The sequence below is a fragment of the Aeromonas sp. s9 genome, from assembly GCF_040907765.1.
In the GTDB taxonomy this organism is placed as follows: domain Bacteria; phylum Pseudomonadota; class Gammaproteobacteria; order Enterobacterales; family Aeromonadaceae; genus Aeromonas; species Aeromonas caviae.
Genome location: NZ_JBFOCK010000038.1, coordinates 56,155 through 98,479 on the forward strand (window position 1 = coordinate 56,155; position 42,325 = coordinate 98,479).

Consider the following 42,325-nt stretch of genomic DNA (forward strand, 5'->3'; position numbering starts at 1 on the left):
AAGCCAACGGTGGTTACCTGATACTTCAGCTCGATGAGCTGCTGGATCAGCCTCATCTCTGGTTCAAGCTCAAAAACGCCATGCAAAAAGGCGAGCTGGACTGGAATGCCTATCAGGAAGGCAAGACGCTGACGCCGTTCTTCACCCCGGAAGCGACCCCCATCCGGTTCAAGTTGATCCTGGTCGGTGACAGGCTGGACGTGGCGGAATTCCAGATGCTGGACAGGGACATGGCGGAGCGCATCTTCCTGCGTGCCGATCTGGTCTCCGAAGTGAACATCGAGGAAGATCTCCCCGCCTTCCTGCAATATCTCGCCTGGCTGCGAGCGCGCTGGGCGCTGCTGGATTTCACGCCAAGTGCCCTCCTCGCCCTCTGTCGCCATGCCAGCCGCCTGTGTGACCACCAGGAGTGGCTATCCCTCTCCGAGGTACAGCTCGGCGCCATCATGCGCATGGCCGACAGCCTGGCCCGCGAGCTGGAAGCGACCAGCGTCACTGACGAACATATCCTGCTCGCCCTGGAAGAGCAGGATTACCGCCTCAACTATCTGGTGGAGCAATCGGATCAGGGTGTTATCGACGGCCAGATCCTGCTGCAGACCGACGGTGAAGAGGTTGGCCAGATCAACGGCCTTTCCGTCATCCAGGTGGCCGGCCATCCCTATGACTTCGGGGAGCCGGTACGCCTCACCGCGACCGTCCACCTCGGGGATGGCGATGTGGCTGACATCGAGCGCAAGGCGGAGCTCGCCGGGCACATTCACGCCAAAGCCATGATGATCATCCACGGTTACCTCTCCAACAAGTTCGGCGCAGAGAACCCCTCGCCGCTCTCGGCCAACCTGGTGTTCGAGCAGTCATACCACGAGATCGATGGTGACAGCGCCTCCCTGACCGGCCTGTGTGCCCTGCTCTCTGCCCTCGCCCGCCAGCCCATCTACCAGCACTTCGCTGTGACCGGTGCGGTCGACCAGTTCGGCAATGTGCAGGCCGTTGGCGGCGTGAACGAGAAGATTGAGGGCTTCTTCCGGGTGTGCAAGATCCACGGCCTCACCGGCAAGCAAGGCATTCTGCTGCCCGGCACCAACGCCCAGCAGCTCAACCTCTCTGATGAAGTGATCGCGGCAGTAGAGGCCGGCCAGTTCCACATCCACCCGGTGGATCACGTGGAAGAGGCTATCGAGCTGCTCACCGGCTGCGTTGCTGGCGAACCAGACATGCCGGATACCCTGTTTGGCCGCATCCAGGAGAGACTGGACGAACTCAATGGCACGGCAACCAAGAGTGGCGGCCTGCTGCGCAGCCTGCTGGATCGGCTGCTTGGCCGTTAAATGAAGTGATCGGAGTTGTTTAGCGAACATCTGTAAGCTAAATTGGCCCGGCTTTGACCCATATGAAGGATAAACAGCGTGACCCTAGATAACGACACCACTGATCCCCGCCTCTCCCTGTGCGAACAAGGCAAAGAGTCCTTTACCCGTGAAGAGCTGCTTGCCTGCAGCCGTGGCGAATTATTTGGTGAAGGTAACAGCCAGCTGCCCGCCCCCAACATGCTGATGATGGATCGCATCGTCAAGATCAACGACCATGGCGGCGAGCACGGCAAGGGTGAAATCCTGGCTGAACTCGATATCACGCCGGATCTCTGGTTCTTCGACTGCCACTTCCCCGGCGATCCCGTCATGCCCGGCTGCCTGGGCCTGGATGCTATGTGGCAACTGGTCGGCTTCTTCCTGGGCTGGAAAGGGGGTCCTGGCAAAGGACGTGCGCTGGGTGTCGGTGAAGTCAAGTTCACCGGCCAGATCCTGCCGACGGCCAAGAAGGTCACCTACAAGATCACCTTCAAGCGCGTCATCAACCGCAAACTGGTCATGGGCATTGCCGATGGCGTCGTGGAAGTGGATGGTCGCCCCATCTACAGCGCCACCGATCTGAAAGTGGGCCTGTTCAAAGACACCACCGCATTCTGATCCTGCTCCTGGGTGAGCAGAGACAACGTAAAGGGGCCACGATGGCCCCTTTCCTATTGTAATGAGTGATGAAGTATCGGTTACTTCATGAAGAGGCCTGAGCCTCGCCCTTCCATGGCATCGCGCCAACCACCAAGCCAATGGCCCCTGGCATCCAGGCACTGGTACGGACACGCTTCTTTCTGTTTGCCGACTACGCCAGCCTGATAACCACGAGCGCGAGCTCTCTCCAGACGGTCCCGTTTCTGTCTCTTCATCATCTACGACCCTCTTCGTGGAACAAAAAAAGCGACCAGTTTTTCACCGGTCGCCTTCATCTTTACCCCAGGGGGGAGGCAGGGTCAAACAAAAAATTCCATGCTATTCAGGGGTTGTGACACAAGATACTGAACTGCATTAATTTTTGATGACACTTACTTATCGCTGATAGCGACGCAGCCAGGCAAAGGGCAGCGCCAGCAGAGTCAACCAGAACAGGCTGCCACCACCGCCCTCGCCACCATCCTGACCGGTCTGGTTGTTGACCGGCGCATTGCTGACCACATAGCTGGCCGGGGCATTGCCCTGATAATCCGCCACGGCCGGCGTCAGTTTGACGGCGACCACGGTGGCGTTGGCGCGTTTGTTGAGGTCGCTCTCGCTGTCATAGCGATACGCCGTCGCGGCAATGGTGCCGTCGCTGCTGATGCCGCTGGCATAAGCGATGTGATAGTACTTGCCGTTCTGGGCACACTGCTTGTTGCCGGCGTCATCCTTGCCACAGATGAGATCGTTCAGATACCAGCTGTTGGCCGGGGCGGCCGCGTTCAGCAGGAAGGCTTCCTGCATGCGGTTGGTGCCATTGACCACCGGTTGGGTCTGATGGCGGGAGTCGCGCCAGCCAACCACCATGTTGTGCTCGTTGATGGCGGCCGCTTCCGAGCCTGCCCCCGAGACCGGCTTGTCTTGAAGAGGAAGGCTGGCCGCCGTACCCGGTTTGCTCAGGTTGAACAGGAACATCTCCACCGGGCGGTTCTGACCCTTGTTGATGCGATAGCGCTGGTTGCCGATCACGTAGCCGTTGTCGTTGACGGCCACGGCCCAGCTGTGTTGCAGCTTGGCATCGTCCTTGCCAGGCTCGCCATCCGGCAGCGGGATGATCTTGGTGGTGCCCACGGTGCCGGCAGCCGTATCCAGGGTCCAGTAGCTGGCGAGGTTGCGGCCATCCAGATCACCGGTGCCCACCTCGCCGGTAGAGCTGTAGCCCACGCCGTAGAGGGTGCCGTTGTACTTGGCCACGCCCAGTGCAGAAGCGGTTTGCAGCACCTCGTCACGCTGATGGCCATAGGTGCCGGCCTGCATCAGCTTGTTGAACCCGCCCGAGCTGTTGAGCAGCCAGAAACTCGCCTGGGTATCGACCCCGGGGCAGTAGCGGAAGTCACCGTACTGGCTGTCATTGCCCGTCTCGAAACACCACTTGTAGAAATCACCGCCCACCTTGTGGCGATACTTGTCGCTGGCCGCGGTACCGGTCACCAGATACTGACCGTTGTCCAGCTTCTTGATGGAGGTGGGTACGCTCAGGCCGTGGGTGCTGGCCGCATCCTTGAGCTCGACCGGGTTGCCGTCATTGACCACGGCAAAGGCGGTGCGCAGCTTGCCATTCATCTTGTAACCGACCCGATCCTCCGGAACATCCCCGAGGGCCGTCACCAGGCCATCGACCTCGGAGCTGGTCACGTAGCCCAGGTTGCTGCGTTGATCCACCTTGTCCAGGAAGTCGCGACGCCACTGGTAGGCAAAGCCCGAGTTGTCGCTCCAGAAGGAGTTGCAGACCGAGTTGGAGAGCATGCAACCCTGCTCGAAACGGAAACGATCCACCAGGAAGTCGGCAAACCGCACGGTGGAGAAGTATTCCGCCATGTTGTTCTTGGTGTTGAGCCCGATGAGGCCGTTGGCATCGCCGCTGATCCCGCTGGCATAGCCTTTGACTTCGTCATCGACGATGGTGAAAAAGGAGCTTTGTGCCGCCTGCGCGTTGAGGCTGGCGCCGACCAGGATGGCCAGCATGGATAATTGCTTTTTCATCTACTTCCTTAGTCTTGATGTTTCAACGCTTCCAACTCCTCCCAACGGGAGAAGGCGTGTTCCAATGCGGCCTCTGCCGCATTCAATGCATCCAGTTTGGGCTGGGTCTGCTCTGCTGGCAGGGAGAAGAAACCGGGGTGGTTAATCTCGGCCTGCAGGGCATCGAGTTCCATTTCCAACTGTTCCAGCCGGGCTGGCAGATTATCCAGCTCCAGTTGCAACTTGTAAGAGAGTTTTCGTGTTTTTTTCGCAGGCTCCGCTGCCGATGCGACAGGCTCTGCCACCTTGACCGGGGCCGGCTTGGCCGTCTGTTGGGCGGCCTGCAGGGCTCGTGTGGCCATCATGTCGGCGTAGCCCCCGACATAATCGCTGATCCGTCCATCCCCTTCAAACAGCCAGCAGCCGGTCACGGTATTGTCGATGAAACGGCGATCGTGGCTGACCAGCAGCAGGGTGCCCGGATAATCGGTGAGCAGCTCTTCCAGCAATTCCAGCGTTTCGACATCCAGGTCGTTGGTTGGTTCATCCAGAATCAACAAGTTACTGGGTTTGAGGAAGAGTTTGGCCAACAGTAGACGGTTTTTCTCGCCCCCTGACAAGGCCTTGACCGGGGTGCGCGCCCGCTTGGGCTCGAACAGGAAGTCCTGCAGGTAGCCAAGGATGTGGCGGGAGCGGCCGCGAACCATCACCTCCTGCTTGCCCTCCCCCACGTTGTCCACCACCGTCTTCTCGGGATCGAGCTGCTCACGGTATTGATCGAAGTAGGCCACTTCCAGGTTGGTCCCCTGGCGCACCGAGCCACGGCTCGCCTCGAGCTGGCCCATCAGCAGCTTGATCAGGGTCGACTTGCCGCAGCCGTTGGGGCCAACCAGAGCAATCTTGTCCCCGCGCAGCACCTGCAGATCCAGTCCCTGGAACAGGGTGCGATCACCAAAGTCCAGCCCCAGCCCCTCGGTCTCGAACACCAGCTTGCCGGAGCGGCCCGCCTCGTCCAGTTGCAGCTTGGCCTTGCCCTGCAGTTCCCGGCGCTGGGTGCGCTCCATGCGCATCGCCTTGAGGGCCCGCACCCGTCCCTCGTTGCGGGTACGACGCGCCTTGATCCCCTGGCGGACCCACACCTCTTCCTGGGCCAGCTTGCGGTCGAACTCGGCGTTTTTCAGCTCCTCGACCCGCAACCACTCCTCCTTGCCTTGCAGATATTCGTCATAGTTACCGGGCCAGGAGGTGATCACGCCGCGATCGAGATCGATGATCCGGGTCGCCAGCTTGTGGATGAACTCCCGGTCGTGGGAGATGAAGACGATGGCGCCACGAAAGTCCTTGAGGAACTCTTCCAGCCAGTTGATGGCATCGATGTCCAGATGGTTGGTCGGCTCGTCCAGCAGCAACAGGTCCGGGTCACACGCCAGGGCGCGGGCCAGAGCCACCTTGCGCAGCCAGCCGCCAGACAGACTGTCGAGCGTCACATCAGGGTCGAGATCGAGCAGGGTCAGCACCTGATTGATGCGGGTTTCGTACTGCCAGCCGTTCTGATAGTCGAGCTGCTCCTGCAACTGGCTCATGGTGCGAATGTTGGCATCGGAAGGGTCGTGCGCCAGGGCGTGGGAGACATGGTGGTACTGCTTGAGCAGCTCCCCTACCCCGGCCAGCCCTTCTGCGGCGTAATCGAACACGGTGATCTCGCTCGAGGCGGGCGGATCCTGCTCGAGGCGGGTCACTTTCAAATCTTGTTGCAACACCAGACGGCCGTCGTCCAGCGGCAGTTCGCTGGCAATCACCTTCATCAGGGTGGACTTGCCCGCCCCGTTGCGACCCACCAGACAGAGGCGCTCGCCCCGCTCTATGGTGAGCTCGGCATGGTCGAGCAGCGGAAAATCACTGAACGACAGGGACGCGCCGTGCAATGTCAAAAGAGCCATGTTTGTTCCTTGTTGCTTATGAAAAAACGGGCGGCAGCGTGAATCTGCCCCCGTTTTGTCGTCAAATCCTGCTCACCCCTGTGCCAGCCAGCCTTGCAGCTCCCCCAGGGTGAAGGGCCAGCCCAGCTCCCGGCCGGCACTGTCTTGCAGCACCGGGATGCGCACCCGGTAAGCCTCGAGCCAGGCCTCCTCCTCCAGGATGTCGCAGCGGCGGGTCTGCGCGGCCATCCCGGCCTGTTCCACCAGCGTCCACGCCTGTTCGCACAGGTGGCAGCCGTCGGTGTGAAACAGGGTCAGCATCAGCCTTGTGCCTCGGCGTGGGTGATGATCCAGCAGTTGTGGATATGCTGGTTGCGCTCGAAGTCCTTGGGCCGGGTCTTGTTCGTGATGTTCTGCGCCTTGAGACCGATGGCGTCAAGGCCGGCCAAGTCCATCTTGAAGTGGCGTTTGTTGTTGGAGAAGACCAGGGTGCCGTCCGCCGCGAGCAGGCGCTTGAGGTGCTGCATCAACAGCAGGTGATCCCGCTGCACGTCGAAGCTCTCGTCCATCCGCTTGGAGTTGGAGAAGGTGGGCGGATCGATGAAGATGAGGTCGTACTGCTCGTCGGCTTCCGACAACCACTTCAGGCAGTCCGCCTGCACGAACTTGTGCTCGCGGCCCACCAGCGAGTTGAGGCGCATGTTGTCCTGGGCCCAGTTGAGGTAGGTGCGCGACATGTCCACCGTGGTGGTTTCGCGGGCGCCGCCGAGCCCCGCGTGCACGGTGGCACTGCCGGTGTAGGCGAAGAGGTTCAGGAAGCGCTTGCCCTTTGCCATCTGGCCCAGCATGCGGCGGGTCTGGCGGTGGTCGAGGAAGAGGCCGGTGTCCAGATAGTCGTAGAGGTTGACCCAGAGGCGTGCACCGTACTCCTGCACCTCCATCCGGTGCTGCTCTTCGGAGAGCTTCTGGTACTGCTGTTTGCCTTCCTGGCGCTCGCGCACCTTCAGGATCACCTTCTCGCCGTCCATGCCGGTCACCTTGATGGCGGCCTGCACCATGTCCAGCAGACGCTGGCGGGTTTTCTGGGCGGGAATGTCCTTGGGCGCCGCGTACTCCTGTACCACCAGATAATCCTGATAGCGGTCGATGGCGGCGTTGTATTCCGGCAAGTCCGCGTCATAGAGGCGGTAGCAATCGAGGTTCTCCTTGCTCGCCCATTTCTCGAGGGTCTTCAGATTCTTGCGCAGACGGTTGGCAAAGTCCTGGGCCACCTCTTTCTGGGAAGCGACGGCATCGAGGGCGATCTGATAGTTGCGCAGCTGGCACTCGAGGGCGCCGTTGAACAGGCGATACTGCTTGTCGGCACGCAAGCGCAGGCAGCTCAGGAGTTCGGGAGAGGCGGAGAGAATGGTGACCTTCCACCCCTGGAAGCCGCGGCGCAGGGCATCGCCAAGGGCCTGATGCACTTCCAGCAACGCCGGGAATTCACCGAGACGCTCGCCATAGGGCGGGTTGGAGATGAGCATGCCGACCTGACGGCTCTCTCCTTCCACAGCCGGCATCGGCAGCGGATTTTCCAGCTTGGTGACATCGGCCTGCTTGAAGGTAATGAGATGGGCCACGCCGGCGGCCTTGGCGTTGTCACGGGCCTTCATCAGGACCCGGGTATCCGCATCGCAACCGAACAGTTTCACCTCGCAGCGCTGCATGCCGCGCTTGGCACGCACCTGGGCTTCCATCATCAGACTCTGCCACAGTTCACCATCGTGTTGCAGCCAGCGATCGAAACCGAAGCGCTCACGGCGCAGCGCAGGCGCCATGTCGGCAGCGATGAAGGCCGCTTCAATCAGCAGGGTACCGGAGCCGCACATGGGGTCCATCATGGGCTCGCCAGCCCAGCCGCTGCGGGCAATCATGGCCGCAGCCAGGTTCTCTTTGAGGGGCGCCTCGCCGGTGCCCTGGCGATAGAAGCGCTGGTGCAGCGCCGGTCCTGACAAGTCCAGCGTGATATTGGCCTTGCCTTTGCCAAGGTGCGCCATGATGCGAATGTCCGGAGACTTCTTGTCCACATCCGGGCGCACGTGGCCGCGCTTGGTGAAGCGATCGACGATGGCGTCCTTGATCTTCAGGGCGCCGTACTGGGTATTGCGAATGGAGGCGTTGGTACCGGTAAAGTCCACCGCGATGGTGGCGGTACCGGAGAAGTGCTCCTCCCAGGGAATGGTATGAGCCCCGAGGTAGAGGTCCAGATCGTCGTTCATCTGGAACTCGGAGAGCACCAGCACGATACGGGAGGCAAAGCGGCTCCACAGACAGGCCTTGTAGCCGATGGCCAGTTCGCCCTTGAAGTGGACGCCGGCCACGGTCTCACGGACCTGCTCCGCACCCAGATTGGTCAGCTCGACGGCCAGCAGGTTTTCCAGCCCCTTGGGGCAGGTTGCAAAAAATTCTTTCATCACGCTCACGGGGATGCCATAAAAATAGTGCCGCATTATACCTTATCGGCCCGCGCTCGGCACTCGAACCTTGGACAAAGGCGCCATATAAACGGCAAGAGGCGCGGCAGACTCTCCCCTCCCCCCTTGCGGGCGACAGGATCCCGCTCTTGGCTGGCAGCTGTCTACCATCACATTCGTAAAGAATTCGAAAATCTTGCCCGGACCAGGCAGAAAATGGTCGTGACGACCAGACGAAGGAAAAAGACAAATAATGGAACAAGAGAGAGACTGTGCGCTTAAATATCAGACCAATATAGCAGGCCTATAACAGACTTATTCGTCGCCATATAACGGCCCCATCGTCAGCCCACTTCCCGATATTGTGTCTGTGCCCGGACTCTGGCTTGCATCCGGTTATTCATCACCTTGATCACGGCAAAGCGCGGCAGCGTCTTGCTGTTGGTCAGCACCAGTTCGTCGGTCAGGTTCAGGCAAACGCTCGCCTGATCGCCGGCTTCGATGACCATGAATTCCCCCCGACCGTGGGGAGTATCCATCCACACCAGGGATCCCATCTCTGGAATAACATGAGCCTGCTGTTCATGAAAGAACCAGCTTTGCGGCATCAGGGGTTTATAAAAACGGCTGACGGCGATGGCATTGAGGACCAGCTGGACCTGGTGGGGCGTACTCCAGTCGAGTTCAGCAGCCTTGTCCATCAACTGGTAATAGAGGGCGGCATCATCCACACAAAAAGGCTGGGTGGTGAAAGAACAGGGAACAAGTTGTCGACCTTTATATTCGGTGGCAAATATCATGCGATCGGACAAATCCAGCATCAGGCGATCATCCTGAGCGTCATAATGCCACTGCCAATTGTCATTGGGTTGAATACACATGGTGGTGCCCTTATCTAAGCCGTCCCTCGACTTTATTCCATGTCGAGAATTTGAGCAACGTTAAATAAGGGCAACCGGTTATTTTTTAAATATGGGTAACGATCTCTTTGACCAGACTCGGCCCTTTATAAATAAAGCCGCTGTAAATCTGGACAAGACTGGCACCCGCTGCCAGTTTTTCCCGAGCCGCCATGGCGCTGTCGATACCACCCACACCGATAATGGGCAGGGCGCCGTCGAGGGCCTTGGCCAGGTGGCGAATCACCTCGGTGCTCTTGTGCTGGAGCGGACGACCGCTGAGCCCGCCAGCCTCTGCGGCATGGGGCATGTCATATATCATCTCCCGCTCCAGAGTGGTATTGGTGGCGATGACACCGTCAATACGGTTCTTGATCAAAGAGGCGGCTACCTGATCTATTTCATCGAGTGACAGATCCGGGGCAATTTTCACGGCCAGCGGCACATACTTTTTATATTTCTCGGCCAGCTCCTGTTGACGCTGTTTCAATGCGGCCAGCAGTTCATCCAGTGCATCGCCATATTGCAATTGACGCAGACCCGGGGTGTTTGGCGAGGAAATATTGACCGCAATATAACCGGCGTGGTCATACACCTTGTCCATGCAGAGAAGGTAATCATCCTTGCCCTGCTCGATGGGGGTGTCCTTGTTCTTGCCGATATTGATGCCGATCACTCCCTGATATTTGGCCTCTTTCACCTTAGCCACTAGGTGATCGACTCCCTTGTTGTTGAATCCCATGCGATTGATGATCCCCTCGGCCGGGATCACCCGGAAGAGACGAGGCTTGTCATTGCCGCTCTGGGGTCTGGGGGTCACGGTACCGACCTCGATGAAACCGAACCCCATGGCGCCGAAGGCATCGATGCACTCCCCGTCTTTATCCAGACCGGCGGCCAACCCCACCGGATTGGCAAAATTAAGCCCCATGACGGTGACGGGGCGTTTGGGCAGAGAATGGCGGAAGAAACAATCAAGCGGGGTACCGAGAAGGCGGGGCAAATATTTGATGGAGAGATCGTGAGCCTGCTCCGGATTGAGTTTGAACAGGAAATGCCTGGCGAGTGGGTACAGCATGCTTGCTCCTTAAAAAAAGCCCCGGCAACTGGCCGGGGCTTTTGGGGTTATGCCGAGGTTCGGCAATTCAACTGGAGCAGGTTCAACTCTCGCAAGGCCACCGAGAACTTGGCGAACTCGTGCGTGCTCGTGGTCTTGAAGTCGGCCAACATGTGGGTCCAACGGGACAAGAGTTGCTCATGCTCCGAAATCCAGTCGGCCAGTATGGTAGCGCATTCCCCCTGCTCTTTGCACCCTTCCAGTACCACGGAGGTGAGGCTGCGTTGCTGCCAGTCCAGATCTTCGCGGAAGGAGGCCCGCGCCATCGCCTGCCAGTGGTTGCCCACCGGCTGATGGTTGATCTGTTCGAGGAACCAGTGCAGATCCAGCTTTGCACCCAGGCGGTAGTAGACGTTGGCAACCCGCAGGATGTCGGTCTTGTGCTCCGCGGCAATCTGCGCCAGATCCAGGCAGGAGAAGAGGCTGCTCATGTGGGCCACGCGACGGGCGATGGCCTCCGGCACCTGTTTCTCCATCAGGGCGGCGACCGCCTGGCTGTGTTCGGCCACTTCGCTCTCGTCCATTACCTCATAAAGGTGCTGACTCAGGGTCTCGAAGGCCGGGCGGAAGAAGGCGATGTTCTCGCCGATGCTCCAGCTGCGGTTGCGGGCGCGCAGGAACCAGCGGGTGGCGCGGCGTACGATGCGGCGGCTGTAGAACATCAGCTCGAGCTGGGTCTGGGCATCCACCCCGTTGTCACACCCTTCGATGTCACGCCACAGGGCGCCGAGGCCGAACACTTCCCGGGCCATGGCGAAGCAGCAGACCACTTCCGCCACCGAGGCACCGGTCTCGTCCTTCATCCGGCTGGCGAAGTTGAGCCCCATGTCGTTGACCAGCATGTTGGCCACCCGGGTCGCGATGATCTCGCCTCGCAGCGGGTGCTGGGCCAGGGCAGCGCCAAATTGCTGCTGCAACTGGGTCGGGAAACTGGTGACCAGCATGTTGGCGAGGAAGGGCTCTTCGGTTACTTCCGGGCAGTTGAGCTGCTCTTTGAGAACCATCTTGCCGTAAGCCACCAGCACCGCCAGCTCGGGTCGGGTCAGCCCCTGCCCTGCCGCCATCCGCTCGGAGAGCTCCTCGTCGGAGGGGAGGAACTCGAGCGCCCGGTCCAGCTTGCCTTCCCGCTCCAGCCCCTGGATGAAGCGCTGCTGCTCTTTCAGCTGCTCAGCACCACGGAAGGCGGTCACCGAGATGGATTGTGACTGGCGATAGGCGTTGGTGATGACCACCTGGGCCACCGCATCCGTCATATCGTAGAGCATCTGGTTGCGCTGCTTGAGAGTCAGATCCCCGGCGGCCACCAGTTGGTTGAGCAGGATCTTGATGTTGACCTCGTTGTCGGAGCAATCCACCCCGCCCACGTTGTCGGTGAAGTCGGTGTTGATGCGACCACCCTGGCTCGCGTACTCCACCCGGCCAAGCTGGGTGAAGCCAAGATTGCCACCCTCGCCCACGATGCGGGCACGCAGGTCACGACCATTGACCCGCAGCACGTCGTTGCTGCGATCCCCGACGTCGGCGTCGCTCTCGCGGGCGCTCTTCACATAGGTGCCGATGCCGCCGTTCCAGAGCAGGTCGACGTTCAGGCAGAGCAGCGCCTTGATCAGCTCGTTCGGGGCCATGCCGCTCTTGTCGGTGCCGAGCAGGGTCTGCATTTCCGGGCTCAGCTTGATGGACTTGGCAGAGCGCAGGAAGATGCCGCCCCCCTTGGAGATGAGCTCACGGTTGTAGTCATCCCAGCTGGAGCCGGGCAGCTCGAACAGGCGCTTGCGCTCGACGAAGCTCCCGGCCGCATCCGGGGTCGGGTCGACGAAGATGTGCATGTGGTTGAAGGCGCCCACCAGCTGGATGTGCTCGGAGAGCAGCATGCCGTTGCCGAACACGTCGCCGGCCATGTCACCTATCCCCACGCAGGTGAAGTCGGTGGTCTGGCAGTTGATGCCAATCTCACGGAAGTGGCGCTTGACCGATTCCCAGGCGCCGCGGGCGGTGATGCCCATCTTCTTGTGGTCATAGCCGACCGAGCCGCCGGAGGCGAACGCATCGCCGAGCCAGTGGCCGTATTCGAGGCTGATTTCGTTGGCGATGTCGGAGAAGGTGGCGGTGCCCTTGTCGGCGGCCACTACCAGGTAGTAGTCATCCTCGTCGTGACGCACCACGGATTTTGGCGGGATCACCTCGCCGCCGATGATGTTGTCGGTCACGTCGAGCAGGCCGCGGATGAACAGACGGTAGCAGGCCTTGCCCTCCTCCTGAATGACGGCACGGGGGGCGCCTGCCGGCATCTGCTTGCAATAGAAGCCGCCCTTGGCGCCCACCGGCACGATAACGGTGTTCTTCACCTGTTGGGCTTTCACCAGGCCCAGCACTTCGGTGCGGAAGTCCTCCTTGCGATCGGACCAGCGCAGGCCGCCACGGGCCACCTTGCCCCAGCGCAGGTGTACCCCTTCCACTCGCGGGGAGTAGACGAAGATCTCGAACTTCGGCAGCGGCAGCGGCATGTCGGTGATGCTGGAGGGGGCCAGCTTGAAGGAGATGTAAGGCTTGATGTTGCCCGCCTTGTCCAGCTGGTAGTAGTTGGTGCGCAGGGTGGCGTCGATCATCTCCACATAACGGCGAATGATGCGATCGTCATCCAGGTTGGCGACCTGATCCAGCTTGGCCGCAAGCTCCTCGTGCAGCTTGGCCTGTACCTTGGCATCCTGCTTGATGGCCGGATCCAGGCGCTGTTCGAACAGAGTGAACAGCAGTTGGGCGATGTCCGGATAACGGGTCAGGGTCTCCTCGATGTAGGACTGGCTGAAGGAGACACCGGTCTGGCGCATGTATTTGGCATAGGCCCGCAGCACGGATACCTGACGACCGGTGAGGCCGGCCCCCAGCACCAGACGGTTGAAGCCGTCATCTTCCAGGGTCTTGTTCCAGATGGCGGCGAAGGCCTGCTGGAAGCGCTGCTGGCTCTGCTCCAGATCGAACGGCTGCTCACCGCGCAGCAGCATGGAGAAATCGAGGATCCAGAACACCTCGCCGGTGGGGGTCCGTACCTGATACGGGGTCTCGCCGATGACGCGCAGCCCCATGTTTTCCAGCATGGGCAGGACGTCGGAGAGGTGGATGGGTTCGCTTCGGTGGAACAGCTTGAGGCGTACCCGGCGATCGTTCTCCTCCTCCTGGGCGCGGTAGAACAGCATGCCAAGCGGCTCGGCCTCGCTCAATCCATCCAGGGCCATGATGTCCGCGACGGCAGAGCCCGGCAGCACATCTTCCTTGTAGGCACGGGGGAAGGCGGTGCTGAAACGGCGGCGCAGCTCGTTACCGCGGGCCTCGCCATAGTGGGAAAGCAGCACGGAATCCAGGCGGTCATCCCAGCTGCGGGCCGCTTCAATCAGGTTGTTCTGTACTTCGTTCACATCCACATCCACGTTGTTGTTGTTGACCCGCACTATGTAGTGGGTCCGTGCCAGCACGCCCTCGGTGAAGTAGACGTTGAACTCCACATCGATGCTGCTGCCAAAATATTTCTGCAAAATCTGCTGGGTCTTGACCCGCAGCGCCGTGTTGTAGCGCTCCTTGGTGACATAGACCATGCAGGAGAAGAAGCGGCCGTAGACGTCGCGGCGCACGAACAGGCGCAGCATGTCCCGCTCCTGCATCTCCAGCACCCCGAGACCGGTGGCCAGCAGCTCCTCTTCACGGGCCTGGATCAGCTCGTCGCGCGGGTAGGTTTCCAGCACGTTCAGCAACGCCTTGTAGGCATGGGAGCCCGACTCAAAGCCGGAGGCGGCCATGATGCGCTCGAGGCGGTGGCTGATGAGGGGGATCTGGGTCGCACTGGTGTTGTAGATGGAGGAGGCATAAAGGCCGATGAAGCGATCCTCTCCCACCACCTTGCCGTGCTCGTCGAAACGCTTGATGCCGATGTAGTCCACATAGGCCGGACGATGTACCCGGGACTTGCTGTTGGACTTGGTGAGGATCAGCAAGTTGGAACTGAGGGCCGCGTGACGGGCGCTGGCGGGCATGATGCCGAGGCGCTGGCCTTCGTCCTTGATGGAGTTCTTCATCAGCCCCAGGCTGGACTCGGGCTGCGGCAGGATCTCGTGATCCCCCTCCACCGCCTTGACGTCGTAGCGACGATAACCCATCAGGGTGAAGTTGTGGGCGGCCACCCATTTGAGGAAGGCGACGCAGGAGTCCACCTCGGCCTGGCTGACCGGGTTCTTGCGTTTGGGCAGCTCCTCGATGATCTCGTTCAGGCGCGCCAGCATGGGCTGCCAGTCTCCCACCGCCAGGGCCACTTCCCGCGCGACCGAGTTGAGCTCGGCAGTCAGGGCGTCCATCTCCTCTTCACCGGTCAGGTGATCGATTTCGATGAGAAAGGCGGTTTCCACCGAGGTCTGCTCTGCGGTATTGTCCAGATCCAGGATGGCGCCAATCTTGCCGCCTTCGCCGCGGATCAGGTGCAGCGGCTGGTGAAGCATCATGTGGGCGGTGATATTGAGACGCTTGAGCGCCATGCGGATGGAGTCCACCAGGAAGGGGGAATCCTGCAGGATGATCTCGACGATGGTATGAGGAGACTGCCATCCGTGGCGGGTCAGCTCGGGGTTGTAGACCCGGATATAGGGCTCGATGCCGGTACGGTGGTTGAGGGCATTCCACAGACTGAGGGCGGCGCCATAGAGATCGCTGTCATTGCGGTCATGCAGATCAGTGCTGGCCATGTTGCCGTAGAACTTGGCAACGAAACATTCGACCAGGGAGGCACTGTTTTTCGGCAATTTCTGGTGGATCAGACTGAGAACGTTTTCGAGCAGAACGGATGTAGGGGCGTCTTTCAATGCCATTGCTAGTTTCCTTATCGGACGACATCACAGACACGGCGACATCCACCCAGGATGCGCGCCGGTACAGAGTTGCAGCGAAGTGTAATGGCTTGGATCAAGGAAGGCGAGCAAAGGTGATAACGGGATGTTAAAAACAAGGGACAGATCACGGCTTGGGTTGTGATAAATTTTGCCAAGTTGGCAAAATTCAGAAAATCGCACTGGATGCCGCGCCATTTACCGGATAGATAGTGACTTAAAGCAGATATTTACCCGGATTGATGTTCAAGTTTTGTTAATTTATGCGTTCCAGGGAAATGAAGCGATGATCGTCCTGGGTTTTCAGTCGAAAGTAGCCGTGAACGCCGCTCTCCGACACAAAACGCCGGATTTTCTCCAACCCCAGCTCCAGGGTCAGACCCTGCTCGGTACGTACCACCAGGCGGTTCACCTGCCCCTGGTACATCAACATGATCTCGTCGCGGCCAAGGGAGAGCCGAAAAGTGTATTGCCTCATGTCACCTCCTGGTCATCCATGAAAAACGGGCAGGAGAGCCAGACTCCCCTGCCCGCCGTCGTGACGCTTATTGTGCCAGCGCCTTGCTCACCTTCTCGAACAGATCCCGCGCCAGCCCGTCCAGGTTGGCCAGGCGGGTCAGCTCGGCGCGAACCAGCGCCTTGCGCCCCTCATCGAGCCGCTTGAACTGGATAAGCGGGGTGATGAGGCGGGACGCCACCTGGGGATTGACCTCGTTGAGCTCGATCAAGAGATCGGTCAGGAAGCGATAGCCGCTGCCATCGGCGGCGTGGAACTGCACCTGGTTGTTCATGGCGAAGCTGCCGATGAGCGCCCGCAGCCGGTTCGGGTTGCGGATGCTGAAGGTCGGGTGCGCCATCGCCTGCTTCACGTCATCGAGCACATCCTTGGCCGGCTTGGCGCCCACCAGCCGCAGCCAGTTGTCCAGTACCAGGCCATCATGGGCCCACTTGCCTTCGAAGTCGGCCAAAAGCGCGGCGCGGCACGGCAGCAGATGGCTGTTGGCCACCTGGAGTGCAGCCAGGGTGTCGGTCATGTTGTCGGCGGCCCCGTACTGCTCGCGCACCAGGGTATCGGCCTTCGCGGCATCCAGCGCCGCCAGATAACCCAGCACCACGCCCTTGAGGGCCCGTTTGGCCATGTCGGCATGGACCACCTGATAAGCCGGCAGACGCAGGCTCTCGTAGCACGCCAGCAGGCGGTCGCCGAAGGCGTGGGCCAATGCGGTCTGGATCCCGTTGCGCACCTGGTGGATGGCGTCGATATCGGCCACCTCGAACAGCTCGGCCAGGGTCGCCTCTCCCGGCAGGGCCAGGATCTCTGCCTTGAGGGCGGGATCCAGTGCAGCCTCGTCCAGAATGGCGACAAAGGCCGCCAGCAGGGTGTGGGAGAGTTCAACCCCCTGCCCGTGCTGGACCCGGGCCACCCCGTCGATCACCGCCTTGTTGATCAGCATCTGGGCGGCGTCCCAGCGGGCAAACTCGTTGCGGGCATGACGCATCAGGAAGGCCAGGGCCTCGTCGCTGTAGTCATAGTGCAGCTTGACCGGGGCGGAGAAGTCTCGCAGCAGGGAGGGTATCGGTCTGACCGGCACTCGATCGAATTCGAACGTCTGCTGTGCTTCCAGCACGTCCAGCACATTGCCGATGGCCTTGCCCTGGTATTGCAGCGGGATGACGGCACCCTGTGCATCGTAGAGCTCGATGTCGAGGGGGATATGCAGCGGCAGCTTTTGTGGCTGATCCTGGGTCGGCGGCGTGTGCTGGCTCACGTGCAGACGATAGACACCGCTTTCGGCATCGTATTCGTCGGTCACGGTGAGCTCGGGGGTGCCGGACTGGCTGTACCAGCGGCGGAAGCGAGCGAGATCCACCCCGGAGGCATCCTCCATCGCCTGCACGAAGTCGTCGCAGGTGGCAGCAGAGCCGTCGTGACGCTCGAAGTAGAGTCGCATGCCCGCCTGGAAGGCGTCCTCCCCCAGCAGGGTGTGCATCATGCGGATCACTTCAGAGCCCTTCTCGTAGACGGTCAGGGTGTAGAAGTTGTTCATCTCGATCACCACATCCGGGCGGATGGGGTGGGCCATGGGGCCGGCATCTTCGGCAAACTGCGGACCGCGCACGGTGCGCACGTTGTTGATGCGGTTGACGCCGCGCGACCCCAGATCGGAGGAGAACTCCTGATCCCGGAACACCGTCAGTCCCTCTTTGAGGCTTAACTGGAACCAGTCGCGGCAGGTGACGCGGTTGCCGGTCCAGTTGTGGAAATATTCGTGGCCGATCACCCGCTCGATGCCGTGGTAGTCCGCATCGGTGGCAGTGGCCGGGTTGGCCAGCACGAACTTGGAGTTGAAGATGTTGAGCCCCTTGTTCTCCATGGCCCCCATGTTGAAGAAGTCCACCGCCACGATCATGTAGATGTCGAGGTCATACTCGAGGCCGAAACGCTGCTCGTCCCAGCGCATGGAGTTGATGAGGCTCTCCATGGCGAAACCGGCGCGGTCCAGGTTGCCCTTGTCCACGAAGATCTCGAGCGCCACCTGGCGGCCGCTTTTGGTAATGAAGTGGTTGCGTTCCACATCGAAGTCCCCCGCCACCAAGGCGAAGAGGTAGCTCGGTTTGGGGAAGGGATCCTGCCACTGCACGAAGTGGCGACCGTCGTCCAGATCGCCGCTCGCGACCTTGTTGCCGTTGGAGAGCAGATAGGGGTACTTGGCCTTGTCGGCGGTGATGCGGGTACTGTAACGGGCCAGGATGTCCGGCCTGTCCATGTAATAGGTGATACGACGAAAGCCCTCGGCCTCGCACTGGGTGCAATAGGCATCGCCGGATTTGTAGAGCCCCTCCAGCGCCGTGTTGGCGGCGGGATCGATGTCGGTGACCACGGTCAGCACGCACTCGGCCGGCAGGTTGAACAGGGTCAGGCTGCTCTCTCCCTGCTCGTATTGCTGATAGGGCACGCCATCCACAATGACGCTGACAAGGTCAAGCCCCTCGCCGTCCAGCACCAGGGGTTCGTTGTGATCGCCGCTGCGACGCAAACGGGAAATGGCGGTGACCCGGGTCAGGGGCTCTTGCAGCTGAAAATCGAGATCCAGGCTGTCACACCAATAGAGGGGAGCCTGGTAATCCTGGCGATATTTGGCCGTCATGGCCTGAGGTTGTTCAGTCATTATTGTGTGCTTCCACGCTTTGTTATTGACGTGTCAGAGGCTGTCACAAGGCTCGGACAGGGTCAAATAGTTTGCATTCAGGCAAAAGAAAGGGCGACCCGAGTCGCCCTTGTCATTTCGTTGCCAGCATCAGCTCTTCTTGCTGAGGGTGGCCAGATCCGCCGTGATGTTGGCCGCTTCCACCTGGTATTCGTCAGGTGCCTCGAAATCGGTCGGCAGTTCATCCAGGCTCTTCACCGTCGGCTTGCCAAGACGGGTCAGCCGCTCGTTGGCTCGCGCCAGCGCCTTCTCATCCTGTTTGGCCTGTTCAGCCAGCCGCTCGGCTTCGTTCAGGGAGACCGACTTCTTGTCCTTGTCCGCCTGATACTCCTTGATGTCCTGCAGCACATAGGCAAATTCCGGATCCTTGGTGATCCGCGCCTCGTGGGCCGATTTCAGCTTGGGCAGCAGGCTGGAGAAGTCCCCCAGTCGCTCGTAGCTGGCCGAGGCGATCTTGTCCCAGGGCAAGGCGTTGAACTCGCGGCTCTCCCCCGTCTCACCCGGCGCCACTGCGGTCGGGAAGGCGATATCGGGAGCAACCCCCTTGTTCTGGGTGCTGCCGCCATCGATACGGTAGAACTTGGCGATGGTGTACTGCACGTGACCCAGCGGCTGCTCGTAGAAGTCATAGACCTTGGCGAGGCTGCGATGCTGCTGCACCGTCCCCTTGCCGAACGAGTTTTCGCCGAGGATCAGCGCACGACCATAGTCCTGCATGGCGGCGGCAAAGATCTCGGAGGCCGAGGCGCTGTAGCGGTCGATCATCACCGACATGGGGCCACCGTAGTAGACATTGCCGTCGTCGTCTCCATTGACGGTGATGCGACCCATGTGATCACGGATCTGCACCACGGGGCCGCTGGCAAAGAAGAGACCGCTCAGGGCGGAGGCTTCCGTCAGGGCACCGCCACCGTTGCCGCGCAGATCGACGATGAGGCCGTCGATCTTCTGCTTGTTGAGGCTGGAGATCTCCTTGATCACGTCGTCGTGCAGGTTGACGTAGAAGCTCGGGATCTCGAGCACGCCGATCTTCTTGCCCTCGGCGGTGATCACCTTGGACTTGGCGGCTCTGTCTTCCAGACGCACCTTGTCACGCACCAGCTCCACCAGCTCGGTCTTGGCGGTCGCGCCCTTGCCGCGCTGGATCTCCAGCTTCACCTTGCTGCCCTTGGGCCCCTTGATGAGCTCGACCACGTCGTCAAGACGCCAGCCTATGACATCCACAATCTTGCCGTCGTCCTGCCCCACCCCGGTGATCTTGTCATCGGGTTTCAGGTGATTGGACTTGGCCGCCGGGCCGCCGGGCACCAGGGAGCGGATGACGGTGAAGTCATCTTCCGCCTGCAGCACGGCACCAATCCCCTCCAGCGAGAGGTTCATCTCGGTGTTGAACCGATCGGCGCTGCGCGGAGACAGATAGCTGGTGTGCGGTTCAATGGCGCGGGCGAAGGAGTTCATGAAGAGCTGGAACACGTCCTCGCTCTCGGTCTGGAACATCCGCTTGATGGCGTTGTTGTAACGCTTGCCAAGCAGCTCCTTGATCTCGGGCCACTCCTTGCCGCTGAGCTTGAGGCTCAGGGCATCGAACTTGACCCGCTGACGCCACAGCTCGTTGAGCTCGGCTTCATCCTTGGGCCAGGGAGCCCCTTCCCGATCGAAGACGTAATTGTCTTTCTGGGTAAAATCGAAGGGAGTGTCGAGCAGTTTGAGGGCGTATTCGAACCGCTCGTACCGCCGCTGCTGACTCAGGTTGAACATCTCGTAGGCCGGAGCCAGCCGCCCTCGCTCGAGGTCGGTGTCAAAACCGGTACGATATTTCTCAAAACGGCTGATGTCAGAGGCCAGAAACAGGTTGCGGCTGTAGTCCAGATTCTCCAGATACTTGTCAAAGATCACGGAGGAAAAGGCGTCGTCCAGCTTGAACTGTTTGTAGTGGGAGCGGGTAAACAGATTGGCAATTCGCTTGCTGGCCGTAGCATGTTGGCTCTCTTGAGCCAACACAGGCAAATCACTTTCCTTGAGCACCGGCTCGATGGCCTGTGCGAGCCCGGCAAGCGCCAGACTACAGGCAACGAGTGAAAAACGAATCACGCCATGCTTCAACATTCGTCTCCTTAGAGAACCAGATGCTCGAACTTGACCCGCAACATCATGCCGGTCTGCAATTGAACCTGTACGTCATCCTTGGTCACTTCCTTGATGGTCGCAGGCACAGGGGACTTGCCCAGCACGACGCGCACGCCCTGCTCGACTTTCAGGGTAGCGGCATCCACTTTCACCAGCGGCGCATCGGCGACCGGTGCAGCCTTGGGAGCAGGGGCGGACTTGGGCTTGTCGGAGCGGGGAGCGTCAGCCTTGCGCGGCGCGTTGCGACGCGGCTGCTTGGGCTTGTCTTCCTTCTCCTTGGTGTTGGTGCGGCGGCTGGCAAAGACACGTTCCTTGCTCTCTTTGAGCGCCTGTTTGGCATGCTCGATGTGCTCTTCGGTGAGCAGCTCGCCCGGGTTGCCGTCCAGATCGACACGGGCCTGGCCAGCCTTGAGGCCATGCAGGTAACGCCAGCTGGAGGTGTATTGACGCAGAGCAGAGCGCAGCATGGTCTTGGAGACTCTCTCGTCATCAGCAAGACGCGCGGCCAGATCCTGGAAGATGCCAATCTTGAGTGGCTTGGCCTCTCCTTCAGCGATGAAGCAGGCCGGGAATTTCTCGACCAGGTAGGCGACGATCTCTTTACTGTTCTTCAGCTTTTCAGTGTTTTCCATGTATAACCTTGGCTTTCATATAGACGCACGGGCATGCCCGAACACAACAAAGGCCCCATTATAGAGAGCTTGGGACCTTTTGCGAACCATCTAGCAATGACTTAGAGCATGCTTTCCAAAATTTGCACCGTTTCTTCGAGGCCAATCCGGTCCTGCTCGTCAAAGCGGTTAAAGATTGGACTGTCGATGTCCAGCACCCCGATGATCTCCCCGCCACGGCGCAGCGGGATCACGATTTCCGAGTTGCTGGCACCGTCACAGGCGATGTGACCCGCAAACTGGTGCACGTCGTCCACCAGCTGGGTCTTGCCCTCGGCCACCGCTGTGCCACAGACGCCGCGCCCGACCGGGATGCGCACACAGGCCGGCTTGCCCTGGAACGGGCCGAGCACCAAGGTCTCTCCTTGCAGCAGGTAGAAACCAACCCAGTTGATGTCAGCCAGTTCCTGATTGAGCAGGGCAGACAGGTTTGCCAGGGTGGCGATCATGTCGGGTTCGCCCTCTAGCAATGCCTGGGCCTGCTGGTTGAGCGTGCGATAAAATGCTTGTTTTTCAATCATGATTAAATGAACTTCACTCTTTGATAATCAATGCAAGGTACCGTCCTGCCTGAAAATTTCAAATCAATTTTCATTTATCCCCCCTCCTGGGGCCCGATGAGAGTCCGTTCAACGTGCCGCGCCCAACGTCAGTTGATGGCGCTGGCCATTGCTCCACTCGATGGTCAGGAGCCAGTCCATCGCCTCGGTCGTACAACTTCCCACCTGGGTCACCCCTCGCCACCCCGCTTGGCTGGGTTCAAACTGCACGGGGATGAGCCCCATGAACATCTCCTTGCCCTCGAGCCAGGCCTTGACCGGCGTGATGGCCGGCCCCCCCCCTTGAAGGCGCAGGACAAAGTCATGTTCAGGGCGGATCGGCAAGCCATCAATGCTGACCGTCAGCGGGCGATCCCCGACGATGAGGCGGCAGGGGCTGTGGGACAGATCACAAATCTGAACATTGGTGCCCTCTTCATGATCGCTTCCAGTGCCTGAAAACCAGGTTCGATAGGCCATCAGGGAGAGCAAAATGACCAGCACCATGGACAGGTGGACGATTTTGCGTGAAGTGAGTCTCTCTTTCATGAAAAAACAGCTCTGTAAGGTACTTTGTAAATGTAATTTTCGTGATCTGGCGCAAGGTAAAAACTGGCGGGCATGAGACCCGCTGGAGCCAAATATATCACTGTTTGTACTGTTATTTTACCGATCATTTCAGTATCATTCTCAATGGATTTTCATTTAACCACCTTTTGCTTTTCCTTTTATTAACAGATGTTAACGAGAGGATTTTGCAAAACCGGGGTGAAAATGGCCCAGGACACCGGGCAACACAAACAACAGCATCGGAAGCGGAATACAACGATGAGCCATACAACAAACCACCCTGAGTACAACTACACCGTTGTGCGCCAGTTCACCGTCATGACGATTGTTTGGGGTATCGTCGGCATGTCGGTGGGTGTATTGATTGCAGCCCAGCTGATCTGGCCTGCCCTCAACTTCGACACCCCCTGGCTGACGTACAGCCGTCTGCGTCCCCTGCATACCAATGCGGTCATCTTCGCATTTGGTTGCAGCGCCCTGATGGCCACCTCCTTCTACGTGGTGCAGCGCACCTGCCAGGTCCGACTGTTTGGTGGTCCCCTCGCCTCCTTCGTGTTCTGGGGCTGGCAAGCGATCATTCTGTCTGCAGCCATCTCGCTGCCGCTGGGGTACACCACCTCCAAAGAGTACGCCGAGCTGGAGTGGCCCATCGACATCGCCATCGCCGTGGTCTGGGTGAGCTATGCCATCGTCTTCTTCGGCACCCTGGTCAAGCGCACCACCTCCCACATCTATGTGGCGAACTGGTTCTTCGGTGCCTTCATCATCACGGTGGCCGTACTGCACATCGTCAACAACATGGAAGTGCCGCTCTCCGGCATGAAGTCCTACTCCATGTACTCCGGTGCCATGGATGCCATGGTGCAGTGGTGGTATGGCCACAACGCGGTGGGCTTCCTGCTGACAGCGGGCTTCCTTGGCATGATGTACTATTTCGTGCCCAAGCAGGCGGGTCGCCCCGTCTACTCCTACCGCCTCTCCATCGTGCACTTCTGGGCGCTGATCTCCCTCTATATCTGGGCCGGTCCGCACCACCTGCACTATACCGCCCTGCCTGACTGGGCCCAGTCGCTGGGCATGGTGATGTCCCTCATCCTGTTCGTGCCCTCCTGGGGCGGCATGATCAACGGCATCATGACCCTCTCGGGTGCCTGGCACAAGCTGCGTTATGACCCCATCCTGCGCTTCCTGATCGTCTCCCTGTCGTTCTACGGCATGTCGACCTTCGAAGGCCCCATGATGGCGATCAAGACCGTCAACGCCCTCTCCCACTACACCGACTGGACTATCGGTCACGTTCACTCCGGTGCCCTGGGCTGGGTTGCCATGGTGTCCATCGGTGCCGTCTACCACCTGATCCCGAACCTGTTCGGGCAGGGGCGCATGTACAGCATCAAGCTCATCAACGTCCACTTCTGGCTGGCCACCGTGGGCACCGTGCTCTATATCGTCGCCATGTGGATTTCCGGTGTGATGCAGGGTCTGATGTGGCGTGCGGTCAACGACGACGGCACCCTGACCTACAGCTTCGTGGAGGCGCTGCAAGCTTCCTATCCCTTCTACTTCGTGCGCTTCCTGGGTGGCTGCTTCTTCGTCACCGGCATGCTGCTGATGGCCTACAACGCCTATCGCACCGTCACTGCGCCCAAGGGTTCTCTGGAACCCGTCGCACAGCCAGCCTGATTTGAAGGGGTTTAAAGCATGAGCAACAACAACCGTCACGAGATTTTTGAAAAAAGCGTCCCCATGCTGGTGATTGGCATCATCTTCGCCATCAGCCTGGGGGGCCTGGTGGAAATCACCCCCCTGTTCTTCCAGAAGCAGACCAACGAGCCGGTGGAGGGCCTCAAGCCCTACACCGCCCTGCAGATGGAAGGACGCGACATCTACATCCGCGAAGGCTGCACCGTCTGCCACAGCCAGATGATCCGCCCGTTCCGCGCCGAGACCGAACGCTACGGCCACTACTCGGTTGCCGGCGAGAGCGTGTGGGAGCACCCCTTCCTATGGGGCTCCAAGCGTACCGGCCCGGATCTGGCCCGGGTCGGCGGCCGCTACTCCGATGACTGGCATCGCGCCCACCTCATCAACCCGCGCGACGTGGTGCCCGAGTCCAACATGCCGGCCTTCCCCTGGCTCGAGACCAATGTGCTGAGCGGCGAGCTGACCGGCAAGAAGCTGGCTCTGTTCCGGGATCACTTCGGCGTGCCCTATACCGATGCCGACATCGCCGGTGCCGGTGAGGCCGTCAAGGGCAAGACCGAGCTGGATGCGCTGATCGCCTATCTGCAATCACTGGGCCATGCCCTGAAATAAGGAGTCGGGATATGGATTACGGCACATTTCGCGGCCTGTACACCCTGCTGCTGATGGTCATCATGATTGGCATCATCGTCTGGGCCTACAGCAAGCGCCGCAAGGCTTCTTTCGACGAGGCCGCCAACCTGGTTTTTGCCGATGACGAGCAACCCAGTGCTGATAACAAGAACGCAGGAGCGAAGCAATAATGAGCACTCTGTTTAGCATTTTTGTGACCGTCATAAGCCTTGGCACCATTCTCGGCTGCTTCCTGCTGCTGGCCTGGTGCATGAAGGACAAGATGGGGGCCGAAGAGGGCAAACCCATGGGTCACACCTTCGACGGCATCGAGGAGATCAACAATCCCCTGCCGAAGTGGTGGTCCTATATGTTCCTCTTCTTCATCGTCACCGGGCTCATCTACCTGCTCGCCTTCCCGGGCCTTGGCAACTTCAAGGGTCTGCTGGGCTGGCAGAGCTCCAACCAGGATGTACGTTCCCTGGCCGAGTCCAAGGCAGCGGCGGCTTCCGCCAAGGCCGAAGGACGCGCGGTGGAATACGATCGGGAACTTGCCAAGGCCGACGAGATCTACGGCGCCAAGTTCCGCGAGCTGACCTATCAGGCTGACGGCAAGAGCTACAAGGAGATCACCGAGATCGCCAAGGATCCGGAAGCCCTGAAGGTGGGTCAGCGCCTGTTCCTGCAAAACTGTTCCCAGTGTCATGGCTCCGATGCCCGCGGTGGCCGCGGTTTCCCGAACCTGACCGACAGCGAATGGCAGTGGGGCGGCGCACCCGACCAGATCAAGACCACCATCATGGGCGGTCGTCAGGGGATCATGGCCGCTTGGGGCGAGATCCTGGGTCAGGACGGGGTGAAGGAGGTGGCCTCCTATGTGCTGAGCCTCTCCGGTCGCAAGGTTGATCTGGTGGAAGCCAAGAAAGGGGAAGCACGCTTTGCCATGTGCGCCGCCTGCCACGGCCCGGATGCCAAGGGCGGCATCGCCTTCGGCGCCCCCGACTTGACCAACAACATCTGGCTCTATGGCGGCTCCCGTCAGGTGGTCGAACAGACCATCACCCACGGTCGTCACGGCGTGATGCCGGCCTGGAAGGACATTCTGGGGGAAGACAAGGTACATCTGCTCGCCTCCTACGTTTACAGCTTGTCCCACAACGATCGGCAAAATCAGCAGTAACATGTGATAAGCACGTGATTAATCAGCAAAAAGCCTCGACTCTTCGAGGCTTTTTGTTATCTTGTGTTGGCTGAATTACCGCCATTTCGTTAACCATTTGTTTCGGTAGCATCATGACCCAACCCTGGTATCGCCAATTCTGGCCCTGGTTCATCATCGCCCTCCCCTGCGCCGCCGTGGTAGGCAGCATCGCCACCGCCATCATTGCCAGCAAGGATGGGGTCAACCTGGTAGCGGAGGACTACTACAAGCAGGGCAAGGAGATTAATCAGGATCTCAGCAAGTTCGATCGCGCCGAGGCGCTCGGCATCCGTATCGCCCTCAATGTCAGCGACAAGGAGCTGACGTTAAATCCACTGTCCGGGGATTTCCCCCTCGGGCAGGCACTGCACCTCTCCCTGTTTCATCCCACGTTGGCGGGCCTGGACAGCGAACATCTGCTGACGGCCGATGGCAAGGGAGTCTATCGCCTGATGCTGGACAAGCCCCTCACCGGCAAGTGGCACGTGCGGGTCGATGCCTTCAACCATGAATGGCGCCTCCAGGAGACGGCACAACTGCCGACTCAGGCAGCGATTGAGCTCGATCCCAAGGGACGTTGAATCACGAAGGCAGGGTGATCGGCACGCCGGTCAGCCGCCCTTCTCCCCGACCCGGCCTGCTGGGCTGCATCAAAGAGGGATGATCACCATGACCGGCTGTTTTCACTGTGGTGAACCGGTTCCCACTGGCAGTAACTTTACTCTCGAGATCAAAGGCATCGTTCAGCCGATGTGTTGCCCTGGCTGTCAGGCCGTGGCACAGACCATTCTCGAATGCGGCCTCGCCAGTTATTACGAACACCGCACCGCTCCCGGCATCAAGGGGGAACTGGTGCCCGAAGAGCTCGCCGCCCTCACCCACTACGATCTGGCGGAGGTGCAGCAGGAGTTCGTCACCGACACCGGTACGGGTCGCGAAACTACGCGCGAGATCCAACTGACGGTGGAAGGTTTGACCTGCGCCGCCTGTGCCTGGCTCATCGAGCGGCACCTGATGACCCTGCGCGGTCTGCGTTACATCAACGTCAATACCACCACCCATCGCGCCCGCATCAAGTGGGATCCGGCCCAGCTCTCTTTGAGCGACATTCTCAAGGGCTTTGCCAGGGTCGGCTATCGCGCCTATCCCTTCCAGACTCATCAGCAGGAAGCGCTCTACGCCAAAGAGGTGCGCAGCTACATGTTCCGCATGGCGCTGGCCGGCCTTGGCTCCATGCAGGTGATGATGTGCGCCGTAGCACTCTACATGGACCTCTTCATCAGCGTGGAAGAGGAGTTCATGATCTACTTCAAGTGGATAAGCCTTCTGCTCTCCACCCCCATCATGATCTACTCGGCCCAGCCTTTTTACGTGGGGGCATGGCGCAGCCTGAAGCAGGGGCACCTCTCCATGGATGTTTCGGTGTCGCTGGCACTGATCGGCGCCTTCGTCGCCTCCATCTGGGCCACGGTCTTCAACACGGGTGAGGTCTATTACGACTCCATCACCATGTTCGTCTTTTTCCTGCTGTTGGGCCGTCTGCTGGAACTGCGAGCGAGGCGCAAGGCGTCGGAGTCGAGCTCCAACCTGGCGCGCCTGGTACCCATCATGGCAACCCGCATCGATGATGACGGCGAACACGAGGTGGCCGCCAAGACGCTGCGAGTCGGAGACAGGGTGCGGGTACTCGCGGGGGCCACCCTGCCGGCAGACGGCATCGTCACCCTGGGCCAGGCCAGCCTCAACGAATCCATGCTGACTGGCGAACAGTTGCCTCTGCTCAAACAGGCCGGAGATCCCGTCTATGCAGGCACCATCAACACCGATGCCCCCCTGGAGATCCGGGTCAGCCATTCCATTGAAGAGTCGCGCCTGGCCCAGATCATGCGCCTGCAGGATCATGCTCTGGACGACAAGCCCGCCATCGCCCAGCTGGCGGACGTGCTGTCGCGCCACTTTATCCTGGTGCTCCTGATCATTGCGGCCGGGGTCTGGACCTTCTGGCATTTTCATGAGCCCGAGCGGGCCTTCTGGGTCACCCTGGCGGTGCTGGTGGCGACCTGCCCCTGCGCCCTCTCGCTGGCCACCCCGACCGCACTGACCTCGGCCACTGCCAACCTGACCCGCAGCGGCATCCTACTGCGCCGCGGCCACGTGCTGGACATTCTGACCCGGGCCAACCGCATCGTGATGGACAAGACGGGGACCCTGACCACGGGCAACATCAGCCTGGTGAGCACCCAGCCCCTCGGCGAGCTCGACGCAGCCCGCTGCCTCGCCCTCGCCCAGGCCCTGGAGACCTATTCCGAGCACCCCATCGCCCGTGCGTTTCGAAGCAAACCACTGGCGGACGGGGTGCCGCTCGCCGCCAGCGACGTCACCCCCGTCATCGGCCACGGCGTGCAGGGAGTAATTGAGGGCAAGCATTACCGCATCGGCAGTGCACGCTGGCTCGAACTGGCGCAAGAAGAGAATGCCGCTCAAGGGCTGACCATCTATCTGGCCGATGAACACGGACTGCTGGCCCGTTTCATCCTGGCCGACACGCTGCGCCCCGATGCCGGTGCACTGATCCAGGCCTTCAAGGAGGCAGGCCTGCAAACCACCATTCTCACCGGCGACGGTTCGGACCAGGCGGACATGCTGGCCCGCGAGCTGGGGGTCGATGAGCTGGTAAAAGGGGTCACCCCGGACGGCAAGCTGGCCTATCTCAAGGCCCGGGAAGCGGCCGGGGATATCAGCATCATGGTGGGAGATGGCATCAACGACGCCCCTGTGCTGGCCGGCGCCCACGCGTCCTTTGCCATGGCGGGGGGCACGGATCTGGCCAAGAACAGTGCCGACGCCATCCTGCTGGCCGACGATCTCTCCCGTCTGCTGGCCGCCCGGGCCCTGGCCCTGCGCACTCGCAAGATCATCAAGGAGAACTTTGCCTGGTCCATCGGCTACAACCTGCTTGTGCTGCCGCTGGCTGCAAGTGGCTGGCTCCCCCCTTATCTGGCGGCTGCTGGCATGTCCCTGAGCTCCCTCATCGTGGTCACCAACTCCATGCGGCTCAACCGGTGAGCAGCCATCTGGCATCCTCCCGGGTGGCGGCACCTCTTGCCTCGCCGGGTTATCATCCCCCTTTCACCACAGGGTCCGCGCCATGAACATTATCTTCGTCCTCATCCCCATCGCCATCCTGTTCGTTGTCATTGCCGGCGCCGTCTTCTTCTGGGCCATCCGCTCCGAGCAGTTCGAGGATCTCGACAGGCAGGGCTCCAACATCCTGTTTGACGAGGAGCAGCGCCCCTTGCCCCCCTCTGAACAACAAGCAGAACAGGAAAACAGGCCCCATGACCAGCAGCCTTGACCTCATGGGCGCCCTGCTGGTCGGGCTTGCCGGTGCCGGCCACTGTATCGGCATGTGTGGCGGCGTGTCCGCAGCGCTCTCCATGGCCATACCTGCCGAGAAGCAGCATTTTTGGGGCAGGCTCGGTTATCTGCTCAACTACAACCTGGGGCGCATCCTGAGCTATGTGCTGGCGGGCGCGCTGGTGGGCGGCTTGCTCGCCACCACCACGGAGATAGGCGTTGGCAAACACGCCCTGGCAGGGCTTCGCCTCATCGCCGCCCTGCTGATGATAGCGCTCGGCCTCTACTTGGCTGGCTGGTGGCATGGCGTCTTGCTGCTCGAGCGCATCGGTGCGAAGTTCTGGCCTCTCATCAAGCCGCTGGCAGGCAGGTTTCTCCCGTTTACATCAGCCAGGCAGGCCCTCCCCTTTGGCATGATATGGGGCTGGCTCCCTTGCGGCCTCGTCTACTCCATGCTGACCTGGAGCGCTGCCGCAGGCTCCGCGAGTGGCGGGGCACTCATCATGCTCTTTTTCGGCCTCGGCACCCTGCCGACCCTGTTTGCGCTAGGGGGGCTGGCAGACCGATTGCGCTACTGGCTCACCCTGCGCAGCCTGCGCCTTGGGGGCGCCTTGCTGCTTATTGCCTACGGGATCCACACCCTCTGGATCGGGATGGCGTCCTTTTGAAACCCTATCCAAAACGGATGAGATGGTGGTAAACTTGTTTGATATAAATCAATTATTCATTTGAGCCTATGATCCCGGACAAGAAACCTGGCAGACGTATTCAGAGCGGTGGCTGTGCAATTCATTGCCAGGATTGCAGCATCAGCCAGCTCTGCATCCCCTTCACCCTGAACGATAACGAGCTCGATCAGCTCGACAGCATCATCGAGCGCAAAAAGCCGTTCCAGAAGGGTGAAGAGTTGTTCAAGGCCGGCGATGAGCTCAAGTCGCTCTATGCCATACGTTCCGGGACCATCAAGTCATACACCATCACCGAACAGGGTGACGAACAGATCACCGCCTTCCACCTCGCCGGTGATCTGGTCGGTTTCGACGCCATCCACAAGCAGGCCCACCCCTCCTTCGCCCAGGCGCTGGAAACCGCCATGGTGTGCGAAATACCGTTCGATGTGCTCGACGACCTCTCTGGCAAGATGCCCAAACTGCGCCAGCAGATCATGCGGCTGATGAGCAACGAGATCATGGGCGACCAGGAGATGATACTGCTGCTCTCCAAAAAGAACGCCGAAGAGCGCCTCGCTGCCTTCCTGCACAATCTCTCGGTTCGTTTCTCCGAGCGCGGCTTCTCCGCCAAGGAGTTCCGCCTCTCCATGACCCGTGGAGACATCGGCAACTACCTCGGTCTCACCGTCGAGACCATCAGCCGCCTGCTGGGCCGTTTCCAGAAATCCGGTCTCATCAGCGTCAAAGGCAAATACATTACTGTACTGGACAACGTTGCCTTGGGCGTCATGGCCGGAGCCACTCGTCCTCCCTGCGGTTAATCCCCGTTTATTCCCTTTTTTGCCGGATCGGATCACCCTGAAATTTGATCCGGCACACCTTCCCGTCTCCCCCCTTGGACTAAGCTGTAATAGCTAAAGAGTTGCCATCATTGGCCTTTTTACCAAGGAGGAGAACATGGTCAAGTACCGAAACATTCTGGTGGTGATCAATCCCGAGGAGGAGCGCCAGATCGCGCTCGAGCGCGCGGTCAAGGTCGCCGAGCTGGATGAGGGCGCCCAGCTGACCCTGCTCCTGACGATTTACGACTTCTCTTACGAGATGACCGCCATGCTCTCGGCAGACGAGCGGGAAGAGATGCGCCATGGTGTCATCGCCCAGCGTCGGGAGTGGCTCGACGAGATCCTCACTCCCTATCGGGCCAGAGGACTGGAATGCGAAGTGAAAGTGCTCTGGCACAACCGTCCCTTCGAGTGCGTCATTCAGGAAGTGCTGGAACAGCGTCACGATCTGGTCGTCAAGGCGACTCACAAGCACTCCTTCCTGCAAACCTTCATCTTCACCCCCACCGACTGGCACCTGCTGCGCAAATGCCCCTGTCCGGTTCTGCTGGTAAAAGAAGGGCACTGGCAACGGGGGGGCAACCTGATTGCCGCCATCAACTGCTCGAGCGATGACAAGGAGCAGAAGGTGCTCAACGAGCGGATCACCCGCGAGGGGATCGCCATCGCCGAGCTGCTTGGTGCCAGTCTCTATCTGGTCAACACCTACCCGGGCACCCCGGTCAATGTCGCCATCGAACTGCCAGAGTTCGATCCCAACGCCTACAACGATGCCATTCGCAAACACCATGAAGATCTGCTGCGGGAGCATGCCGATCAGTTCGGCATCAACCACATGTGGACCAAGGTGGCGGAAGGCTTGCCGGAGGAGGTGCTGCCGGACATGGCGGACGATCTGAATGCCACCCTGATGATCATGGGATGCGTCGGCCGTACCGGCCTCTCTGCCGCCCTGCTTGGCAACACCGCCGAGCACGTGGTGGACAGGCTCAACTGCGACATTCTCATCCTCAAACCCGACGATTACAGCAGCCCTGTGGATGACAGGCGTCATCCTGCATAAGCGTTTCTTGCCCTCCCCCGGGACATGGCTATAATAAGCCGCTTATTTTTGTCCCGGGTTTGAGGCCATGCTAGAAGAGCTTAACGCCAAAGAGAAATACAGTTTCAACAAGCTGCAGAAACGCCTGCGGCGCAACGTGGGCCAGGCCATCGCCGACTTCAACATGATTGAAGAGGGTGACAAGATCATGGTCTGCCTGTCTGGCGGCAAGGACAGCTTTGCCATGCTCGACATCCTGATGAGCCTGAAGGCCAGCGCCCCCATCCATTTCGATCTGGTGGCCGTCAACCTGGATCAGAAGCAACCCGGCTTCCCCGAGCACGTGCTGCCCGAATACCTGAGCACCCTCGGCATCGACTTCAAGATCGTGGAAGAAGATACCTACTCCATCGTCAAGGAGAAGGTACCGGAGGGCAAGACCACCTGCGCGCTCTGCTCCCGCCTGCGCCGCGGCATTCTGTATCGCACCGCCCAGGAGCTGGGTTGCACCAAGATCGCCCTTGGCCATCACCGTGACGACATCCTCGAGACTCTGTTCCTCAACATGTTCTACGGTGGCAAGCTCAAATCCATGCCCCCCAAGCTGGTGAGCGACGATGGCAAGAACGTGGTGATCCGCCCCCTGGCCTACTGCAAGGAGAAAGATCTGGTGCGCTATGCCGAGGTCAAGGCCTTCCCCATCATCCCCTGCAACCTGTGCGGCTCCCAGGAGAACCTGCAGCGCCAGGCCATCAAACAGATGATGCAGGAGTGGGATCGCCGCTTCCCGGGTCGTCTCGAAACCATGTTCACCGCCATTCAGGACGTGATCCCGAGCCACCTGCTCGATCACCAGCTGTTTGACTTCAAGAGCATCAACCGCGACTCCGGCATCATCGACGGTGGCGACAAGGCATTTGATCCGCCCGAGCTGCCCAAGGCGCCGCTGCTGGACATCGACGAGATGGACATGCTGGACGTGATTGAGGTGCGCTAAGCCCCGTCACCCACAAAAAAGGAGCGCCAGGCGCTCCTTTTTTCATTCTGGCAATCTGCGGACTCGGGTCGCTACCCCTTGTGCAGCCAGGGGGTCAGACACAGGATCTCCCCTTGCAGTTGCAGCTTGCCCTGGGCAAACCCCTTCAGCTGCGCATTGCTGAGCAGCAGTTGCCCCTGCTGCCAGGAGACGGCCTCCTGACGGGCACCCTCCACAAGGTAGGCTGTGCCTGCGGGCGCCACCATGGAGATCCGCACCCCTTCCATCTTGGGCAGGAAATACTGGCCGACCATGCCGGCCATCTTGTCGAGCAATCGCTGCATCTGCTGCTGGCGCGAGACAAGCTCGGCCAGCGGCACCTCGGGTGTGGCGGGGGCGTCGGCCATCACCTGTACCGACAGATCGCAGGCGGCATGGGCCTCGGTGAGCCCCACCACCACGATCGCCTTGTCGAGGTTGAGATCTTCGTCATAGGGCAGACGCAGTTCGCCATCCACCGTGACCTCGGCGGGCACATCCCTGTCCGGGGTCGAGACCCGGGCCGAGGTGAGCCCGCAGCGCCGACCGTTCTGTTGACTGGCCAGATAAAAGCCCAGTCTGGCGTGGCCGAACTCCCCCTTGGCGAAGGTCTTCATCTGGCTGTAGAAGGTGCCGTAGTCGAGTTCAAGGGACGGCTCAGCCTGTCCCAGCATGGGTACCAGCAGGAGCGCCGCCATCCCGTATCGCTTGTTCATATGCCATCCTTTTGCATCACGCTCCGGGCGGGTCGACACCGGCTGACCCCCTGGTATCCCGTTATGCGTTGAAATGATCCGGGCCCTGCCCGCCGTTGCCACTGGCAACCTCGGTCACTTCGACTGCCACCCCACACAGATCCCGGTAGAGAATGCCCTTGCAGTTGAAGTAGAGCGGCGCCACCCAGATAAGTCCCAGCCCCATGGGGATGAGCGCCAGGAAGAAGAGTGCCAGCATGACCCCGTGCAGCAGCACTATGCTGGGCCATCCCCGGGCAAAGAGCTTGAGGGATACCAGAATGGCCTGAGCCGGGGAAAGACCGCGCTCCAGCACCAGAGGTACGGTAAACACCAGCCCCATACCCACCAGGGCGGAAGGGATGAAGGCCAGCATCACCGGCACGCCCAGCAGCTCGAACAGGGGGCCAAACAGGCTGGTGATGAGGCTGCCGAGCAGACTCAGGCTGCCCAGGCGCAGGAAGTGGCGGAAGAAGTCGAATACCTGGCTCGGCCGGGCGCGCACCCCCACCGACTGCTGCAACCCCAGCATGTCGAGGGAGGAGGTCATGGGTGACATGATCACCGTGACCAGCAGGCTCAGGATCAGGGCCATATCCATATCCCCCCCTTCACGGGCGACATAGGGTGTCAGCAAGGTATTGCTCAGCAGGATCCAGATTGCCATGACCCCGGCGATGGCCAGCGCCAATCCGAAACCGGTACGACGAGTCTGTTGCCACCCCTCTTTCAACACCCCTTGCAGGTCCAGACGATATCCCTGGCTGAGGGACTGTTCGAGGGTTCCACCGATCCGCATTCTATTACTCAATTGACTGTCCAACATTCACTGACGACTGATCCAAGGTGGCACATTATAGCGGTTTGAACCGGCATGCGTAGCCGTTTTTCCTGTTATCTTCCGTTCAGAAAGCCATTGATACCAAAGGCCTTGCAGCCCTTCTTGATGAAGTTCCCCTCACCCTTGGCCCCTCTGTCCAACGGGGGTAGGATAATGGCGCGCGCTGGCGGACGAGATGTCCACTGGCTCTTCTCTCTCACACAAGGAAAACGGTCATGTCCGAACTGACGCTCTATCTTGCCCCGGGTACCTGTGCCATGGCGGTACGCATCGCTCTGGTGGAGGCCGGTGCCCCTCACCTTGTCAAGCGCCTGGATCTGGCCGCTGGTGAACAGCGCAGCCCCGACTACCTCGCCATCAATCCCAAGGGGCGAGTCCCGGCACTGGTGACGGAGCATGGCGTGCTGACCGAAACACCGGCCCTGCTGCTCTACGTGGCCCAGCGTTTTCCTAACGCCGGGCTGGCCCCATTGGATGACCCCTTCCTCCTGGCCAGGATGCAGGAGGTACACAGTTTCCTCGTCTCCACCGTCCATGTCGCCCATGCCCATGGACGCCGTCCCGGCCGCTGGGCCGACGATGAACAGGCCATGGCTGCCATGCAGGCCAAGATGCCCCAGAACATGCGCGATGGCTTTGACCAGATTGAGCGCCACTATCTGGCCGGCCCCTGGGTACTGGGGGAGCGCTTCAGCCTGGCCGACATCTACCTCTTCGTGATTGCAGGCTGGCTCGAGAGCGACGGGGTGGCCATCAGCGAGTTTCCCAAGGTGACGGATCACTATCAGCGCATGCTGGCCCGCCCCGCAGTGCAGGCGGCGCTCGCCCTCTGATCTCCTCGCGCCGGGTACGCCTTTTTGTACGGGCAACATCAGGCGACGCCTCTCAGACGGGTGCTCTTCTGGCACCCGTTTCTTCTGAAATTGCCCTGTCACTGAGATCGTTTTCACATTTTCGTCATCACTGCCTAGACCCGTTAACGGTTAACACCTATCTTTCGCCCTAATGACGCAACCGGTTGCGTAACCGATTGCCCAACTCAATATCCATATGCGGTCCCAGGCCGCCGAGGTGCTGTATGAAACGAGGCAAGCTGCTCAACGCTCCCCTGAGTTCGCTGGTGGCCCACATGGGCCATACCGACGAGATCACCGTCTGCGACGCCGGGCTGCCCATACCGGCGGGTCCCGAGCGCATCGATCTGGCGCTGATGGCAGGCACTCCCAGCCTTGACACAGTGCTTAGCGCCCTGCTCACCGATCTGGTGGTGGAGAAGGTGATCATGGCGAGCGAGATCAAGCAGATCAGCCCCGCCGCCCATCAGGCGCTGGTGGATCAGCTGGAGGCGCACGCCGCCGCCCAGGGCAAGCCCATCACCATCGAGTACTGCCTGCACGAAGCATTCAAGGCTCGCTCCCACCAGAGCAAGGCCATCGTGCGCAGCGGCGAGGTGACCCCCTACGCCAATCTCATTCTCTGCGCCGGCGTGGCGTTTTAAATTCCCAAGGAAGCAGCTATGAGCAACGCCAATATGCTCCCCTCGCCCATTCTGGCGCTTTCCGGGATCGTCAAGACCTTCCCCGGGGTGCGTGCCCTCGATGAGGCGGGCCTCAAGGTCTATCCGGGTCAGGTGATGGCCCTGCTCGGCGAAAACGGCGCCGGCAAGTCGACCCTGATGAAGGTGCTGACCGGCATCTACCAGGCCGATGCGGGCAGCATCAGCTATCGCGGCCAGCCGGTTCACTTCAAGGGCCCCCGCGACTCCCAGGATCAGGGGATCAGCATCATCCACCAGGAGCTGAACCTGCTGCCTGAGCTGTCGATTGCCGCCAACATCTTCCTCGGCCGCGAACCTCGTACCCGTTTTGGCAGCATCGACCACAAACAGTTGCGCGAACGGGCAAGCACCCTGCTGGCACGGCTTGGCGTCAAGCACGGCCCGGATACCCGGCTCGGGGATCTCTCCATCGGCGAACAGCAGATGGTGGAGATCGCCAAGGCGCTGTCGTTCGATGCCAGCGTCATCATCATGGACGAGCCCACCGATGCCCTCACCGACACCGAGACCGAGCAGCTGTTCGTGGTCATCCGCGAGCTGCGTGAGCAGGGCTGCGGCATCGTCTACATCTCCCATCGCTTGAAGGAGATCTTCGAAATCTGCGATCGGGTCACCGTGCTGCGGGACGGCAAGTGGATCGGCGAGCAGGCGGTGAGCGATCTCGACGAAGACAGGATCATCGAGATGATGGTGGGTCGCCGGCTGGAAGAGCAGTACCCGCGCCTGGTGCGCGAACTCGGCCCCGTCAGCCTGCAGGTGAAGGATTTGGCCGGCCCCGGCGTGCGCGGGGTGAGCTTCTCCCTGCGTCAGGGTGAAATTCTGGGCTTTAGCGGCCTGATGGGCTCCGGCCGCACCGAGCTGATGAAGCTCATCTACGGTGCCAGCCCCATCAGCGCTGGCCAGATGACGGTGGATGGCCACGCCCTGGTACCCAGAAGCCCGGCCGATGGTCTGGCCGCTGGCATCGCCTATATCTCCGAGGATCGCAAGGGCGACGGCCTGGTGCTGGAGCTGTCGGTGCGCGAAAACATGAGCCTGTGCGCCCTCGGCGAGTTCATTCGTGGCGGCAAGATTGACGGCAAGGCCGAGCGCCAGGCGGTAGGAGACTATGTGCGTCTGTTCAACATCAAGACCCCGAGTCAGGATCAGCTGATCAAGCTCCTCTCCGGCGGCAACCAGCAGAAGGTGGCCATCGCCAAGGGGCTGCTGACCCGGCCCAAGGTGCTGATCCTGGATGAGCCGACCCGCGGCGTCGATGTCGGCGCCAAGAAGGAGATCTATCAGCTCATCAACCAGTTCAAGAAGGAGGGGATGAGCATCATCCTGGTCTCCTCCGAAATGCCGGAAGTGCTCGGCATGAGTGATCGCATCCTGGTGATGCACGAAGGGCGCATCAGCGCAGAATTCAACACCCGCGATGCCAATCAGGAGAAGCTGATGGCAGCGGCAGTCGGTAAACAGTGGCAAGCAGAGCAAGAGGCAGCACAATGACAACCCAAACCCTTTCCCGCCGCGGCGTCATGAGCAAGGCCTGGTGGATCGAGAACAAGTCCCTGGTCGCGCTGCTGGTGCTGATCGGCGTGGTCTCTTTCCTGAGCCCCAACTTCTTCACCGCCGACAACCTGCTCAACATCCTGCGCCAGACATCGGTCAACGCCATCATGGCGGTCGGCATGACGCTGGTCATCCTCACCGCCGGCATCGATCTGTCGGTCGGCTCGGTACTGGCCCTGTGCGGCGCCCTGGCCGCCACCATGGTGGCCATGGAACTGCCCATCGGCCTGGTGATCCCCCTCACCCTGGGGGCCGGCGCCCTGCTTGGCAGCATCAGCGGCCTCATCATCGCCAAGGGCAAGGTACAGGCGTTCATCGCCACCCTGGTCACCATGACCGCCCTGCGCGGCGTCACCATGGTCTACACCGAGGGGCGCCCCATCTCCACCGGCTTCAGTGACGGCGCCGATCACTTCGCCTGGCTCGGGACCGGCTACCTGCTGGGTCTGCCGGTGCCCATCTGGCTGATGGCCATCGTCTTCCTGCTGGCCTGGTATCTGCTCAACCACACTCGCCTGGGCCGCTACATCTATGCCCTCGGCGGCAACGAATCGGCCACCCGCCTCTCCGGTATCAATGTGGCTCGGGTCAAGCTCGCGGTGTATGGTCTGTGCGGCATGCTGTCGGCACTGGCCGGGCTCATCGTCACTTCCCGCCTCTCCTCCGCCCAGCCCACTGCCGGCATGGGGTACGAGCTGGATGCCATCGCCGCCGTGGTGCTGGGGGGCACCAGCCTGATGGGGGGCAAGGGCCGCATCATGGGAACCCTGATCGGTGCCCTCATCATCGGCTTCCTCAACAATGCCCTCAACCTGCTCGACGTCAGCTCCTATTACCAGATGATCGCCAAGGCCAGCGTGATCTTGCTTGCCGTGATGATCGATAACAAAAGCAACCGTTAACAAGCCACGCCACACACAAGGAATGAAATGATGAAAAAGCTCAATACCCTGCTCGCTGCCGCCATCATGTCCGTGCTGGGTACCGCCCAGGCCGCCGATCAGACCCTGGCCATGGTGGTCTCCACCCTCAACAACCCCTTCTTCGTCACCATGAAGGAAGGGGCCGAAGCCAAGGCCAAGGAACTTGGCTACGAGCTGGTGGTGCTGGACTCCCAGAATGACCCGGCCAAGGAGCTCTCCAACGTGGAAGATCTCACCGTGCGCAAAGTCAACGCCATCCTGATCAACCCGACCGACTCCGAAGCCGTGGGCAACGCCATCCGTCTGGCCAACAAGGCCAACATCCCGGTGCTGACCCTGGACCGCGGTGCGGCCCAGGGTGAGGTCAAGGCCCACATCGCCTCCGACAACGTGGCGGGCGGCAAGCTGGCCGGCGACTTCATCGCCGAGAAGCTGGGCAGCGGTGCCAAGGTGATCCAGCTCGAAGGGATCGCCGGCACTTCCGCCGCCCGTGACCGCGGCGAAGGCTTCGCCCTGGCGGTGGCCGCCAACAAGCTGGAAGTGCTGGCCTCCCAGCCCGCCGACTTTGACCGCACCAAGGGTCTGAACGTCATGGAGAACCTGCTGGCGGCGCACCCGACCGTGCAAGCCGTGTTCGCCCAGAACGACGAGATGGCGCTGGGGGCCATCCGCGCCGTGCAGGCCGCCGGCAAAGAGGTGATGATCGTCGGCTTCGACGGCACCGACGATGGCAAGGCCGCCGTGGCCAAGGGTAAACTGGCCGCCACCGTGGCCCAGCAGCCGGCCCTCATCGGCGCCATCGGCGTGGAAACCGCCGACAAGGTGCTCAAGGGCCAGCCGGTGGAAAAATCCATCCCGGTACCGCTGCAGATCGTCAACAAGTAAGTCCGTGGGGGGAGGCTCGCCTCCCCCTTTCTCCGGCAGAGCCTCCCGATCTGGGCCCACCCAGATCAGGATGTTCTCAACAAGGGTGATAGGAATGAATCGTCTCGTAGTCCTCGGCAGCGTCAATGCGGATCACGTGCTGCGTGTCCCCCACTTTCCCCGCCCCGGTGAAACCCTGACCGGCCACAGCTATCAAGTGGTGCCCGGTGGCAAGGGCGCCAACCAGGCGGTGGCCGCCGCTCGGTTAGGTGCAGAAGTCTCCTTCATCGCCCGCATCGGCGATGACGCCATCGGCCGCCAGATGAGAGAGGGCTTCGCTCAGGACGGCATCGACGTGAGCGCCGTCGAGCTCGACCCCAAGCTCCCCACCGGCATCGCCATCATCTATGTGAGCGACGAGGGGGAGAACAGCATCGGCATCTCCGCCGAAGCCAATGGCGCCCTCACCCCGACCGTGGTGCAAGGTCACGAGGCGATGATCGCCGCCGCCCACACCCTGCTGCTGCAACTGGAAGTGCCGCTCGAGAGCGTGCAAGAAGCGGCCCGTCTGGCTCGTGCCCACGACACCCGGGTGGTGCTCAACCCCGCGCCTGCCCGGCCGCTCTCGCAGGAGCTGCTGGCGCTGGTGGATCTCATCACCCCGAACCAGACCGAGGCCGAGCTGCTGACCGGGGTCAAGGTCACCGACGAGGCGACTGCGGCCCAGGCCGCCGCCCGCTTCCACCAGATGGGCATAGCGGAGGTGATGATCACCCTGGGTTCCCAGGGGGTCTATTTCAGCAACGGGACACAACAGCAACTTATTCCAGGCTTTCGGGTCAAGGCGGTGGACACCACGGCAGCAGGCGACACCTTCAACGGTGCCCTGCTGGCGGCCGAGCTCGCCGGCGCCGACTTCCACGACGCGGTGCGCTTCGCCCACGGCGCGGCGGCGCTCTCTGTGACCCGCTTCGGGGCCCAGAGCTCCATCCCGAGCAAGCAGGAGGTGGAATCCTTCCTCCTTGAACAGACGGCGCAGGGACACTGATGGCCAATATCAAGGAGGTGGCTGCGCTGGCGGGAGTGTCGACCACCACCGTTTCCCACGTCATCAACGAGACCCGCTTCGTGGCCGAAGAGACCCGGGAGCGGGTCTTCGCCGCCATGCGCGATCTCAACTATGCCCCGAGCCTGGTGGCCCGCAGCCTCAAGGTAAAGGAGACCAACAGCATCGGCATGCTGGTTACCACCTCCAGCAACCCCTTCTTCGCCGAGGTGGTGCGCGGGGTGGAGCGCTACTGCTTCGAGCAGGGTTACAACCTGATGCTGGGCAACACCGAAGGACAGGCCGAGACGGCGCTCTCCTACCTCAAGATGATGCTCAGGAAACGGGTCGACGGCCTGCTCATCATGTGCAGTGAAGGGCAGCAGGAGGTGTTCAACCAGCTCGACTGGCTCAAGAGCCTGCCGGTCGTGGTGATGGACTGGGGCATGGAGAATGGCGAGGTGGATCTCATCGCCGACAACTCCCATCGTGGAGGCTACCTGGCAACCCGCCATCTGCTGGGGCTGGGTCACACTGCCATCGGTTGCATCACGGGCCCCCACAGCCGCGCCCCGGCCAACCAGCGCCAGGCGGGTTTCGAGCAAGCGATGCAGGAGGCCGGGCTCACCGTCAATCCGGGCTGGATCCAGGAGGGAGACTTTGACTGCGCCAGCGGCGCCGCCGCCATGACCCGCCTGCTGGCGCTGCCAGAGCGTCCCACCGCGCTGTTTGTCTGCAACGACATGATGGCCATGGGGGTCATCAGTGCCGCCCATCAGGCAGGGCTGGTGATCCCCCGCGATCTCTCCATCGTCGGCTATGACAACGTGGCGCTGGCCCAGTTCATGTCCCCCCCGCTCACCACGGTCAATCAACCGAAAGAGGAGCTGGGCCGCCTCGCCGTCACCCGGCTGCTGGCGCGCATCAACGGCGAGCCCATCGCAAACCGCATGATCACCGTGGATCCGGACCTGGTGATCAGACACTCCTGCGCTCCCTTTTCCTCACCGGACAGCAAACCAGTTTAAGTGCCAGCAAGCAGCAGAAGGGCGGCCATGAGCCGCTCTTCTGTGTATTGTCTCCTTGGCATCGGCCCCGAGACTGCACAAGCCACCACTCAACTCAGCTTGAGATCATCCTCTTGCTGCGCCTCTCCCAGGGGAGCCAGGCGCAGCAGCCCCAGCGCCGTTGCCAACGGCTGGAGCAGCGCCTCGTACCCGGAGGGTGCTGGCAGCCAGTAGCGAATTGGCCAGCCCGCTTGCAGCAGTTCGGGGGCGCAGCTGCCAAGCTCGCTCAGCGCCAGCATGCAGCCACACTCGCGCATCTTCTCAAGCAGGGTGGCATCCGGTATCAGCGCAGGCAATGCCAGGATCAGTCTCCCCTGTGGCAAGGGGGGCAGGCTCGCCAGCAGAGGGGCCAGCTGGGCAGGCTGATGAAGCCTTACCAGCAAGGTGCCACTGCATGGCTCTTCTGTCAGCCATCGTGCCATCACGGGCCCAAGGACACAACGCTCTTGCATCCAGCCCACGTCACAGGGCTGCTGGCTCACCCGCCAGCGCAGGCTGACCGCCGTCACCGGCACGCCCTGCTCGTCTCTCATCGCCTCGCAGAGGGTCTCCAGGGGGGAAGGGGCGGCCCCCGCCAGCCATTCCCGCAATTGGTGCAGCTGCCGCTGGGCCATGTGGAGATCAGCCTTCATCGCACTCTGATACCACACCAGGGTGGTCCCCTCACGCTTGGCCTCGTTCAATGCCAATATGGCTTGCTCCAATAGCTCATCGGCATCCTCGCCACCCTCGCGCCTGGCCACTCCGAAGCGACACGCCAGATCAAAGCTGCTTTCCCGGGTCACAAACTCAAACTGCAACAGACTCACCTTGACATCCTCCCCCACCTTAGCGCTTCGCGTCACAGGAGGGGGATCCCCATTACTGGGTGATAGCTGCTCGCGCAGTACCGGGTTCCTGCTTC

At 60.9% G+C, this 42,325-nt stretch carries 36 protein-coding genes and 1 pseudogene (1 of these 37 cut by a window edge); 20 read left to right on the forward strand and 17 right to left on the reverse strand.

Features of this window, described 5'->3' with window-relative positions; genetic code table 11:
* Positions 1 to 1,331 carry the 3' portion of a Lon protease family protein gene (locus tag AB5Y54_RS07850; RefSeq protein ID WP_041211430.1) on the forward strand. The gene continues 649 nt to the left of window position 1, outside the view, so only the last 1,331 of its 1,980 coding nucleotides appear in the window; the start codon falls outside the window, past its left edge; its stop codon occupies positions 1,329 to 1,331.
* A 78-nt stretch (positions 1,332 to 1,409) separates the two neighbouring features.
* On the forward strand, positions 1,410 to 1,970 hold the full coding sequence (gene fabA / locus AB5Y54_RS07855; protein ID WP_010674758.1) for a 3-hydroxyacyl-[acyl-carrier-protein] dehydratase FabA: 561 nt from the start codon (positions 1,410 to 1,412) through the stop codon (positions 1,968 to 1,970).
* A gap of 80 nt (positions 1,971 to 2,050) precedes the next feature.
* On the opposite strand, the gene rmf is transcribed toward fabA, so the two are convergent.
* The 14 genes from rmf to AB5Y54_RS07925 all read right to left on the reverse strand — a co-directional run bounded on the left by rmf (position 2,051) and on the right by AB5Y54_RS07925 (position 22,370).
* Positions 2,051 to 2,227, reverse strand: coding sequence for a ribosome modulation factor (gene rmf, locus AB5Y54_RS07860; RefSeq protein ID WP_010674759.1), 177 nt, complete (start codon positions 2,225 to 2,227; stop codon positions 2,051 to 2,053).
* A 160-nt stretch (positions 2,228 to 2,387) separates the two neighbouring features.
* Complete coding sequence (locus AB5Y54_RS07865; RefSeq protein ID WP_010674760.1) at positions 2,388 to 4,037, reverse strand: DUF3466 family protein; 1,650 nt, start codon at positions 4,035 to 4,037, stop codon at positions 2,388 to 2,390.
* Positions 4,038 to 4,045: 8 nt separating this feature from the next.
* Positions 4,046 to 5,956, reverse strand: coding sequence for an ABC transporter ATP-binding protein (locus AB5Y54_RS07870; RefSeq protein ID WP_029314544.1), 1,911 nt, complete (start codon positions 5,954 to 5,956; stop codon positions 4,046 to 4,048).
* Between the two features lie 72 nt (positions 5,957 to 6,028).
* Positions 6,029 to 6,256, reverse strand: coding sequence for a glutaredoxin family protein (locus AB5Y54_RS07875; protein WP_010674762.1), 228 nt, complete (start codon positions 6,254 to 6,256; stop codon positions 6,029 to 6,031).
* Positions 6,256 to 8,427 (reverse strand): bifunctional 23S rRNA (guanine(2069)-N(7))-methyltransferase RlmK/23S rRNA (guanine(2445)-N(2))-methyltransferase RlmL, encoded by a 2,172-nt coding sequence (rlmKL, locus tag AB5Y54_RS07880; protein ID WP_039040793.1) that lies wholly within the window; start codon positions 8,425 to 8,427, stop codon positions 6,256 to 6,258. Before rlmKL ends, AB5Y54_RS07875 begins: the two co-directional genes overlap by 1 nt.
* Positions 8,428 to 8,735: 308 nt before the next feature.
* Positions 8,736 to 9,272: a cell division protein ZapC gene (locus tag AB5Y54_RS07885; protein ID WP_041211431.1), complete on the reverse strand. Its 537-nt coding sequence runs from the start codon at positions 9,270 to 9,272 to the stop codon at positions 8,736 to 8,738.
* Between the two features lie 85 nt (positions 9,273 to 9,357).
* On the reverse strand, positions 9,358 to 10,368 hold the full coding sequence (pyrD, locus tag AB5Y54_RS07890) for a quinone-dependent dihydroorotate dehydrogenase (protein WP_039040791.1): 1,011 nt from the start codon (positions 10,366 to 10,368) through the stop codon (positions 9,358 to 9,360).
* 47 nt (positions 10,369 to 10,415) lie between these two features.
* Complete coding sequence (locus AB5Y54_RS07895; RefSeq protein ID WP_104452946.1) at positions 10,416 to 15,257, reverse strand: NAD-glutamate dehydrogenase; 4,842 nt, start codon at positions 15,255 to 15,257, stop codon at positions 10,416 to 10,418.
* A 274-nt stretch (positions 15,258 to 15,531) separates the two neighbouring features.
* The gene (locus AB5Y54_RS07900; RefSeq protein WP_010674767.1) at positions 15,532 to 15,753 is read right to left on the reverse strand and encodes a DUF2835 family protein; all 222 of its coding nucleotides are present in this window, start codon (positions 15,751 to 15,753) and stop codon (positions 15,532 to 15,534) included.
* Positions 15,754 to 15,820: 67 nt separating this feature from the next.
* Positions 15,821 to 18,445 (reverse strand): aminopeptidase N, encoded by a 2,625-nt coding sequence (gene pepN, locus AB5Y54_RS07905; RefSeq protein ID WP_244812885.1) that lies wholly within the window; start codon positions 18,443 to 18,445, stop codon positions 15,821 to 15,823.
* A 129-nt stretch (positions 18,446 to 18,574) separates the two neighbouring features.
* Positions 18,575 to 20,590 carry a carboxy terminal-processing peptidase gene (gene prc / locus AB5Y54_RS07910; RefSeq protein ID WP_323899869.1) on the reverse strand — a complete coding sequence of 672 codons (2,016 nt, stop codon included), beginning with the start codon at positions 20,588 to 20,590 and terminating at the stop codon, positions 18,575 to 18,577.
* Between the two features lie 8 nt (positions 20,591 to 20,598).
* Positions 20,599 to 21,243: an RNA chaperone ProQ gene (gene proQ, locus AB5Y54_RS07915; protein WP_010674770.1), complete on the reverse strand. Its 645-nt coding sequence runs from the start codon at positions 21,241 to 21,243 to the stop codon at positions 20,599 to 20,601.
* 101 nt (positions 21,244 to 21,344) lie between these two features.
* Positions 21,345 to 21,803: a GAF domain-containing protein gene (locus AB5Y54_RS07920; RefSeq protein ID WP_010674771.1), complete on the reverse strand. Its 459-nt coding sequence runs from the start codon at positions 21,801 to 21,803 to the stop codon at positions 21,345 to 21,347.
* A 108-nt stretch (positions 21,804 to 21,911) separates the two neighbouring features.
* The gene (locus AB5Y54_RS07925) at positions 21,912 to 22,370 is read right to left on the reverse strand and encodes a hypothetical protein (protein WP_182958613.1); all 459 of its coding nucleotides are present in this window, start codon (positions 22,368 to 22,370) and stop codon (positions 21,912 to 21,914) included.
* Positions 22,371 to 22,649: 279 nt separating this feature from the next.
* Between AB5Y54_RS07925 and ccoN the strand changes: the two genes are divergently transcribed.
* The 11 genes from ccoN to ttcA all read left to right on the forward strand — a co-directional run bounded on the left by ccoN (position 22,650) and on the right by ttcA (position 32,817).
* Positions 22,650 to 24,074, forward strand: coding sequence for a cytochrome-c oxidase, cbb3-type subunit I (gene ccoN / locus AB5Y54_RS07930; protein ID WP_010674773.1), 1,425 nt, complete (start codon positions 22,650 to 22,652; stop codon positions 24,072 to 24,074).
* Positions 24,075 to 24,092: 18 nt separating this feature from the next.
* Complete coding sequence (gene ccoO, locus AB5Y54_RS07935; protein ID WP_010674774.1) at positions 24,093 to 24,707, forward strand: cytochrome-c oxidase, cbb3-type subunit II; 615 nt, start codon at positions 24,093 to 24,095, stop codon at positions 24,705 to 24,707.
* A gap of 11 nt (positions 24,708 to 24,718) precedes the next feature.
* The gene (locus AB5Y54_RS07940) at positions 24,719 to 24,898 is read left to right on the forward strand and encodes a CcoQ/FixQ family Cbb3-type cytochrome c oxidase assembly chaperone (RefSeq protein ID WP_010674775.1); all 180 of its coding nucleotides are present in this window, start codon (positions 24,719 to 24,721) and stop codon (positions 24,896 to 24,898) included.
* Entirely contained in the window at positions 24,898 to 25,887 is a 990-nt protein-coding gene (ccoP, locus tag AB5Y54_RS07945; RefSeq protein WP_010674776.1) for a cytochrome-c oxidase, cbb3-type subunit III, read from the forward strand. The genes AB5Y54_RS07940 and ccoP overlap by 1 nt, the downstream gene beginning before the upstream one ends.
* Positions 25,888 to 26,000: 113 nt before the next feature.
* Positions 26,001 to 26,489 (forward strand): FixH family protein, encoded by a 489-nt coding sequence (locus AB5Y54_RS07950; protein ID WP_010674777.1) that lies wholly within the window; start codon positions 26,001 to 26,003, stop codon positions 26,487 to 26,489.
* 88 nt (positions 26,490 to 26,577) lie between these two features.
* Entirely contained in the window at positions 26,578 to 28,974 is a 2,397-nt protein-coding gene (locus AB5Y54_RS07955; protein WP_029314548.1) for a heavy metal translocating P-type ATPase, read from the forward strand.
* Between the two features lie 82 nt (positions 28,975 to 29,056).
* On the forward strand, positions 29,057 to 29,263 hold the full coding sequence (gene ccoS, locus AB5Y54_RS07960) for a cbb3-type cytochrome oxidase assembly protein CcoS (RefSeq protein WP_041211434.1): 207 nt from the start codon (positions 29,057 to 29,059) through the stop codon (positions 29,261 to 29,263).
* The gene (locus AB5Y54_RS07965; RefSeq protein WP_368153439.1) at positions 29,247 to 29,933 is read left to right on the forward strand and encodes a sulfite exporter TauE/SafE family protein; all 687 of its coding nucleotides are present in this window, start codon (positions 29,247 to 29,249) and stop codon (positions 29,931 to 29,933) included. The genes ccoS and AB5Y54_RS07965 overlap by 17 nt, the downstream gene beginning before the upstream one ends.
* A 68-nt stretch (positions 29,934 to 30,001) precedes the next feature.
* Positions 30,002 to 30,757 (forward strand): FNR family transcription factor, encoded by a 756-nt coding sequence (locus AB5Y54_RS07970; RefSeq protein ID WP_010674781.1) that lies wholly within the window; start codon positions 30,002 to 30,004, stop codon positions 30,755 to 30,757.
* Between the two features lie 136 nt (positions 30,758 to 30,893).
* Entirely contained in the window at positions 30,894 to 31,841 is a 948-nt protein-coding gene (gene uspE / locus AB5Y54_RS07975; RefSeq protein ID WP_010674782.1) for a universal stress protein UspE, read from the forward strand.
* A 67-nt stretch (positions 31,842 to 31,908) separates the two neighbouring features.
* The gene (gene ttcA, locus AB5Y54_RS07980; RefSeq protein ID WP_010674783.1) at positions 31,909 to 32,817 is read left to right on the forward strand and encodes a tRNA 2-thiocytidine(32) synthetase TtcA; all 909 of its coding nucleotides are present in this window, start codon (positions 31,909 to 31,911) and stop codon (positions 32,815 to 32,817) included.
* 71 nt (positions 32,818 to 32,888) lie between these two features.
* Here the strand turns inward: ttcA and AB5Y54_RS07985 are convergent, their stop codons facing one another.
* Positions 32,889 to 33,551: a DUF2987 domain-containing protein gene (locus AB5Y54_RS07985; protein ID WP_124814392.1), complete on the reverse strand. Its 663-nt coding sequence runs from the start codon at positions 33,549 to 33,551 to the stop codon at positions 32,889 to 32,891.
* A 61-nt stretch (positions 33,552 to 33,612) separates the two neighbouring features.
* Positions 33,613 to 34,368: a hypothetical protein gene (locus AB5Y54_RS07990; RefSeq protein WP_053288443.1), complete on the reverse strand. Its 756-nt coding sequence runs from the start codon at positions 34,366 to 34,368 to the stop codon at positions 33,613 to 33,615.
* Between the two features lie 257 nt (positions 34,369 to 34,625).
* Here AB5Y54_RS07990 and AB5Y54_RS07995 point away from each other — a divergent pair, with 257 nt between their 5' ends.
* The 7 genes from AB5Y54_RS07995 (at position 34,626) to AB5Y54_RS08025 (ending at position 41,382) form a co-directional block, all read left to right on the forward strand.
* Positions 34,626 to 35,243, forward strand: coding sequence for a glutathione S-transferase family protein (locus AB5Y54_RS07995; protein ID WP_124814394.1), 618 nt, complete (start codon positions 34,626 to 34,628; stop codon positions 35,241 to 35,243).
* A gap of 245 nt (positions 35,244 to 35,488) precedes the next feature.
* Positions 35,489 to 35,908 (forward strand): D-ribose pyranase, encoded by a 420-nt coding sequence (gene rbsD, locus AB5Y54_RS08000; RefSeq protein ID WP_124814396.1) that lies wholly within the window; start codon positions 35,489 to 35,491, stop codon positions 35,906 to 35,908.
* Positions 35,909 to 35,926: 18 nt separating this feature from the next.
* A complete protein-coding gene (gene rbsA / locus AB5Y54_RS08005; RefSeq protein WP_182958602.1) occupies positions 35,927 to 37,459 on the forward strand; it encodes a ribose ABC transporter ATP-binding protein RbsA in 1,533 nt (510 codons plus the stop codon).
* A complete protein-coding gene (gene rbsC / locus AB5Y54_RS08010) occupies positions 37,456 to 38,424 on the forward strand; it encodes a ribose ABC transporter permease (protein WP_042879504.1) in 969 nt (322 codons plus the stop codon). Before rbsA ends, rbsC begins: the two co-directional genes overlap by 4 nt.
* Before the next feature lie 30 nt (positions 38,425 to 38,454).
* On the forward strand, positions 38,455 to 39,330 hold the full coding sequence (gene rbsB / locus AB5Y54_RS08015) for a ribose ABC transporter substrate-binding protein RbsB (RefSeq protein WP_124814398.1): 876 nt from the start codon (positions 38,455 to 38,457) through the stop codon (positions 39,328 to 39,330).
* A 94-nt stretch (positions 39,331 to 39,424) separates the two neighbouring features.
* Positions 39,425 to 40,357 (forward strand): ribokinase, encoded by a 933-nt coding sequence (gene rbsK, locus AB5Y54_RS08020; protein ID WP_182958598.1) that lies wholly within the window; start codon positions 39,425 to 39,427, stop codon positions 40,355 to 40,357.
* Complete coding sequence (locus tag AB5Y54_RS08025) at positions 40,357 to 41,382, forward strand: substrate-binding domain-containing protein (protein WP_041211440.1); 1,026 nt, start codon at positions 40,357 to 40,359, stop codon at positions 41,380 to 41,382. Before rbsK ends, AB5Y54_RS08025 begins: the two co-directional genes overlap by 1 nt.
* 89 nt (positions 41,383 to 41,471) lie before the next feature.
* Here AB5Y54_RS08025 and AB5Y54_RS08030 read toward each other — a convergent pair.
* A pseudogene (locus tag AB5Y54_RS08030) lies at positions 41,472 to 42,325 on the reverse strand (hypothetical protein); the annotation flags it as partial.

Bases quoted from the DNA above. Each gene is read 5' to 3' on its own strand.
- rmf (WP_010674759.1), bottom strand. From the start codon at position 2,227: ATGAAGAGACAGAAACGGGACCGTCTGGAGAGAGCTCGCGCTCGTGGT.
- AB5Y54_RS07865 (WP_010674760.1), bottom strand. From the start codon at position 4,037: ATGAAAAAGCAATTATCCATGCTGGCCATCCTGGTCGGCGCCAGCCTC.
- AB5Y54_RS07870 (WP_029314544.1), bottom strand. From the start codon at position 5,956: ATGGCTCTTTTGACATTGCACGGCGCGTCCCTGTCGTTCAGTGATTTT.
- AB5Y54_RS07875 (WP_010674762.1), bottom strand. From the start codon at position 6,256: ATGCTGACCCTGTTTCACACCGACGGCTGCCACCTGTGCGAACAGGCG.
- rlmKL (WP_039040793.1), bottom strand. From the start codon at position 8,427: ATGCGGCACTATTTTTATGGCATCCCCGTGAGCGTGATGAAAGAATTT.
- AB5Y54_RS07885 (WP_041211431.1), bottom strand. From the start codon at position 9,272: ATGTGTATTCAACCCAATGACAATTGGCAGTGGCATTATGACGCTCAG.
- pyrD (WP_039040791.1), bottom strand. From the start codon at position 10,368: ATGCTGTACCCACTCGCCAGGCATTTCCTGTTCAAACTCAATCCGGAG.
- AB5Y54_RS07895 (WP_104452946.1), bottom strand. From the start codon at position 15,257: ATGGCATTGAAAGACGCCCCTACATCCGTTCTGCTCGAAAACGTTCTC.
- AB5Y54_RS07900 (WP_010674767.1), bottom strand. From the start codon at position 15,753: ATGAGGCAATACACTTTTCGGCTCTCCCTTGGCCGCGACGAGATCATG.
- pepN (WP_244812885.1), bottom strand. From the start codon at position 18,445: ATGACTGAACAACCTCAGGCCATGACGGCCAAATATCGCCAGGATTAC.
- prc (WP_323899869.1), bottom strand. From the start codon at position 20,590: ATGTTGAAGCATGGCGTGATTCGTTTTTCACTCGTTGCCTGTAGTCTG.
- proQ (WP_010674770.1), bottom strand. From the start codon at position 21,243: ATGGAAAACACTGAAAAGCTGAAGAACAGTAAAGAGATCGTCGCCTAC.
- AB5Y54_RS07920 (WP_010674771.1), bottom strand. From the start codon at position 21,803: ATGATTGAAAAACAAGCATTTTATCGCACGCTCAACCAGCAGGCCCAG.
- AB5Y54_RS07925 (WP_182958613.1), bottom strand. From the start codon at position 22,370: ATGAAAGAGAGACTCACTTCACGCAAAATCGTCCACCTGTCCATGGTG.
- ccoN (WP_010674773.1), top strand. From the start codon at position 22,650: ATGAGCCATACAACAAACCACCCTGAGTACAACTACACCGTTGTGCGC.
- ccoO (WP_010674774.1), top strand. From the start codon at position 24,093: ATGAGCAACAACAACCGTCACGAGATTTTTGAAAAAAGCGTCCCCATG.
- AB5Y54_RS07940 (WP_010674775.1), top strand. From the start codon at position 24,719: ATGGATTACGGCACATTTCGCGGCCTGTACACCCTGCTGCTGATGGTC.
- ccoP (WP_010674776.1), top strand. From the start codon at position 24,898: ATGAGCACTCTGTTTAGCATTTTTGTGACCGTCATAAGCCTTGGCACC.
- AB5Y54_RS07950 (WP_010674777.1), top strand. From the start codon at position 26,001: ATGACCCAACCCTGGTATCGCCAATTCTGGCCCTGGTTCATCATCGCC.
- AB5Y54_RS07955 (WP_029314548.1), top strand. From the start codon at position 26,578: ATGACCGGCTGTTTTCACTGTGGTGAACCGGTTCCCACTGGCAGTAAC.
- ccoS (WP_041211434.1), top strand. From the start codon at position 29,057: ATGAACATTATCTTCGTCCTCATCCCCATCGCCATCCTGTTCGTTGTC.
- AB5Y54_RS07965 (WP_368153439.1), top strand. From the start codon at position 29,247: ATGACCAGCAGCCTTGACCTCATGGGCGCCCTGCTGGTCGGGCTTGCC.
- AB5Y54_RS07970 (WP_010674781.1), top strand. From the start codon at position 30,002: ATGATCCCGGACAAGAAACCTGGCAGACGTATTCAGAGCGGTGGCTGT.
- uspE (WP_010674782.1), top strand. From the start codon at position 30,894: ATGGTCAAGTACCGAAACATTCTGGTGGTGATCAATCCCGAGGAGGAG.
- ttcA (WP_010674783.1), top strand. From the start codon at position 31,909: ATGCTAGAAGAGCTTAACGCCAAAGAGAAATACAGTTTCAACAAGCTG.
- AB5Y54_RS07985 (WP_124814392.1), bottom strand. From the start codon at position 33,551: ATGAACAAGCGATACGGGATGGCGGCGCTCCTGCTGGTACCCATGCTG.
- AB5Y54_RS07990 (WP_053288443.1), bottom strand. From the start codon at position 34,368: ATGCGGATCGGTGGAACCCTCGAACAGTCCCTCAGCCAGGGATATCGT.
- AB5Y54_RS07995 (WP_124814394.1), top strand. From the start codon at position 34,626: ATGTCCGAACTGACGCTCTATCTTGCCCCGGGTACCTGTGCCATGGCG.
- rbsD (WP_124814396.1), top strand. From the start codon at position 35,489: ATGAAACGAGGCAAGCTGCTCAACGCTCCCCTGAGTTCGCTGGTGGCC.
- rbsA (WP_182958602.1), top strand. From the start codon at position 35,927: ATGAGCAACGCCAATATGCTCCCCTCGCCCATTCTGGCGCTTTCCGGG.
- rbsC (WP_042879504.1), top strand. From the start codon at position 37,456: ATGACAACCCAAACCCTTTCCCGCCGCGGCGTCATGAGCAAGGCCTGG.
- rbsB (WP_124814398.1), top strand. From the start codon at position 38,455: ATGAAAAAGCTCAATACCCTGCTCGCTGCCGCCATCATGTCCGTGCTG.
- rbsK (WP_182958598.1), top strand. From the start codon at position 39,425: ATGAATCGTCTCGTAGTCCTCGGCAGCGTCAATGCGGATCACGTGCTG.
- AB5Y54_RS08025 (WP_041211440.1), top strand. From the start codon at position 40,357: ATGGCCAATATCAAGGAGGTGGCTGCGCTGGCGGGAGTGTCGACCACC.